This window comes from Actinomycetospora endophytica, assembly GCF_021026375.1.
Classification (GTDB): Bacteria; Actinomycetota; Actinomycetes; order Mycobacteriales; family Pseudonocardiaceae; genus Actinomycetospora; species Actinomycetospora endophytica.
This window is the reverse complement of sequence record NZ_JAJNDB010000009.1, coordinates 57,672-115,342: the sequence shown is the minus strand read 5'-3', so window position 1 is coordinate 115,342 and position 57,671 is coordinate 57,672. Positions and strand designations below refer to the sequence as shown.

Genomic DNA, 57,671 nt, shown 5'->3' with positions numbered 1-57,671 from the left:
GTTGGCCTCGCAAAGTCCTCTTGACCCCCAGAGTGTCGGACGGCGTGTCCTACAGCTTCTACCAGGGCCTCTGGTCTCGCCCGCGTGTCTTCGAGGTCCCGCAGGAGCCGCTGGCGACCGGTCATTCGCACCACGATCCGCACCACGCAGCCCCTCGATCAGGCCCTCGTCGTTGCTACCGCCAACGATGGCGCTCCGCGGGACGGCTAACGGCTCGCCCTTCGGCGGTAGCGGCAGCAACGACGGCTCCCGGCCCGGGTGGGGCCGGGAGCCTGACGCGACGGTTGCGTGGGGCGGGTCGGTGATCAGAACGGGGCTTCGTCCTCGTCGTAGGCGCTGTCCTCAGCGTCCGGCGGCCCGTCCGTGGCGCTGGCGCGATCGCCACTGTTCGTGGGGCCGTCGGCGCCGCGGGGCTGCTCGGTGATGCTAGCGGTGGCGTAGCGCAGCGACGGCCCGATCTCGTCGACCTCGATCTCGATCACGGTGCGCTTCTCGTCCTCGCGGGTCTCGAACGAGCGCTGCTTCAGCCGACCCGCCACGATCACCCGCGTTCCCCGGGTCCGCGCGTCGGCGGCATTCTCCGCGGGCTGGCGCCACAGCGTGCAGCGCAGAAACAGCGCCTCCCCATCACGCCACTCCCCCGCGTTGCGATTGAACCGCCGACTTGTATGGCTACCAGGGATCTGGAGGTAGTCGATCTACGGTCCCGAGCGGAGCACCGGCCGGTCTGACTCGTGAATCGCAGTTCTGGGTCGGCTGTGAGGTTGCCGATCACGGTGATGACGGTGTCGTTGGCCATGGCGGCCTCCTGACATAACGCGGGTGGCGGAACCTGGGCGGTGGGTGGAGGCGTCTGCTGTCTCCACCGCCCTCGGGGCGCCGGGCGGGCCGCCGAGGCTCCCGGTCCATGGGTGGGCCCTCGGTCCATCGCGGCAGCGACGCCTCAGGCGCCCTTGACCGGGAGTGCGGCCCAGTCATGCTCCAGGGTCCGACAGCCACGCCGCGCAGCGACTCAAACGGGCCTCGGCCCGGGGTTGAAGCGCCCCAACTTCAGTGGAGGCTGGGTTCTCCTGAGATCCGAAGAGGGCGAACCCACCGACAAGAAAGATTACGAAGACGAAATCGAAGGACCTCCGGTCCGGTAGGGCGTGGAGCGGCGCAGGCTGCGTCGTGAAACCCGTCTCACATGTGTCGTAACGCGACGGCGGCACGTTACCGACTGTGAAGGTCTGCCTGATGGTGGCGACCCCAGTGGACCAGCGGCATGCCGGACCGGCAATGGCGCCGACCCCCGGCGGCTTCATGCGTCCAGGCGACGCATCTGTCCGCCGGCAGTCATGGGACGTAGCGCTTGGAGTGCACCCCTCCGACTGAGCTGGTCGTGATAGCGCTGGTTGCTGAAGCTGCGCAAGCACCCGTAGCAGGAAGTCTCCTCGCCGCAATCGCAACGTTCGATCCGCTCGAGGGCGGCGACGACGACTGTGTCCAACGCATCGCCGATACGCAGCACTCCCCCGGCTCCACCGGGAACCGTGTCGAACAGGACGATTCCGGTCCGCCTGCCGGGCCGTTGGTAGAGCGTCCCGCCGACGTCGTCGCGGCTTAGTTGGAGGCCGATAGCGGCCCCGTCGAGCAGGCCGTACAGCAGCGAGAGCCAGTCCTCGGTGCTCATGGTGGGGGTGGTGGCCAGCGAGTCAAAGGCCAGGTCGAGAAGGTCAGTCTCGTAGGCGTGAGCGAGGGATACCTGTCGCATCAGCCCGGTGCACTCCGAATTGCGTAACAGGTGGTTGTGACTGCGCGGCGGCTTCCCCGCGGCGCTTCGCCCATACCCGCACCGATCGCAGACCCAGTAACCTGCGTAGCCGCTGCCCTCGGACACTGCGATGAGTTCGCCTCGCGCGGTCGCGCTAGCTTCAATCGTGCCGCCACTAGGTGTGCGCCATCGGGTCGGGCTGAGCTCGTTGGCTCCGAGCGAGCGGACGTGGGTCGATCCGACCCAGGTGCGGCGCGGAGGGGTCGAGCCCGGCTGCTTGACCTCTGCATCAGCGACGAAGCCGAACTCCGGCACAACGTAGCGTTTGACCTTCGCCGCGGGGGTCGCGCACGCGGGGCAAGCGAGATCGAGATCGCCATCGCCTTCGCGGTAGTGTTCGCACTGCTCACACACCACGTACTGCTTGCTGATGAGCTCCCGGCCGGGCAGCCGGTACAGGCCACCCGATCGCCACAACAGCCCGCCGGCGACGACCTCCGAGCCCGGTGCGTACTCATAGATGGCGGCCGACAAGTCCCTGTTGAGTTCGAGCTTGCTGCCTATTGGTTCTGTGGAGTAGGTGGTGCGCAACTCCACAGTATCGACTGGGAAGCCGTACTTGGGGAGGACGTTGCGGTTCGCCAGATAGCCGAGCAGCTCCCGACGTGTCAGCGTGTTGATCGTCTTCTCGAACCGCGCTACGTCCCCGCCGCGGCGCTTATCAAAGGCTTCCTGTCGGCGGGCTTCAAAGTTGTCGACGTCGTGGCTCAGTTGCGCTCGCACCTGCTCGAGCAGGCCGCAGAGGGTGTCTACCCACTCCGCGGTGTCGATCCCGATCTGCCGCTGCACCTGGGCAGGCAGCACCGCGCGAAGCGAACGATCGACGTCGACCGGAACGGGAGTGAGGAACTCACGGACCTGCGCCGCCGGTGGACTGTCACCCAGGAAGAACTCCCCAGCGGTACTCCACCATGTGCCTGCGATCTGCATTGCGTGGCGGAAGTACGCGGCGAGCGCGATCGAATGAGCGTGGCGGCGATCAATGCGCTCATTTCCTAGGGGAACGTAGGGAGCGCGAACCTCGCCGGAGATCATCGTTTCGGGCCGGGCGTAGCAGGCAAGGTCATGTGGCCGACGCTGGGCATAGGTCAGCACCAGGGCCGCTGAAGCTGCACGCCGGCCAGCGCGGCCGGCTCGCTGAACATAATTCGCAGTGGTCGGCGGCATGTTGCGAAGCAGCACGGATTGTAGCTCGCCGACATCCACACCGAGTTCGAAGGTCGTAGAGCACGACAGCACGTTGACCCTGCCTGCGACGAACTCTTGCTGCACTCCGGCGGCTTCTTGGCTCTGGAGTTGGGCGGTGTGTTCCTTCGCCGTCATAGGGACGGCGTTCATCGCCCGGTACAGCTCTCGATAATGGTTGTCGTCGGTGTTCGGTGTCGGCAGCTGGAATGGTTGGAGGGTTCCGTCGCACCCGAGGGTCGGGCACACGCCCCGCGCCGACACCGCGGTGATCTTTTGGCAGCGGTCGCAGGCGAACTGCTTGTCGCCGTTGGTCAGGGACAGCTCCAGCCAGGTGTGGTCGAGCTGGTATACGACGCCAATCGGGCGGACAGTTTGGGTGGGCAACCAGCTCTCGGTCTGCTCGGTGATGAACTTCCAGCAACCTTGCAGCACATCACCGGGGTCAGCGTGGTTTCCCAGCGCGCGGAGCACACGACGGACGTAGTCCAGGCGGCGGTTATCGCCTCGGGTGGGTAGCCAGCTCAGGATCTTCCGGCCCGGCTCTGACCCGTTCCCCCGCAGGTAGATCGGTCCGCGGCGTGGCTCGAATGCCTCATCGCGCGGGTCCACCCCGTCGGGCATGTCGATCACACCTTGTTGGCGGACGGAGCGTACGAGCTCGGTGAGCAGCGCCCACGCCTCCTCCTCGGAGAGCCCGAGCTGGATGAGCGGCTGTGGTATCTGCCAGCGCCGGTCGTGACCCAGGGCGACCTTGACCAGCCCGAGGCCTTCGAGTGATTGCCGGTCGTCGAGGGCGACGAACTCCTGCATGATCCACAGCGCGGTCTGGCGTTCCCGTTCTTGGCGGGAGGCTCTTCGCGGGAACACGTGGGCCCGGTCGGCGGCCTTTGCGACGTGGAAAGCGAGGTCGGTGACAGTGAGCGATTCGCCGGCGCGCAGCCCGTCCAGGATCAGCTTGCGATGTTGGATGGTCGCGTAGGTGGACTGCAGGTAGGGCGCGAAGAAGGCGGCCGCTTGTCGGCTATCGCTAAAAGCCAGCAGCTTGCGGCCCTCGCCGGGTTGGTCGGCGGAGACGTCGTCAGTGGCGGGGGGCTGCTGTTGGTAGAGAGCGGTGGCCAGCACGGCGGCGGCTGCGTCGCTGCCGCTGTCGAACGAGCGCACCATGGCCGAGCCGCGGGCACCGCAGGCTAGGCACCCTTTGGGTTCCGCGTCGTGGACATGGAAGAGCAACCGGATAGGTCTGAGCGGGGTCGCCCCGCAGCCCGCTCGCGTGCAGGCGTCCGCGGTGCCGGTGTGCAGCGCTCCGCAGGCGGTGCAGAGGAGCGTGTCGCGCTCGGTCAGGGCCGGGGCGGCCTCGAGCTCCTCGTCGTCTTGGTCCACCACTGCCGGGGTGTCGCCGAGTAGCGCCCAGGTGCGGCGCTCGTCGGGGCGTACCCGCGGCAGGAACGTGTTGGCCTTGATCGTGCCGGTGAGGTACGCCGCGCCGCAACGCTTGCAGGCGCCGAGCTCGAACATCGCCCGTTGACACTTTGGGCAGACTTCGTGTCGGCCCAGCGACACGTGGGGATTGTCGGGGGCCAGGCAGGTGAAGGCGCCTTCGGTGGCGCGCGCGAACAGGTGGTAGCGGGCCGACAGGACCGGCGCTCCGCTCTGATCGGCGACTCTGCTGCCCACCTTGACCACGGCCGAGAGTGCTCCCACCGGGTCGGGGTCGGCGCCGCACAGGTCGACCGCCAGGTCCTCGAGCGCGTCGGGGCCGTCCGCGAGGCGCTCACGCAGGGCGGTGATGCGCGCCTCGTTCTTCAGTGCATGAGCAGCGTCGTCTGCGGTGTAGCCGTGGTCGTGGGCAAGCCGGAGGATCGCGGGGTCGGGGTCGTCGGATCGGGCTAGCTCGCGGTAGGTGTCCAGCTCGATGGGCCCCCACGGTTGGGTCACCGGGGCCGTGGGCCGGGCGGCCGTGACGAGGTCCTGACGAGACCGGTCGTCGGGGACCCAGTCGAAGGGCATGTTGAACAGCTCGGAGGCGAACCTGACCACCCGGCCCGGGTCGTCTCCGACGGTCGCGCTGGTGGCAAAGCACTGCAATGCGGTGCTGGGACCGACGCGGTCCCGGAGCCGGCGTAGCAGCATGGCAACCTCGGCGGCTTTCGCGCCGTCGTACACGTGGGCTTCGTCGAGGGCGATGAAGCGCCAGGTGTCGCCACGGAACAGATCGATGTCCGCGGGGCGCAGGAGCAGGTACTCCAGCATCGCGTAGTTGGTCAGCAGCAGGTGCGGAGGCGCGTCCCGCATCTCCTGGCGGCTGAGCAGCTCGTTGGGCAGCCGCGACATGCCGGGATTGAGCGCGATGAACTCCTCGGCGCCGCGCGCCGCGCCCTCGGGAGTCTCGCCGGTATAGCGGCCGAACGTGAGCTGCGGGGTGGTGGCCAAGAGCTGGCGCAGGCGCTTGAGCTGGTCGTTGGCCAGGGCGTTCATGGGGTAGAGCAGCAGCGCGCGCACCCCGGGCCCGAGCCTGCCTGCCGCCTGCTCAGCGAGCAGGGAGTTCAAGATGGGGACCAGGAAGCTCTCGGTTTTGCCGGATCCGGTGCCCGTCGCTACGACGAGGTTGCGTCCTGCGGAGGCTTTGCGCACCGCGGTTTCTTGATGTTTGTACAGCGGCCGATCGAGGGGGAGCACCGCGCTGTCGAGCTCGCCGAAAGCGGGGTCGAGCACCCCGTCGGCGATCAGCGTGGCCAGGCTCGCCCCGGAGGCGTAGGGCGGGGTCACCTCCAGCAGCGGCCCCCTGGTGAGCAGGGGGCTCTGCGCGATCTCGGTGTGCAGCGCCGCGGCGATGTTCGGGTCGCGCAGCGGGAGCAGCGACCGTAGATAGCGCCGGTAGCTACGCGTTATGAGGTCACTGGCGGCTAGGGCGTCGAGGGGCTGGGGCACTAGGACTCCGTGTCCGAGGAGCGGACGAGCAGTTCGGCGAGGACCAGGTCGATGCTCACCAAGTCCGGTGCGGCGCGGGCGAGGTGCACCCACTGGGGGCGGAAGCGCTGCGCCAGTCGCGCAGGCTCGGGGTGCCCGCGCGCCGCCAGCCGCGCGAGGATCGCCAGCGCGGCCGAGGCGGCCGGCAGCGACAGCCAGTCCGGGCCGTTGACGCCCCGCCGCGCCTCGACCTGAGCGCGAAGGTGTCGCGTGCCGGTCAGAACCCTCGTCGCGTCCCGCACGATCGACGTGCCCGATCCGTTGATGCGAAGCACACCTGGGTCGATGCGCCGGTCGAACAGCCGTCGCGCGGCCACCGCTCGGGTGTCGGGGTCGAGCATCGACTGCGGCACCACCTGAGCGGCGTCCCACAGTCCGTCGATCTGGTGGGGCTGCATGGCAGCTATGGCCATCGCCTCAGGTCCGAACCGGCCGACTGCGGCGTGCGGGTCGACGCTGGTGTCGAGCAGGGTCTCCAGCACAGGCCCGCATTGCCCGAGAGCGGCCTCGCGCACCGTGTCCTCGCCGAGGCCGCCCATTAGCGCTCCTAGCGCCGGGCTGGTGACCCACAGTTTCGCGGCGACGTCCGCGTCCCCGGTGAATCCCATGGCGACCAGCCCCGACTCGATCAAGGCCGCGACGACGGCATCGGACCCGAGCCCGAGCTCAGAGAGGGCGGTGACGGCGTCCTGCGGGCGCGACCGAAGTGCACGGGCACAGCCAGCGATCACAGGATCGGCCTGGGGCCGCCGATACAGGCGAGGCGCCTGGAGCAGCAACTCCCAGCACCTCCCGAGATTGCTCACCTCGGTCGGGAACTCACCGAAACCCGCCGCGAACCGCGACAGCGCCGTCTCGTCGGGGTCATCGCTGCTCACATAACCGGCGGTGGGGACCCACAGTGCCTCCTCGCGCGGCCATCGAGGCCACACGACCGGCGCCCACGGATCATCGACGGCCAGCTCCAGGGCCAACGGCCCGGCGTGACGTAGTTCCGCGGGCACGACCACCGTGCCGCCGGCGCCGACCACCGCCACGGTCGGGGGGCGCCACGGCGCCCACTTCGGGTAGATCGCCGCGGTCAGCCCAGCGACGGCCACCGCATCCCGGAGCTGTATCGCCTCGCCCGCCCAGTCGGCGCCGCTGGCCAGACGGCGCGGCCGAATCATTGCCACGACGCAGCGGGTGTGGCCGAGGTCGAGCGCGAGCTCGACGTGATGGTGGGTGGTGACGGTGTCGGCCAGGCGCGCCAGCTCGAAGCGGGCCGAGCCCGCCGCCGCCCGTCCACTGGGCATCACTACCTGGAGCAGCTCGTGGCGGGTCACCACGAGCAACACCGGCGTCGAGGTCCCGCCCGGGGTGTGGACATGGAGCACGCCGGGGTCGTCAGCGAAGCGCTCCGTGACCAGCCGCAAGGGACCCGCGGACCAGGACGCCGAATGATCGGCCCGCTCGTGCATCACCGCTAGATGCGGGGGCGTGACGAGCAGCGGCTCGGTCTCCTCGCCGGCGCGGTACTCGAGGACGCGGCGGCGGTCGCCGATGCCGAAGTCCACCCGTCGCGGCGAGGCAACCGCCCCCACCGCCGGGATGAGCTCGGCGTGCCCGGATTGCAGGCCAGCGGGGGTGAAGGCCCGCATCGGTGGCGTGTAGCGCACGTCGAGCGCTTCGGCCAGGAACACCGTCCGCGTGACACCGCGCCCCAGGGCGCCTCGCACCGTGATCTCGAAGGCGCCCAGCAGCGGGCGCGGCAGTTGCTCCCACAGCACGGTCACCGGGGTGGGCTGGTCCACGGTGTACGAGCTGAAGACTCGCGCGCCGCCATCACAGCGGCGGATCTCGACCGCCCAGCGAGTCTCCACCCCCGGGGTCCCCGGCAACCACAGCTCGGGCGGGCTGGCGACGACCGGTGTGCCGTATGGGGTCGTGATCCCCGCCAACGGGGGCGCCAGGGTGATGCGCGGTCGGGTGTGGCCTCGGACCGAGCGGCGGGTTTCGGGGAATCCGTCCAGGGCCAGGTGTTGGGCCTTCTCCAGGTCGACCTGCCGGAGCCGCCAGCCGTTCCAGCCAAGCTGAAGCTGACCTTCCGCGACGATCCGCAGCTCGCCGGTGGCGGTGAGCTCATTGTCCGCGGGGTGAGCGATCCAGACCACCTCGGGCGGCAGCGGCGCGCCGTCCGGTCGTCGCCGACCGTCTTCCCCGAACACCAGCATCGGCGAGGCCGGGTCGATGACCCGCAGCTCGGTGTGCGGCACCAGGTCGTCGGCCGAGACGGCCACCGTCCGGGTGGGTCGGACCAGCGCGAAGGATGTCTGCGGGGCGGCCTCGGCGACGCCGACCCACTCCGCCTGGCTCTCGACGATCTGCGGTTCGCCGTCGGCGCTCACGCTCCATCGGACGAAGCCGGCTGGCGCGTCCGGGACTGGCGGAAGGCACACCACGACCCCACGCCCGAAGGGCTCCAAGGCGAGATGGGGCCGGTCCGCACCTCGGGCGGCGCCGCGCCTCGACGTCCTCCAGGCGGCACGGGCGCGGAACACGCCCTCGTCGGCGAGCGACTGCGCACGACGCACGACCCGCGGGGGGAGCCCGATCACCTCCAGGTCCTCGGAGCCGGATCGGAGCCGCTCGAGAAGATCGAAGCTGCGCTCCACGAAGTCAAACGCATACTCGCTGCCGTGGGCGAGGAACCGGCTAGCCGGTTTGTCCAGACCGTTGAGCCTGCTCGGGCGTGCGCCGGCCCAGGTGAAGAACGACTCGGTGGTCACATCGACGTCGCGGCAGCGGCGCGCGTCCAGCAACCGGAAGAAGTCCGCCAGACAGTAGTCGGGGATGCCGGCATGCATCAGGATCGGTCCGACGTAGGCCATCGGCGCGCTCTCGAAGGTGGGGAGCCCGAGCAGAGCGAGCGCCCGCTGGAACCCCTCCCCCCAGGTCTTCTGGTCCGAGAGCCCGCCGGAGTACCCGAGTTCCTCCCAGAGTTTCGGCCACAGCTCGCCCCGCTCATACCCGCGAGACGCAACACCGGTCAGAGCAACAAGAACGCACGCAGGCCACCGCTCGAACATCCGCTCGGCGTGCCAGGATCCCGTGCACGCCGAATAGATCGAGCCCAGCAGCCTGCACACCTCCCGCCGGTCGGTCTCCGCGACCTCGAGCTCGGCGACGAGCGACAAGCCTCGCAGCTTCGGTGACCACGCCTGCTCTCGGTGGCCGAGCGCCTCGCCTGGCGTCATCGGGGACAGGGTCCGCTGGACGGGGAGAGCGCGCGCACCGCCGTGCACCACGTCGTTCCCCCCGCCCCTGCTGCGGGGCTCCGGTGATGTGCGGTCAGGCGTCACGACCACGATGGCTCCCCCCACGCCTGAGCGACCGCGCAGGCACCCGAGTGACTCACGGTCCTCTTCGTGTCGAGGTCCGGATCTATTACGCGTTGTCCTCGCGGGCAATGACGCGTGTCGCCCACGCGGCCCCCAGGACAGCGAGGACACGGCGTGTATCCGGCGTCACCAACCAGCAGGGCCGCGTGTACAGAGCTCGGTGCTCGACCCGGGCGATGATGTCGTTGATCGCCCGACCGGAAAGCCGTGCCGGAGGGATGGTCAGGTGTGTCCTGGTGGGAGCGGTGGATGGGTCACCACGCGGCGTCGCGGGTGACGCCGGCTCGGGCCAGGTGCGCGCGCCACGCCGGCCAGACGTCAGCGGCGGGGCGGGAACCGTCTCGTCGGCGGCGATGCCAACCACGGCGCCAGCGTTGTCCTGGTCGATTCTCGAGCGGCGGAGGCGCAATGACAGGCCATGCTCGTCGATGGTCAGGTCGTCGAGGTCGAGGCGGGCGAGGTCGCTACGGCGCAGCGCGGCGGCGTAGCCGATCAAGATCAGCGCGAGGTCGCGGGCGTTCAGGGCGCTCGACTCCGGATCGAGGCCGCACGTCATGGCCAGGACCTGTTCGATGCGGGCGGCGGAGTGGGGTGACGCCGGGGTGGCGGCGGTGCCGGCCAGGGTGGCGCGGACCTGCTCGTCTCGGCGGGGTTGGGAACGCCAGCGGCGCGGTGGACCACCGAGATCGCCGCTTCCGGAGGTTCCCGGGTGGCCCGGTCGGCGCCGAGGTGACATAGACCGGACTTATCGGATCACCCGTGCCGGAGGAGTGACGTGCAGTGACTCGGGAACCTGTGACTGGGGAACCTCAGGTTTGAGCGGCGACGCGATGCCAGTCCTCTCGGCGATCAGGTCCGAGGCTGCTCGCGGGCTCCCGAGTGTGTGTCCGGCTCGGTCAGCAGTTCGGATCAACCGGGACGCCTTGCGTGGTTGGGTCAAGCGGGCCCGCGGCGCCGCGCCGCGTCCCAAGGGGGAGGCGAAAGGGTTGATGATGGCCGAATCAGGGGACGGGGCAGCGCACCATGAAGCGGAGCGCCGCTCCGAGCCCCGGACGGACAACGGCGCCGCGCCATCACAGTGGGCTCCGCGGACCGGCGGCGACGGCGTGGCGGTCGGCCCGCCGCCGCCACGGAAGATGGATCTGAGCGAGCGGCTGTACGTGAATCGCGACGGCACCCCCTATTCCGGCACCTTGGACCTCTCGGAGTACGGGCCACTAGCGGGGCCGCGCAGAATCGGCCGATGGCTTCGCGACAGGCCACGGCCTATCCGTTTCACCGTCGGCACTCTGGTTCCCGCTGGCGCGGCAGTGATCGCGCTCGGGTGGGTGCTGGACGGCCCCGGCGGCTGGCTGGAGGCGCACGGCTTCCTCACCAACGTGGTCGCCTCAGTGGGCACGGGCGCGCTGGGCGTCGCCGCGGCACTGCTGATCTTCAGCCAGATCGCCGACCGAGGGGATCGGGAGCGAGAGCGGAGGGACGCCGCCGCGGCGGCCGGGAACATCTTGGCGGAGTTGGCAGCGCTACACCTGCGGCTGTTCTCGTCGGAGCTGCGGCAGCGGCTGCCGAACGATCGGCGGCAACGAAACCTGGCGCTGCTCCGGAGGCTGCACCGCCTCCGGGAACTGACGCGCACGCTGACCGCGGAGACCGCGGCGGCGCGCCGGGTCCTGGCGCGGAACTCCTCCGGCGAGGAGGAGCGGCAGTCCGAGGTCCGGACGGTGCTGGCCCGGCTAACGGAGGTGGACGCCCGTTGGAGCGAGTTGCTGACGGAAGGCAGTCCGCAGCTGTGGCGGGAGATGGGGTACACCTGGGGCCTGCTAGAGCAGGATCTGAGGGTGCGGCTGCTGTCGGCCGGAATCTGGCTGCCGCGGTACACCGTGCTCCGCACCGGAGAGCTGCTGCGAGCACCGGACGACGCGGTAGTGGGAGAGCTGCTGTACCTGCCGGAGGCCCTCTCTGTCGAGGAGGGGAGATCCGACGCGGGGGTCACGCTGCGGGTGGTGTCGGAGTTGCGCCGCGTGCCCGAGGGGCGAGATCACGGGATGATGGACGGCACCACGGACCTGATGCTGGAGCATCTGCGCGGGTCGCTGCACTACTTGGACCGGCTGCTGCTGCTCACGCTGCAGCTGGAGGAGCTGGCCCGCGACTATCCGCCGCCCGACGACTCTGGGCTGCCCTCGATCGGCAAGGACTCGCTCCGCGCTCCAGGCGAAGCGCTCGAAATCGATCTGCCCCGGTACATGATCGACCAAGGGGACTTCCGGGAGCCATGGTCTCATGGCCCGTGGTCGTTCCGGGCCGATGGCGAGGAGTCGAGGATCGTAATCTCCGCGGAACCGTTGGACGCAGAGCGGTAATGGAACCGACTCGATCCCGTGAGAAGCGGCGGAGGAAAGCGCGGCCGTGAGGATCGCGGGCTCCGCCGGTGGAGGCTGAGGGAGTGGTGGTTCTGGACCCCGCCCGGTCCCTGGACCCCGACTTCGACTTCTCCGCTCAACCCGGGCTCGACGAGAACTCGAAGAGGTCCGCCGCGGTTGCACTTCTGGCTCCAGGGCGTCTGACGCGCCACGCCGCCGAGCTAGCCCATGCGCCACGCCAGCCCGGGGAACCGCTGTGGCATCTTGGTCATGATCAGCCCGACAACCTGTGACTGAGGGACGCCAACCCGGCATCATCGACATCGTGAGCGGGGATCGGGGGTGCACGGCGTGTCGAGCACGATGAACTTCGACGCCCGCCGCTCGCCTGAGGTCACGGCCGACGACGTCTTGGACCAGCTTGGCGTCGATGAGCTTGGTGGGCTTCCGCTGCCAGTCGATCCCGTCGCGCTCGCCCGCTGGCTCGGCGCCGAGGTGTTCACCATGGACCTTGAGGACGACGTCTCCGCGATGCTCGTCGGAGAGGCCGGCCGACCACCGACGATCTACCTGAACGCACGCGAGACCTCCGAGCGGCGGCGGTTCAGTTGCGCCCACGAGATCGGACACCTCCTTCGCCGGCGCACCAGCGGTGTCACCGACTTCGGGTTCGTCGACCGTCGCAACCACCTCTCCGAGACGGGCACCGATCGCGAAGAGCGCTGGGCCAACCGATTCGCCGCGGCCCTGCTCATGCCGACGGTGTTCCTGCGCGGGGTCCCGCCCGAGCAACGACGGCACCCCGAGCGGCTCGCGCCCGTCTTCGGCGTCTCACCCACCGCAATGCGCATCAGACTCGAGAACCTCGGGCTCCCGCGTTGACCCAACCGGACATGCCCGACGACGTCGAGGTCGGTGCCTCCGAGGTCGGCGTCGAAACCGCAGCGGCGGTCGCTCGCCGCGGCCGCCACCGACACCCGGCCCCGACCCTCGACGACTCCGACCGCGAGGACCGCGCCTGGGACGTGTGGTTCAAGAAGGTCTACGGCATCACGCTCCTCGTCGTGGTCGTCGGCCAGGTCGTCGCCGCCGACGTCGGATTCTTCTGGTACGCGATCTCCCGTAGCTGGGACATCGCTCCACCGATCGGCGTCGCCTGGCTAAGCGCAGCCGTCGTCCAGGTCATCGGACTCGCCTGGATCGTGATCCGGAGCGTGTTCCCGCCCGAACCGCCATACACCAGGCAGGCTCCGAACAGCCAGTGACCTATCGGGGCTCCTCGAGCAGTCCACTAAGCCGAGCGTCATGTTGCGCCACCGAAGTGCGGAAGCCAGAGCTACGAGACGAGTGCACGGTCTCTTTGAGACGACCCTTGCCCGACGGGTTAACTATCGGCAAGACCGGCATTGATCTTGGCTTGCCACTCTCGTCTTTGTCGGAGTCCGGTGTCACGCTTCTCCGATGGAGGTGCGTGAGTCCGACGTTGCCGGGATCCCTGCTGGCAACGTCCGCGTGTCACGGGACGAGTTCGTTGCGGTCTGGAGGGCGGCGAGCGCGCGCGGAGAAGCGCAGGCAGCGCACGGGATCACCGACTGGTACGCCGTAGCCGTCGCGGTGACGTGCCGTTGGATTGCGACGGCGCCGATGCGCTCGGCGACCGGACCAGACCGGCTGACGCGGTCACCGGCGACGCGTCGACATCGCTTGGCGTATGAGGAGCTCATCGAGGCCGAGTACGTAGCGGCGGAGTCGCTCGAGGAACGGCGTCCGGACATCGTTGAGCACGAACCAGGCTGGTGCGACGGCGTGCGCGCGACGCTGCGGTGGGCGTGGCGGCGCAGCGGGCCGCGCCCGATCGAGGTCTCGGAGTTCGTTGGGGTGAATGACGAGGTCGGCACCCTCGATCACAGCTGATCCATGCCCACCGGCTCTGGTTGGCCTACGTCGTCGTCATCGTGGAGCGGTTCCTCTGCGACTGTCCGGTCGTGCTCGTGCCATTGAGTCAGTTGCTCGGCGCGCTGCTTCTGCTCCGCGGCTGCGTCCGCCGTGTCACGATCGCGAATTTCAGCGAGCGCGCGCTGAGCGCGATCCACAGCGGCGGCAGTCTCATCGGCCGAGGGCACCCGCACGTCGTCCTCCGCTTCCACCCGTGGTTCGTCTGCGGCGACCTCGCGGATGTCCCGCTCGGGCTGCTCGGACTCAGGCGGCTCGTCACGCCGGTCGTCAGACTCCGAGGGGTCGTCACGGACCGCGTCGGTCGAGGCGTCCGCGGCTGCCCGGGCGTCCGGCGACTCGGTTGGAGCCTCCGCGGCCAGCTCGTTCACCTGCTCGTGGGTCGGGTCAGACACGTCGGCGTCGGTGACCTCCCGGTGGCGCTCGTCCTCGGCGACGGCGGCGCGGTGTGCGGCGAGCCATTCGGCGGCAGTGACCTGCGGTTCAGGGTCGGTGTCGTCGGCGTGGCGGGCGGCGAGCTCGGCCTTGGCGCGTTCCGCGGCGGCTCGGGTGCCGGCGGTGTGAGCGAGCCAGCGGGAGCGGGCGTCGTCGAGGTCAACGAGTCGGTCGGCGCGTTGCTCGATGGTCTCGGCGAGGGCTCGGGCTTGCTCGCCTTCGTTTGTGAGGCGGGCTCGTTCGATCTCGTCGGTGGCCGCGCTGGCCTCGGCGTGGCGTAGTTGCTCGGTATGGCGGTGCGCGGCGGCGGCCTGGTGGGTGCCGGCGAGTTCGTTGCCGACGTAGCGCGGGGCCCAGGCGGATTCGCGTTCGTGGGCGCGGACGCGCACTCGGAGCTGGCCGTCGGAGAGCTCGAGTTCTTCGCGGTCGATCTCGGGTCGGCCGAGTGCACGCCAGGCGGCGCGGTAGGCGGCGAACGCTTCGACTTGGCCGGGGGCTGGCGCTGGCCCGAGGGCGTCGTCAGGGTCGTCGTGGCCGTGCGATTCGCGCCAGGCCGCGACCGTGGCGGCCTTCTCCCGCCAGATCTCTCGTTCCTCCCGGTCGTTGGGGACCCCACCGATGGCGGCCGTGAGCCATGAAGGCGGATCGGCGACAAGGTCGCGGCCGAGCTGATCGGATCGCCGGTCGGCCGCGTCGGCGAGGGTGGTGAGGTAGCGGTCCCAGTCTTTGATTCCGGTGTGGGGTGTCCAGTCGGCCCAGGTGGTGCCGATCGGGTCGAGGCGGTCCTCCTGGTCGTCGCGGATGCGGCCGTGGATGACGTTGGTGAGGCTGCGGGCGCCATCGAGAGGCCGGTCTGCGATCGCGTCGTGCAGGGCGCGCTGTGGATCGTGGCCGGCGAGCTCGGCGCGGCGCAGAATGCGGGTGAGGGCTGCAGGGCCGTCCTCGGCGGCGATCCGTGCGCGGTGTTCGGGGTCGAGGACGCCGTCGGCGGTGAGCTGGTCGAGCCAGCCGACAGTGCGGTGGGTCGCGGCGAGCTGCGCGGCGTCGGTGAACAGCTCCGCCGCGGTGCGCACGGACCCTGTTTCGGTGGCGGACTCGGTGGCGGTGGCCAGCGCAGAGCGGGTCTCAGGCGCGCCGTCGGCGGTCAAGACGGCCGCGAGAATGGCGACGGGGTCGCGGTGCAGCTGGTGGGCGGTGGTGCCGTCGGCCGGGTCAGAGGGTCCGCTGATGGTGGCGACGTGGGCGGTGTTCGCGTAGCGGCCGCGGGTGAGCCCGACGTAGCCGGCGGCGCGGCTTGTCGAGGCGGACGCGACGAGGTGGCTGGTGTCGACGGTGGTGCCCTGGGTCGAGTGGACGGTGCCGGCGTACGCCAGGGATACGTCGGCGGCGACGTAGTCGCCGGGTAGCACCATCGCCTCGCCGAGCACCTCCTGCCCGCCGTCGTCCCGACCGTGGACCGGCGCGACGGTCAGGGAGCCGTCGTCGCCGGTGGCGGTGACGCGGTAGGTCTCCCTGTTGATCGGCCCGGGGCGGTTGACATGCTCGCCCGCATCCGTGGTGGCGTGGTGGCCGGCGAGTTCCCAGCCGTTGCGGCGGGCAGCGACGAGGTCGCCGACGCCAGCGGTGGTGCCGTCGCGCCCGAGCGGAACTCCGGCTTCCTCGACACGCCTGAGGCGAACGAGCTCGACGCGCAGCTGCGCGGAGAGACGCTCGGCCTGCTGGTTGGTGTCGACGACGAGCACGGACCGCTTACCGGCGAGGGTGTCAGCGAGCCAGGCGCGGGCCGCGGAGGCTTCGGCCTGCTCGAGGGTTCCGGCGTCGACGAGCCGGCCGTGCTGGTGGTAGGTCCGCAGCACGGTCTCGTCGCCGTCGCGCAGCCGCAATGACGCGGGTCCTTCCCACGGCTGCTGGAAGCGATGGGTATCGGCGAGCTCGTAGCGCCCGCCAGCCTGGGCGAGCAGGTCCATCGCGCCGCCGGCGCCGACCGCGGCGAGCTGGCGGTGGTCGCCGACGAGCAGCAGCTTCGCTCCGGCGGTCTCGGTGTGCTGGTGGATGGCGGCGAGGGCGGTGGTGTCGGCCATCGCGGACTCGTCCAGGACCACCAGATCGCCTTTCCGGAGGCGCCAGCCGCGGTCGTCGTGGCTGTTGCCGGGCGAGTCGGCGAGCCGGTCCTGGGTCGCGAGCCATCGGGAGACGTTGCGGGCGGTCAGACCCTCGTCGGTGAGCACTCCGGTGGCGATCTGGCTGGTGGCCAGCCCAAACACCCGGCCCGCTGCGGCGCCCCGGAGCTCGGGGTCGCTCCATGCCTTGGCGAGGGTGCCGACGACGAACGACTTCCCAGTGCCCGCGGGCCCGACGAGGGTCACCACCGCGGCCCCGGAGGTGAGCACGCCACGGACGGCGGCGGCCTGGTCGACGCCGAGCTCGAGGCCGCTCTCACCCAGCTGCTCGAGGAATCGGGCGCCGGTAGCCGGTGAGAGGGCGGCGGTGGTGTGGTCGCCAGTGGCGGCGCGCAGGATGTTCTCGCTGCGCACGTGATCGGGGGTGGCGTAGACCTGCCCGCCGGGAGCCCGGTAGGCAGACTCCCCGTTCATCAGGCGCAGCTCGTCCGGCAGCACCTGCTCCCCGGGTCGGGCCGACTCCAACGGCGTTGCGAGCGTCACCGCCTGCTCCGCGAGACCGTCGAGCATCTCGGCGAGGTCAGTGCCCTCCGGGAGTCCGAGGGTGTCGGGCAGTGCCTGGTTGAGGGCCCGGACCAGGTCGGCGCGGGTCCAACCGGCCTTGCGGGACTGGACATCGGTCAGGGCCAGCTCGATCACCGCTCGCGGCGACCACGTCTCGGCCTCTGGGGCTGTGGGTCGGGCAGCGAGGGCGGCGTCGGCGACGCCGGCGAGTCCGCCGTCGATGTCGGCGGCGAGCTGGGCCTCCACCCGGTCGAGAACCTGCTCGCGGGTCTCCCCGTCGTGGGTCTTCGCGCGGCGGGTCGCGAAGGTGGCCTGCCGGGCGAGCCGGTCCCGTTCGACGCTGGTCGGCTCCCGGTCGTGACGCGCCTCGAAGGCCTCGATGAGCGCTGCAGCCTTGGCGGTCACGGCGTGGCGGCGCGAGGAGATCAGGTCCATCGCCTCCGGCGAAACCCCGACGACCTCCCGCGCTTTCCCGTCCGGTCGGGTCGCGAACCCCACCCCGAGCGAGCGGGTGAGGTGTTCCTCGAGGGCCCGCTCGCCGACCGCAGCCGCGGCGGGGCGCCACCGGTAGAGGCTGCGCCCGTCGAGGGTCCGCCAGGTTCCGTCCGGGCTCTCGACGCGGTTGAGGATCGTGTTGTGGATGTGCAGCTGCGGGTCGTGATCCCGCGAATCGTGCTGAAAGAACGACGCCACGACCCAGTCGTGGGCGTCCTCCCAGCGCCCGGCCGCACCCCCGTGGTGACCGACCCGGACGTAGCCGGCCTTCTCCGACAGGTAAGCGAGGGCGGCGTGGTTGCCGGCCCAGATCGCGTCTTCGACCGCTCGGCGGTGCGCGCCCCACGCGGCTGCGGCATCGGTGTCGCCAGCGCGTTCAGCGTTGACCTGTTCGGCTTCGAAGGCTGTATGTAGCAGCGTCACGCTCTTCTGGACGCTGAACGTGGCGTCGTGGAAGGCCACGTTGTGCCGGGCGGACTTGCCCGCCTCGACCCGGAGTTCAGCGCGGCGTTCAGCGCTGGCGTCAGGCTCACGTTCAACCGCCAAGGCGTAGAGCTCGTCCTCGGTGGCGTACCGGCGCCCGGTGTGCCCGAGGGTCGCCGCCTCATCCCACCTCGAGGGGTCAAGGAAGGCGTCATCGCGGGGATCGAGGTAGCGCTCGTAGACCGCCCGCATGTCCTGGGCGTCCACCAACCCCGTCAGGCCGAGCGCCACGGCGCCGGCACCCCACCACCGTCCCGGCGGCTCCCCGTCGGTGACCGCCCCGGTGTAGTAGTTCTCCCGCCCGGTGGCGATCTCCTTGAGTAGGTACTCCGGCGAGTAGCCCGACGACAGCGTCAGCACCTCGACCACCCGGCGGAACCCTCGGCCGCCCACCATTCAAGATCATCGACGAACTGGAGCAAGAGCGATGCTCTTGCCAGCCGGCCGGAGGCCGATCGGGACCCGAGGATCGTGATGCATCGGTGTGAGTCGTTTGATCTTTCCCTTGATCTCTTCGTTCGGGTGTCTTGTTGGTCGTGTCTGGTCGGCTGTTCGGCGTAGTGACCGGTGTCGGGTGGCGCTTTTGATCTTTGCTCTGTCTCTTGTTCTTGGTGCTGCTTCTGGTGGGTCGGGTGCTGTGTCTGGCTGTGGGTTCGGTGGCCTGTGTCGTGACTGGTGATCATGGACTGGCCTCGTTGTTGGGGTCGGTGTCGGCGCCGGGTTCGGGGCCGGTGATCAGGTGCAGCGGCAGGCGCTGTTCGCGCAGCGCCTTGAGTGCGGCGGCGGCGGTGCCGCGGGAGACCTCGGCGGTGGTTTCGAGCTCGGAGACCGACGGCCAGGCTCCGTGGCGCTGCGCCCAGCGCGTGGCGGCCGCCTCGGCCCGGTCACGCTGCGGCGAGGCGACAGGCCGGGACGCTGAACCGGGCCGATCACGGTCGGCCGCCAGATCGTCGGACGAGGGCAGCTGAACGGCATCTGGGCCGGGTTCAGGCTGAACAACTGCCCCGTTGAACTGGGCAGGCTGAACGGGCCAACTCTGAACGCCCGGGGCTTGAACGTCGGGTTCGTTGGCGAGCAGGTAGAGCAGGTGCGCGACGACCGCGGCGGCGATCGCGGGCCAGGCGCCGATGCCGAACCGCAGCGCCGATGCGACTTCGACTGTCGGGCCACCGGCCAGATACGAAGCCTGGGCGAGTCCTGACAGACCGGCAGCGATGACGACGACGGTCCAGGCGTAGCGCGCGGCCGGTCCGGTCAGGCGGGCGGTGGCGGCGTAGGCGACCAGGGCGAGGCCGTCGGTGATCAGCGGGTAGAGCCAGGCGATCCCGTCCGGGACCCGGGAGGCCACGGCGACCTCGTAGAGCCCGTGGGCGGTTGCGACCGCGGCGCCGAGGGCGACCGCGAGCCCGGGCAGCCAGATCGCCGCCCGTCCCACCCGACGACCCCGGTCAGCCCGCAGCGCTGTTGTGGGTGGGGTCGGGGTCATCGGTGTCGGCCCGTGTTCGAAGCGCCGTCACCGTTGAGCCGGCTGCCGAAACCCGGGACCCGGTCGCCATCGCGGTCGGGGGCCGGTTCGGGCGCGGGCTCGTCGCGGTGGGTGGCCCACCAGCTGGCGATCGTCTCGACGGCGTCGGTGCCGGGGACGGCAACGGCGCCGCGTGGTCTCTCGCCCCAGCCGGTGCGGGTCTGGTGGCGTTCCTTCGAGCAGGACCCGCCCGCGGCCTTGAGCCGGCGGACGACGCCGGGGCGTTGCCGGTCGTGCCAGTCCCCGGCGAGCTGCACCGAGGCGCCCTTGGCCTGGTAGGCGGCGAGCCAGGCGTGCTGGAGCCAGAGCAGTTCCTCGACCGCGTCGGGGTGATAGAGCCAGCACTCCGAGAGCACGCCCGCGGCGTCGGGGTAGCGCAGGAACACCTGGTGCAGCCACCGGCACAGTTCCTCGAGCAGCAGCCGCGCCGCGTCCGGGTCGTCGGAGGCGGTCAGCCAGGACGGCGCCGGGGTCGGGCCCGGCCGCGGAGGTGTGGCGGCGAGGGCGTCGGCGAGTTGGGCAACGGTGCGCGCGAGGTCGTCGACCCGGGTCGGGACCCCGGCCAGCGGGTCGAGGCCGCGGCGCAGCCCGTCGACCTCCCGGGCCAGCCCGGCCAGCGCGTCGGCGCGGGCGAACTCGCCGTCATCATCGCTGGGGGCTCCGGGTGGGCGGCGGGTCACCAGTACCACCGGGGATCAGGAACGGGCCCCGTGCCGGAGCACTCGGGGTCTCGCTCGACCGAGTCTCCGGACTGCTCGCCCGCGTCGGCTTCGGCGGCGTGGTCGTCGTCGTACCAGCGGCCGAGCTGTTCGCGGCGGTCGGCCAGGGCCTGGTCGCGGTCGACGCCTTCGCGCCAGGTGTAGCCGGTGAGCCGCACCCGCAGGTCGTCGAGGCGTCGCTCGAGCGCGTCGCGGTCGTCGGGATCGGAGTTGTCCAAAGCTTTGGTCGGGTCGGCGTTCTCGATCGCCCACCGCTCCCGCTCGGCGACGCCTTCGGGGCTGTCGACCCACGGTGTCTGGTCCGCGGACACCCGGGGATCGACGCGCCCGGCATTGAGGTCGGCGGCTGCTCGGTCGGCGGGCTCGGTGGCGTCGGCGGTGAACGAGGGGCTGCCGGCGCGGACGGTGTCGGTGAGCTCGGTCCGCTCGTGTGGGGTCAGGGCGCGGAACCCGCCCGGGGTTTCGGGGTCGAAGAGCACGTACCCGTCGCGGTCGGCGATGCTCCAGGCCTCGTCCCACCGCGGAATGTCAAGCCCAGCGTCATCCTCCTCCTCCTCGTCCTCTTCGTCGTCGGGTGGGAGGCCGCCGGGCAGCGCGATCTCGCCGACCACCAAGCCGTCCTCATGGATGTCGGGGCCGCTGATGTGCTCGATCCGGTCGTCGTTGCCGTGGGTGGTCATGTCGTCGATCTCCTGGCCGGTGTCCGCGCGGGTAGGCGGGAGCGGGTCGTTGGCGGCGGCGGCGCGGTAGCGCTCGGCGTCGTGGAAGGGGATGTCGAGCCCGGCGGCGGTCTGCTCGGCCGCGGTGACGCGGTCGCGGTAGGCCTGCTGCGCCGTCGTGGGATCGGTGCCGGTCGCGGCGGCGACGTCGTTCCAGCTGGCGCCCTGTTCCCGCGCGGCGGTGACGGTGTGCCAGCGCCAGTCGCCCAGCCGCTCGGCGAGCTCGTGCTGGGCGGCCAACGCCTCGATCGCCCTCGGTGCGAACCCGTCGCCAGCTGGGTCGCGGCGGAGTTGGTCGGCGTCGTCATCCCGTCCGTCGATCTCGGCGCGACGCGCGGCCTGCTCGGCGACGTCGCGGGTGTGCCAGGCCTGCCAGGTGGCGAACAGCTCGGAGAGGTTCATCGCTCGCCCCGCTCGACCGGCTCGGCGTCGGCGCCCTGGTCTCGCGCGGGTTCGAGTTCGACGACGATCCGCTGTGAGGGCACCTGCAAGGTGTCGCTGACCCGCGGCTCGCCCTCCGGGCGCCGCCACGGCCGCGCCAGCCCGAGATCCCGCCGCCGCCGGCGGGCATGCGCCTCCGGGTGTCGGGTCCATGCGGCCGGGCGAATCCGTCGCCACCAGAACCGCGCCCGCTCCCGGGCCACCGACCCCGAACGCACCACCCGACGAACCGTCGCCGCCCCGGCGCGGGTCGCCTGCGCGACGGTGGAAGTGCGGTCGGCGGTGACCAGCCAGGTGAACAGCAGCCGGGCCCGCAGCCCGGACGCTGCAGCCTGCGCCGGGTAGCCGGCCTCCACGGCGCGGACGTCACGGCGGCGCCAGGCCATCCGGGCGCGACCCAGCACCGGGTCGATGCCACGGCGGAACACGATCGCCCGAGCCGGCGACAGGTTCGCAATCTGCGCCGGGGAGAACACCGGAACCTTGCGCACCGTGCGCGACGCGACCCGGCCGTGCAGATCGGTCGTGGTGATCCGCTCGTCGCGCTCCCCGGCCAGGGTGGACCAGAACTGCAGGTCGTCGCGGTCGCGGGTGCCACCGAAGAGCATCACCGAGGCGGTGTTGTTCAGGATCGTCGCGGTCTTGTGCGGACCGTAGCGGTCCAGCAGCTGCGCCCGGGACTGGAACGCGGCGATGATCGTGACCCCGCGCCCGCCCATGTCGGCGGTCCAGTTCTCCAGCGGCACCGGAGAGATCAGCGCCGCCTCGTCCAGCGCCAGCGTCAGTGGTGGGTCGAGACGGCCGCCCTTGGCCAGGCGACGGGCCTCGCGGGCGATGTGGCCGGTGAGCGCGCAGACCAGCGCGCCGGTGTTGGCCTCCTCGGCGCCGAGCAGGAACACCGTCGCCCGCGACTCGAGGAGCTCGGCGACGTCGAACGACGCCCCCGGCTCCGCCGCCGCTGCGGCGGCCGGATGGTTGAGCCACCCCAGCGCCGGCATGATCGAGTTGGTGATGCTGGTGCGGGTGCGGTCGTTGGTGGCGATGAACTGCGCCGCGTCCCGCTCGAACGCCTGCACCGCCGAGCGCCGCAACAGCGCGGGGACCTCGTGGGCGGCCTGGTCGTTGTCGGCGACCCAGCCGAGCACCTGCCACATCGACGCCCCACCGAGGGCCGCCGCGTGCAGCAACGCCGCGAGCACCCGCCGAGCCTGGGAATCCCACCGCTCCGCATCCCCCGACGCCGAGCCGCGGGACGTCGCGGCGACCATGTCCGTGGCGCGTTCCACCGCGGTCACTGGGTCGTGGCAGCCGACCAGCGGGTCGAACGGCAGCGTCGTGGCCCGGTCGCCGAGCCCGACGGCGTTGAACACGTAGACCGGACCCGATCGCAGCGGCGCGCACAGCTCCAGCAGGTCGGTGCGGGTCGAGGTCACCACCGCCGCCCCGGGAGCGTCGATCACCCGACCGGCCAGCCACCCGGTCTTACCGGTGCGCGGCCCACCGAAGATCAACACGACGTCCTCGATCGACGACCAGACCCGCTGCACCCCGACCCGGACCAGCTCGACGGCCACGTCGGCGACCGGAACCCGACAGCGCTCCCACCGGCTCAGGTCCCCGAGTGAGGGCCGGACTTTGGGGGCCATCGTCAGCATCGCCACCGCGCCAGCCCGCCGGGCGATGTCCAGGCTCGAGGCGACCCCGGCCTTGCGGCGGTTGCGGCCCGACCAACGCGCAACGATCGACGACGTCCGCGCCAGCCGCTGCCACACCAGCACCGCCACGAGCGCCACCAGCAGCAGCGCCACCGGCCAAACCAGCGACGAGAGGAACGCATAGCCAGGCAACAGCGCAGACCCGGCCAGCAGCGCCGCGGGTCGACGGGCGCCCCGCTGCCAGGCGACCCACGTCGCGAGGCCCAGCGGGACGAGCAGGATGAGACTGGCCGTGTTCATGGCTGCCCTCCCTCGGGGTCGTTGATCTCGAGACCGATGTGGCCGATGGCCGACCAGAACCGCTCCCCCTCGGCCACCGCGGTCGCCAGCGCGATGCGCAGGGCGCTCAGCGCCCCCGTCGCTCGGACGAGGCGGGCTCTCGGGTCGCAGCCGGTGTCGTCACGCAGCGCCCGGCCCGCGCGGTAGCCGCCGACCTGGCGGGCGAGGAGCTCGGTGAGGTCCTCGAGCGCGCGCAGCGTCGTGACCATCTCGGCGGCCAGGTCGTAGAAGTCCGCGTGCTCGAGCGCCTCCGCCCGGACCGCGCGCTGCGCGGCGACCGCGGTGCGCCACCAGCGAGCGGCGGTTTCCGCGCCGGCCACCGCCGGGCGGACCTGTCGTGGCTCACCCATGACGACCGCCCCGGGTTTCGGGCTCGCAGTCCAGACACACCCCGATTGAGGCCGGTACGCAGTAGCCGACGTCGCGACGGCACCCGCTGCACCACCGGCGCGCGGCGACCGCCCGGCCGAGTGCCTCGAGCTGCGCCGGCGACGGGGTCCCCTTGGCCACCAGCTCGGCGGCGTCCCACAGCGCCGCCCACCGCCGACCGCGGCGGCACACCACCCGCGCCACCGGTGCCCGTCCACCGGGCGCCAGCCCGGCCGCGCGCATCTGCCGTCGGGTCATCAGACCGCGCGGCGCGAAGCGCCACCGCCAGGTCGGCAACCCGTCCTCGAGCCAGGCCGTGGGCTGCCAGCCCCACTGCTCGGTCATCAACCCGCCCGCGGTCACGACGCCTCCCCCGCCGACGCCTCGAGCTCGGAGCGCAGGGCCGCCGCCCACCGCAGCGCCGTCCGCTGGCTCACCCCGCACCGGGACGCGACATCGCGCGGCGAGACACCGTCAGCCAGCAACCGGCGGCCGAGGTACCGGTCGTCGCGGACCTGATCCAGTCGCTGCGCCCGCCGGCCTCTCCGCCCGGGCGCAGAGCGGGACCGCCGGTGCGCGCCGCGTTCCTGCTCGGTCATCCCGCCCGCCACCCCGAACCGCAGCCCCTCGAACGCGAACGCCCGACACTGCTCGAGGACCGGGCACCCTCGGCAGACCGCCTTCGCCGCAGTGACCTGCGCGGCCCACGCCGGGCCGGTGTGCGCGGTCGGGAAGAACAGCTCAGGGTCCACATCTCGGCACGCCGCCCGTGCCCGCCAGTCGCTCGTCATCGGTGCCACCTCGTGGTCGTGGGAAACGAGACCGGTCCAGGAGGACTCACCGGACCGGACCCGCCGTCGGGAAGACCCCGGTCAGGCCCGGAGCCGTGGGTGGAGGTGCCGTGCCACCTCCACCGCGCCGTGGGCGCCGCGGGGCCGCCGAGGCTCGCGGTCCAGGGCCGGACGCAGTCCGGTCGCGCAGCGACGCCGAAGGCGCCCTTGACCGGGAGAGCGGCCGGGACAAGCTCCCGGGCCTGATCGGCTGCGCCGCCGTCGGCGGCTCGACTAGGGCCCCCGGCCTGCGCGGCCTTGAGCGCGGTCACCGCGAACCACCCACGTCCGCGCGCGGCCCGCCGTCGTTCAGCGCCGGAGTCGTCGCCTGGTCAACGGTGGACATCACCTTGCCGACCGCGCCTGGGACCGCCTGCCCGACCGGCGTGCCGACGAACAGCACAAGCGCGATCAGGGCGAAGACCACAGCTCCGGCCGCCGAACGGGTCTTGGCGCAGATGAACGCGCCGAGCACCGCGAAAAGGATCAACAGTCCGACGCCGCTCATCGGGTGCCCCCGGCCCGGGCCCGGGTGTCGGGGTGTGCCATCACGGACTCGGGGTCCGTGCCGGCCGCCCAGGCTTCGGCGACCGCCCGGCTGACGTACCAACGGTTGCCGATGCGCCGAGCAGGCAGCGTCCGCGGGATCAGTCGACGGATGCGCTGGCAGTTCGTGCTGGCCGAGCCCCCGTCCCCGACCTCACCGAACCAGAGGACCGCGACCTCTTCGACGGTGATCAGGAGCCCGGTGGACTCTGTAGTGGATCGGGGTGTGGGAACAGTGCCACCCATGGGTCCTCCTGGATCGCCATGGCGCAAGGTGCGCCGTCGTTCGCCCCTGTCAAGCGGGGCGATACGACGGTCGATCGCGAGCACGTCTCATCGCGTCGGCGCGGATGTCGCGTCTCGAGCTTCGCGGTTTCGACCTGTCGCGTCTGTGTCTCGTCTACGCTTCCTGCGAGGGCGTCGGCGCGAGAGGAACAACGCGATGGACACTGCCGTCAAGCTTCGCGATCTTCTGCGGGATCGACACTGGCAGAACTATCGATCCTTCTGTGTCCAGTATGACCGGGCTGCCCGCGAGGTCGATCCGTCGTATGTCGGGACCTACCCGAGTAGGGCGCAATTGCATCGGTGGCAGGCGGGCGGTCTGAAGAGCCTTCCCTACCCGCATCACTGCCAGGTGCTCGAGGTGATGTTCCCGGGCTTCACCGCCGGCGAGCTCTTCACGCTGGTCGACGGTTCGGCCGCGGTCGTGCCTCGGCAGCGTTCGGCCGATGCCGACGCTGAGCTGGGGTCGGTGCTGGTCGAGTGCTACTCCAGCCGGAACGCTGTGCCGCGAGCGCTCTGGGATCAACTGCTCGACGGTGCGCGCGAGCGGGTCGACGTGCTCGTCTACGTCGGGATGTTCCTGACCGAGAACCCTGCGCTCCTGCCGTCGCTGCGAGCCAAGGGAGCGGCAGGCGCCCAGGTGCGGCTGCTCCTCGGCGATCCACTGAGTCGCCAGGTAACACGCCGCAGCCTCGACGAGGGCATCGGCAAGAACGCGATCACCGCGAAGATCAAGAACGCTCTGGCGTTCTTCAGGAAGATCGCAGACGAGCCGGGCATCGAGATCAGGTGCCACGGCACGACCCTCTACAACTCGATCTACCGGTACGACGACCAGATGATCGTGAACCCGCACGTCTTCGGTGCACCCGCACCGCACGCGCCGGCCATGCACCTGCGGCGCGAGACCGCCACCGAACTTTTCGACACATACGCCGACAGCTTCGGCCGCGTCTGGGAGTCGGCCACCCAACCGAAGTGGTAGGTGTGGAGACGTGGGCCGGACCGATTACTACGACGATCCGAATGCACCGATGGCGAACAGCCTCGTCGTGGCCGTAGTCGCTGTTGTCCTCGACGACGACGGCAGAGTCCTGATGATCGAGCGGACCGACAACGGCAAGTGGGCGCTCCCGGGAGGAGCCCAGGAGCTCGGGGAGTCGGTTCGCGACGCGGCGGTCCGGGAGACCCGGGAGGAGACGGGCATTGACGTCGAGGTCTCGGGCGTGGTCGGCATATACTCCGACCCGAAGCACGTCATCGCATATGACGATGGGGAGGTGCGCCAGGAGTTCTCCATCTGCCTGAGCGCTCGGGCAGTAGGTGGAACTCCAACGTCGAGCGATGAGAGCCGGAGCGTCCGGTGGGTCGACCCGTCGGCTCTCTACTCGATGGCCATCGATCCCCGCATGCGTCAGCGCATCGATGACGGACTAAGCGGTCAAGCGCCACACGTAGACTAGAGAACAACCCCGGCAACTCGCATGCGAGCCTCTGTGCGATGGACCGCCTCGCGAAGTTGGGGTTCCGCCTCGTCGAGGAACCGACCGACTAGGCTGTGAGCACCGTATCGGCGCCTAATCTCGGTCCATCGGTCATCAGGCGAGAGCAACTGGCCCTGAGGCCCGATCACGGCATCACAGTACCAAAGCGCATCGCGGGTCGGGGATTGCTCGTCGTGGAACTCCTCCACGCCCGTTATGCCACGGAGGTCGGCTTCGACGATGGCGCAGGAATGCCGGGCCACCAGTGCCACGACCCGCTCGGGATAGCCCTCAGCGTCGAGGAACCTTGCGCCGTCGAGGGGGTGGAACTGCGCGTGTGCGATGGCTGGCGAGTACCCGATGTCGTGCAGCACTGCGGCGATGCGTAGGTCGTCGCCATCGACATCGGCGACGCTCACGAGCCGATCCGCCTGGGCGGCCACGGCCTGCACGTGGCGCCAGCGGTCGGGTAATGGATCCGCAAGGAGCGCCTCGGACAGCGACAGGGCCGCATCGAAACGATCCACCGGAGCAGACTAACCGGCGACGTGCGCCAGATGATCCCCCGATCGGCCCGGCCTCCCGGCTTCGCCCGTGTATGACCGCGACAGCTCGAGCCGGCCAGGGCGAGAAGTTCAGTGCGGGGTGCAAGCCGTCGGTGACTCAGGTGCTCCATCGTGGCCGAAGAGCGGAGGTCCTCTGCGCCGACACCACGGCGCGCGTGGCCCGGAAACTGGCGGCTGCCTACCGCAGGCTCACCGCCGTCGTCTCGGCGGAGAGCCGCGATGCGGGTCAAAGTTCGCCCGGTGCCCTCGTCCTCGAGAAGCGGTCCAGGAAGTGGCGCTCCCTCGAGGATCACGATCCGTGGACCCTTCGGGGGCGACCTGGCAGCGTGCTCGACTAAGCACCTCGGGTGCTCTGCGGTCATCCCCCAGTGCACGGCGTAGTCGTTCTGCTCCGCAATACATCCAATACGACGACCCTCGCTTTCGGCACGGCGCTGCCGCTGACCTCTGCCTCGGGTCGATCGCGCGGTAGGCACGCGCTCTTTCATGGAACACCAGCTGAATCGACGGCGCGCATTTTCGGACGGACCGGGCCCTCGGCCTATTCGCGCTCATTCGAGGGTCAGAGCCTTGACCCGACCACCCCGTTCTCCTGCCGTTAGAGTTGTGCGGGCCCTGTTCCTCTTCTCAAAGGCGCCGGACGCGTGGTCAGCTACCCTAGCCGGCTGCTATCGGACGTCCTCGACTACGAGGCTTTCAATGATCTTCTGTATTCGATTCGTGGGCTGGCCTGTTATCTCTACTTCGCAGGTACGCCCGTCGGCAAGTTCTTGCTTGATCACCAATCTTGCATCGCGTCGCGCCGACACGTAACTCCCTAGTGCTTTCGCTAGCGCCACGACCGCCGGGCTCGCAAGTATCACTACGAGCGATGCACCGAAATCCTGGTTACGATCGTTATCCCTTCTCCGCTCAACGCTCGACAGGTCTTCTAGGTCCTGTAGTGAGGCGTACAGCTCCGACGCGTGCGCATTGGACTCAGAGAGATCGTTCCGGAAGACCAGACTGAGTGTCGTTTCTTGCATCGCGGCCATTCGCGCATCTCCTCCTTGCTTCTATTCGCGGCTCCATGACCCGCGGAGTAGCTGAGTGTTGTTCTCCTCGTCTTTATAGAATTTGAGCCCCATACACTCGAAAGTTACGAAGACTACGGGCTCGGGATCCAGATTTGGGTCGAATCCACTCGTAGGTCGGACATCGGGCCGCAATATATACCATATTCTTTGATTGGGTTCGACATAGTCTAGAGCCAACGTGTGCTCGGTCTCGCTCTCGTCGCCGGCGAGGAGCACCGCTTCGACATTCGAGATTAGCCTAGACGAGTAATTGTTTACGTATACGACCCAGTAGTCCTCGGTCGGGTCGAGGCCGTCATGCTCGCGAACCTCCGAGTCAGGGCGACCGGCATGAGCGAAGACATTAGACGCTGACGCCTCTGCCAATTCCAATCGAAGGTCGTCGTCTCGATTTTCGCTAGTACGCTCGGATGGCTCATACGCACGATTGGGAAACAGTGGCATTGCCGCTAGATCCCCGTGCCGTTGGTCAGGAGACTGAATCTCGGGACGCGGGGAGTCACGACCGTATCGACGAACCGCTACGCGCCGCGTCAGCTCGCATATATCTCTGAGGCTGAGACTCTCTGGGCCTCCTCGCTCGCCTTCTCTTAGTGTCTCGATTAGCGACTGCGTAAAGATTGTGGCGTTACCCTGCGGGGCTACCTCGGCCGGATCCCGAGCACTCGCCGCGCACAAAACGGCCACACCTCGCTCGATAATCTCCGCCGACTTTACCGAGCTAGCCTGGTCCACTGGACCCTGGAATAATCTAGCCGCTGCACCGGCGAAACAACAGTCTAAGACTAAAAGCCGACGAGCTTGAGGAATCGTTGCACGTAAAACGTTTGCCAATCCCTCAAGCCGAATACTGGTTTCTTCCTCTACGGGCGGCCGGGTCGCGCGCGCGAGAAGGCAATACGATCTGTTTGATCCGAAAAAAGCGCCGTGGCCGACGTAATAGATAAGCACGAGCGTACCCCCGCCGAGACGAGGAGAGTTCTCGCGAAGAAAGCTCGACAGCAAGTCGTATTGGAACACGATCTCGAGATCGCTATCGAAAAGCCAGAGCAAGCTCGACTCAGGCAAATCTAATCCGTCCTGATCGGACAGGTAGGCGCGGAAGCCGTCAGCGGACGCCTTAAACGCGGAGGCTGAATTGAACTGATTAGGATAATGTGGCCATTCACTTGCCCCCAGGACGACCGCGAGAGTGTTTTCCATTGCCCGTCCCAGGTGTCTTCACGGCATGCCCTGCATTGGGTTCGCCTTGTGGGTTGCATCGATGCCGCTGATTATGTCACTCGGCAGTATAGCGCGCGCCACAATCACACGTTCAGCCTAATCCTAGAGCGGATCTATAGCAGCCGTGTTCTTAGTCGACTACAAACGGTATTCAACCCTGAACGCGCGCTTATGGCATTTGACCATGGCTCAGCCGGGAGCTGAGCGGCACCGATCCGACCACGGACTGAAGCATCGGGAGTTCACCTGGGCGGCGATCGTGGCGCCTGTGAGTCCAGCAACCATCCAAAATGTACCTCTCTGCTAGTCCGTCGCTATCTCAAAACTCGCGGGTTGGAGCGAGCGGTCGTCGTCCAGCCGGCGCGAGCGCAATGACCGTAGGCACCCATCTGTCATGGTTCGGACGTGGCGTTTAGAGGCTAGACCGGATGAAGAGGCGTGTGGTTGTCGCATTCGCGAAGCCGGACTCTCGGGCGGGCGGAAAGGGGTCAGGCAGATTAGGAAGCCCCACCTGTCGCAGCAATAGCGTGCTAATCTCCCGGCCGCGTTGCTTGGCTAGGTTCGAATCTCCTTTCCCGCCGGCTGCAACCCACAGCTCGATGGCGGGCTCATCACCGATGAACTTGCGGGTCTTGATGATGCTCCTTATCTTATCCGCTACGTCGACATATGCAGCGGTGTTCCGATTTTCTTCGGTGAAATAGATATTGCCGAGAACGCCCACTCCCCGCTCAACGAGCAGATCGACCGTGGATACGTCGCCCTCTTCGAAGGCGGCGCCGAGCCGAGCTAGATCAGTGAGCTCGCCGCCCACTTGGATGTCGATGACCTTTACGCATCCGAGAGGATCGCCCCACACCACCACCCGAGCCTGGTAGGCGCCATCTCCCCTCGGCCCGGTCTGCCCCGACGAGTTGACCCTTAGGTAAAGGGGACGTGGCCGTGGATAGAGCCAGCGCTCGAGCGGCCGGTGCGTACCCACATAGAAGTAACCGCCCAGCCGCCCGAGCAGGGCCCACCTGAAGGCATGGAACGGGTCGAGCCCAAGGTGCAGCGCGAACCTTGCGTCGTCAACTAGATCCAGCCCTTCCGGCCCGCTGTCGATGACTCCCGCCAAACGGAGGCGGCCTTCAGCCGTGATCTCGAATTGGTCGCCGCGGCGGATTACGATGCCAGTAGGTGCATCGCCATCTTCGTATCTAACTGGCATTGTGATGTCCTGGATCACGACTTGCGAACTCGTTGACTTCACCATCGGGGTAGGTGTGGTCTGCCGATCGGCGGTCTCCGGGTCGAACAGATCGACATCCTGTTCGGGAGGCAATTGAGTAGCACCTAGCGCCTGTCGCAAACCTGGCACTGCTCCTAGGACTTCAGCGGAGATCGTGACATCTGGCCAGACAGTGGCCGGGTCCGGGGGCCGTGGAAAGCCCAGGGTTCGTACAGGCGTTCCAGCATCGGCTTGCCTGCGAGCGTACAACCAGGCCAAACTGATACCGGCCACGTAGTCGAGGCCTGGATCGACTTGCTCGTAGGGCAGCCCCTGATCTTTCGGCTGATCGGAGACCACTAGACCGTCCTGGCCCCCAGAGTCGAGCAACGTCCCATAGTGATGCTGCAGGAGCGCGACAAACCGCTGTTCTTCTGTTTCTCCTGCGCCGAGGACGAGCGCCAGCGCGGATGCGAAACAGCTTTGAAGAGCGTCCGTCTTCCCGAGCTGCAAGGGTTTGTTGCGCTCTTTGCTCATCGTGCGAAGGTAGGCGCGCGATACCTGGCCGCCTCGATCCCCGATCGCGGTCAACCCAAGGAAAGGAACGAAACTCTTTGCATTCATTGAGTCTGGCGCCACGGCGAGGATGTCCATCGTTGCCTCGAACCGCTCCGATGGTGGTATTGCGAGGAGTATGCTACTTGTGATCGGTGCCCTGACTTCCCGATCGGAGCTGACATCAAAGCAGTCTGTGTGATTGTTCAGAGCCAACGCTCTTGGTAGCGCTGGAAGGACGTAAGGTGCCACCACCCCAGCCCATACCGGTAACTGGCCGGCCTGAGCAAGCGGGGCCAACAACGCCACGAGTAGATCTGGAGCTCCAGCGACGATAAGCAACGGTGCGATCAGAGACGCGAGGGCGGGGCCGAGCACGATTCCACCCAGGGAAATAAGAACCTCCTCACGCTCCACGGGCCCCGCCAGAACCGGCCAGTATCCCGCTGCAAGCATGCCGCCGACGAAGTCGAGCTTATTCGGATAGCGTTCGCCGAGGATGCGCTCGAAGAGCTCGTTGAATGGGAGTTCGAAAGCAGGCAATGTGTCGGCAGCGCCTCGAAATGTGATCCCGCCTGCGGGTCTTACGAGCAGATAGCCACTGGAGGCGAGGTACTCTGCGAGCCTTTGGATCTGAGCGGTAACGCGTTCTCGGATGCCGTCAATGGGAACAAGGTCATACACAACAGCGTAAGCACCGACAAGGCCCACCAATTCATCCTGGGAGGGCTCCCAAAGCCGGAAAGATTGAGTGTAGTCAGCGAAGTTCGCAAGGTATTCACTCTTCTGGGAATCCGTTAGAAGGCGGCTGAGGACGGACTCGGGGCGGTACGCAGTATGCCGGGGGTCTCGGGCTGGAACGCTGTAGATGTAGCCGCCGCTGGTCTGATCGACTAGGAACTCGTTCGAATAGCTCCAACCTGCTTCGTTGGTCCACGAATCCGACGCCACGGGGTCCCAGCGGAGGATGTAGCCGTCGAACTGGTTACCGCTGCGGAACGTGAACAACTCTTCGAAAGTGTCGAGAGCAAGGGTGATGACGCGCTCGGCTTTTTGGTTACCGAGCGCGTACTCGGCGGCCATAGTCGCGAGCAGGCGGCCTGACCAGAGCAGCGGATTATCGCGTCCATGTGCCTGAATGTTCCATCTGTGCGGTGCGCCTTGCCCTGTAGGGTTCGCGTCTGGGGTGTCGTCGGTTCGACGCAAGTTGTTGAATTCGTTTTCAAGGTTGACTCGGGCGCGTGTGCCGACGGCGAAGTGCCTTCCAAGAATGCCCTCTCGGGCTCGGTAGTACACTGCCTCGTATTCTTCTGGGTTGGGCATTATTCTCCTCTTACCGCTAGGACGGTGGACCTAGCTCAGTCTTAGATGGCAGAGACGCCATGTTCGTCGTCTCGCGGCAGTCGGGTGGAACGTTGCTGCCGATCGCGCCTCTTCGAGCTGAAGGCAGATGCGCACCCACACGTCGCGCATGGAGGGCACCGTACGGTTGGGGTACCTCCTTCCACGCCCGTAGGCGGTTCCATTTGACAGGACCAGTGCGCTAACGAGCGCTCGCGATCGTCATCGTTGGGCGATCCGGTGTTGATCTGGAGTGCGGGTGAGCTAAGGACTGGCGGTGCGGCGCCACAGCACGTTGTCGCTGGTGGCGGCGAACAGGCTGCCGTCGAGGGCGGCCATGGCCCGCACGTCGTTGGCCGAACCGATCCGATCCCAGTTGATGTTTACGGCGTCAGCGGTGCGGCGCCACAGCACGTTGTCGCTGGTGGCGGCGAACAGGCTGCCGTCGAGGGCGGCCATGGCCCGCACGTTGTTGGCATGACCGATCCGCCTCCATTGCCGGCTTCCCGGGGGGTCCGCCCAGGGATGAAGTTCCGGTTGGGCCCACCACCGGTCGACATTGGGTGGCATAGGCCCTCCGACCGCCCGTCGCTGGTCGATCAGTGCGTGCAGCCTAACCTTTCCAGCATCGACGTCTGCTTGCACTGAAGGATTCGGCGGAGGTGCAGGAGCTGCAGGGTTGCGAGGGTCTTTCTGGCCTGCCACGCGATTCTCGTCGGCCCAAATGGTGCTGCGGAGCACGGAAATGTCAGTGCCAAGCGCCCACCGAGAAGCCCGCTCGTCAAGCCCATCGATGACGTCTGCTGCACGCATGTACCCGTAATCGCGACATATTTGGATTAGGCCCGGATCGATGGCCGTGAAAGGGTGCAGCTCTACATCTGGCTGTATTATGTAGATCGTTCTCGGCGGGCCCGCGCCGTCGATGTCCACGCGAGCATCGTCTCTAGTCACTTCGTTGAGGAGAAGATCCTCAACGGACCGAGCGACGACGCTTAGCAGATCAGCATCGACGAAGCTACGAGTGACAGCAGGGGGATCCGCAGGCGATGCAACAATTGCGTAGATTTCGGTTGCGCCCAGGTCGGCGACCGTCTGCAAGGGTAGGATTTCACGCACTCCACCATCGACGTACGTTTCTCCTCCGAGGGAGACGGCTCGAAATATCCCCGGGGCCGCAGATGAGGCGATAACAGCTCGTCGGAGATCGACCGTGAGAGTGTCCCCGACATGCGCGCCCAGGCACGTCGCTAGCTCATGCTGGGCCGTCTCGAGTCGGGCTTGAAGCGCGCGTATGCTCTGCGCTATCGACTTCTTCTGACCGGGGCCAGCAGTATTTAGTTCGTCTTGTTTCTTTTGAAGGCTATCTTCAACCTCTCGAACTGCATCCTCCGCCTTTTGACATGCCGCTGGAGTGGTGCTCAAGTCCCGCACGGGAGACCCGTCTCGCTCGACGATCGCGCCGTTCTCGGTGGCATACCGCAACCGGCCGCTCTCAAGGTTCACCGTTGCGAGTCGCAAATGTCGGCCTCCAGACTGAGCCCAGGCTGCGACCTTAGTCGTGTCAAGATCGGTGCTCAGTAGCGCGGAGATCGGATCCAGATTGTATAAAGCCTTTGCTCTTCTGGAAAAAACTGCGAGCGATCGTAGTAGCGCCTGCCCGTCATTCAGCAGAAAAGACAAGCCTGCCAAGGCGCGTGGCAAGAACGCGAGATCGCCCCACGGAGTAAAGTCGAGAGTAGGGCCGACTATGTCGAGATCGGCGGAATTCCCGAGAAGGGCGTCACGAACTCGCGGGTCCATGTCAGGGTCGTGTAGCCAATCCTCCTCCTTGTACATATCAGCGTTATTTCGCAGTCCGCTCCATATGGCTTCGAGTCCAGAGAGTCCCTGCTTCGGATTTGCCGGGTCTTCACCTTCGGCTAGCTTAACGGCATTGATCGATCCTACAGATGTCCCGGCAATTATGTCAGGTCGAACGCCTCGATCATATATTAGCCGGAGAGCGCCGACCTCAAAGTCTCCTTTCGCGCCGCCTCCGCTTAGCGCAATACCAACAGTCATGATGACGCTCGATAGACTAACGTCCAAGAACGGCTGTTGTGAAAGTAAGAGACTGCATCGAAGGTGGCATCGGCAGCGTGAGGCAGCTGCTGATCTCTTACGGTCGCAAGTGTGCTCAACCGATTACTTATTGTCACGACGTGACCCCCCTTAGGCCTTCTGATGTTTTATAGTCCACCCGGGGCCAGGACCTGCAACTAGTACAATCGTGTGACTTCAGACTTTGGCTACGTCTGGTCATGGGAATGTTTCGTCCTGTAACCGCTGGGGCTTAACTCTCGATCTAGCCTGCGGTATTGTTGCAATGTTGCTAGATGAAAAGTCAACCTGACGATCGGCTGACAACAGGCTCTGCGTTCAGGCGCTTCGTCTCCGACGTCCGGTGTAAGCACCGTTCACTCTTAGCGGGTTATTCCCGGCAGGGCTAGTAATACATCTCCGCTCGGATCGCCTTTGTGCTGCGAAGTCGGCGGTGCTGGTGCGGCGCACTCTCGCGTAGCTCGACCTAGATTGATCCGGTAGGGAGTGGGCAGGGGTGTCTGGCTGCGTCGGCCCGGTGGCATCGAGGCCAGGGAGACGCCCACGAGGTCCCTGGCTAGCTGCCTAGAGTGTCGGTGACCTTGGCTACCGCGGGCGCCTGATTCCGTGGCCGAAGGGCGGGCGCTCGCGGTCGTAGGCAACGCCGTGCTAACACTAGGGGCTGGTGCAGCCGCCCCCGAGGCTCCGCGATTGGCGATCTTCAAGCACGAGTGGCATGACTGCTGAGGCGCGGCCCGCATCGACGACGATGTTCCGATGCTGGACCTGGCGGTGTCCACTTTGGTGGTCGCTTACGTCACACCAGGGCCACTCACGGTGCACCACCAGCCAACATCACAACCCGGTCGGACCGTCGCTGACCAGCACGAACGCTCACCGCAGAACGCGGCGGCCGACGGGAATCATGATCCGTCCAGTGTGGGTTCGTATCCCACCGGGGGCACATCGATCGATGTGCTCGCCGACGGGCGGGTGCGCCCGCAGGTCGTCGCCCCCGCACCCGCCCGTTCCTCAGAACTCGATGACGGCCTTCCCGCGTTCCTGCTTGTCGAAGACGCGGTAGGCCTCGTCGGCCTGGTCGATGCTCCACCGGTCGGTGAAGAGCTTGTCGACGTCGATCCCGTGATCGGCGACGAACCGGGCGCACTCCCCCAGCCCGACGTTCGAGAAGGTGTACGTCCCGTAGATCGTGATCTGCTTGATCACGAGGTCGGGCGCGACGTCGAGGGTGATTTCGCCGCCGAGTCCGACCATCGCCGAGCGGCCCCAGACGGCAAGGCAGCGCACGGCGGCCTGCCGCGCCACCGGCGCGCCCGAGCACTCGATCGACACGGTCGCGCCCCTGCCGCCGGTGAGCTCCTTGATCGCCGCGACCGGGTCGCCCGCGCCGGAGTTCACCACGTGATGGGCGCCGAACTCGCTCGCCCGGGCGAGCTTCGCGTCCGCGACGTCGACGGCGATCACGGTGGCGCCCATCGCCGACGCGAACTGCACCGTCGACTGGCCGATCGGGCCGATCCCGAACACCGCGACGACGTCGGCCGCCGAGACGTCGGTGCGCCGCAGCGCCCCGTAGGCGGTCCCGGTGCCGCAGGCGATGGCGGCACCGGCGGAGAAGCTGATCTCCTCGGGCAGGTGCACGAGCGTCTTGGCGGGCGCGAGCATGTGCTCGGCGTGGCCGCCGTGCGCGGTGGCCCCGTAGATCGTGGCGCCCTGCGGGCACATCTGGGTCCAGCCGCTGCGGCAGAGGTCGCAGAAGCCGCACCCGTCGTAGTGGAACTGCATCACCCGGTCCCCGGGCTTGAACACGCGCGGGTCGACGTCGGAGCCGACCTCGGCGATGACCCCGCACGGCTCGTGGCCGGCGATGATCGACGGCACGCCCTCCACCCCGCGCTCGTCGAAGCTCTTGAACCCGAGGGCCTTGAGCGCGGCGCCGGGCGGGTCGCGGTAGAACTTGAGGTCGCTGCCGCAGAGGCCGGACGCCTTGATGTCGATGACGACGTCGTCGGGACCCGGCTTCGGGTCGGGGAACTCCTCGATCGAGAGCTGCTTGTCGCCGGCGAAGACGACGCCCCTCATCGGGTGGCCGCCATCATCGTCGCGACGATGACCACCGGCTCGTCGGTCCGGTTGCTCCAGATGTGCTTGACCCCGCGGGTGACGAAGGTGTCGCCCGGGCGGAGCAGCGTCTCGTCGGTCTCGGTGACGGCGTGCAGCTCGCCGGAGATCACGGTGACGACGTCGACGGTGTCGGTCTCGTGCCAGAGGCCGCCCTCGGCGCCCTCGTCCGCGCCGCCGTGGGAGTCGCCGCCGCCGAAGTCGTCCAGGGAGGCCGCATAGGCGGCCGCGTCGAACTCCTTGTCCGGCGGGAAGCTCGCCAGCCGGACGACGAGGCCGCTCTTCGGCGGGTCGATGACCGGGGACTCGCCCAGGGTGGCCGCGGACGCGACGCCGGCCGGGACGGCGTCGACCTGCCAGGTGTCCATGACGGTGAACCCGAGCGCCGCGATGCGGGTCGCCGTGTTCTGGTCGCTGACGATGGTCGACTTGCCGTTCGCGTCGAGTCCGGAGACGACGACGCGGGCCTGCGCCTCGAGATGCTTGCCTGCCATGATGCGCGCTCTCCTTCAGCTGGTGAGGATCAGGTCTCGCGGGAGACCGATGGATTTGAGCTCGACGTACGCGTCGAAGCCCTCCGGTCCGGCCTCGCGGCCGATACCGCTGGACTTGAAGCCGCCGATCGGTGCGTGGAAGCCGACCGGGCTGCCGTTGACCTCGACGGTCCCGGTCCGCATCCGGCTCGCCAGGGCGACGCCGCGCCCGGGGTCGCCGGTGAAGACCGACCCGTTGAGGCCGTAGCTGGAGTCGTTCGCGAGGGCGACGGCCTCGTCCTCGTCGTCATAGGCCAGCACCGAGACCACCGGCCCGAAGATCTCCTCCTGGGCGATGCGCATCCCGGGGGCGACGTCGGCGAACACGGTCGGCTCGACGAAGTACCCGGCGTCGAAGCCGCTCGGGCGCCCGCCACCGACCACCACGCGGGCACCCTGGTCCCGGCCCGCGGCGATATAGCCCTCGACCCGCTCCCGCTGCCGGGCGCTGACCAGCGGCCCGATCTGGGTGGCCGGGTCGGCCGGGTCTCCGACGGGCATGCTGCCGACCACCGCGGAGAACGCCTCGAGGAACTCCGCCTGGCGCGCCCGGGGGACGACGACGCGGGTCTTGAGGCTGCACACCTGGCCGCTGTTGCGGAACGACCCGACCCGCAGCGACTCGGCCGCCCCGGCGAGGTCGGCGTCGTCGAGCAGGACCGCGGCCGACTTGCCGCCGAGCTCGAGCGTCACGCGCTTGAGGTCGTGCCCGCACAGCGACGCGATCCGTCGTCCGGCGGCGGTGGATCCCGTGAAGGCGACCTTGTCGACCTGCGGGTGCGTCACGAGGTGCTCGCTGACATCGCGGTCGGCCGGCACCACGTTGACCACGCCCTCGGGCAGGCCCGCCTCCTCGAGGAGCCCGGCGAGCAGGTAGGCGTCGAGCGGGGTCTCCGGGGCGGGCTTGAGGACGACGGTGCACCCGGCGAGCAGCGCCGGAGCGAGCTTCATGACCGAGATGAGCAGCGGGGCGTTCCAGGGCACCACCGCGGCGACGACGCCGACCGGCTCGCGCAGCACGAGGGCCCGGCCCGTCGCCGACTCCCGCTCGGCGCGCCAGGGGTAGCTCGGCGCGAGCTCGAGGAAGCTGTCGAGGAGGACTCTCGGGCCGGCGGCCTGCATGGAGCGCGACAGGGTGATCGGGCAGCCCATCTCGCTGGTGACCAGGTTCGCGATCTCGTCGGTCCGCTTCCCGAGCAGCTCGCTCAGCCGGCCGAGCATCTGCATCCGCTCGTCCAGCGTGATCCGGGGCCACTCGCCCTGATCGAAGGCCCGGCGAGCGGCGGCGACGGCCGCGTCGACGTCCTCGGCGGAGGCCGCCGGGACGTGCGCGATCGCCTCTCCGGTGAAGGGCGAGGTGACAGTGAGGGTGTCGCTCCCCTGTGGGGTGGTCCACCGCCCGCCGATGAAGAAGGCCGAGTAGTCGTCCGGAGCGGTCACCGCGAGACCTCCGGAGGGAGTGTGATCCAGTGCATAGCAGAGAAAGTATCGTATAAAAAGTGTGATGTCTATGGCGCACGGTTGCATGGCGCCCGGGCCCGCGAGGAAGGTGCCGGGGCATGGAGACCACGACGTTCGCCAACGGACCGATCACCATGGCCGGCGCCCTGTACCGACCCGAGGGCTTCGACGAGGGCACCCGCTACCCGGCCGTCGTCACCGTCCACCCCGGCGGCGGGGTCAAGGAGCAGACGGCCGGGCTCTACGCCGCGAAGCTGGCCGAGCAGGGCTTCGTCGCGCTGGCGTTCGACGCCTCGTACCAGGGTGAGTCGGGCGGCGAGCCGCACTTCCTGGAGGACCCCTCCGCCCGCGTCGAGGACGTCCGCGCCGCGGTCGATCACCTGCAGTCCCTCGACTTCGTCGACGAGGAGCGCATCGGCGTGCTGGGCGTCTGCGCCGGCGGCGCCTACGGCACCACGGCGACCATGACCGACCACCGCGTCAAGGCGCTGGCGACGGTCAGCTGCCTCAACATCGGCACGGCATGGCGCCAGGGCTGGTTCGGCGCCGACCCCGTCAACGCCGCCGTGCCCGCGCTCGACGGGATCGCCCAGCAGCGCACCGCCGAGTCCGCCCGGGGCGCCGAGGCATCGACGGCCCCGTACGTCCCGGCGCAGACCGACGAGAACACGCCCTACGACATGGTGCAGGCCAGCGAGTACTACCTGACCCCGCGCGCCCAGCACCCGAACGCGAAGAACACCTACCTCGCCACCAAGAGCATCCCGAAGATCATGGCTTTCGACGCCTTCCACCTGGTCGAGGACCTGCTCACGGCGCCGGTGCTCATGGTCGCCGGTTCCGACGCCGGCTCGCTGTGGCACACCACCGACCTCCATGGCCGGCTGCGCAGCGAGAAGAAGCTCGTCGTCGTCGACGGCGGGACGCACATGGACTTCTACGACGTGCCCAAGTACGTCGACCGGGCCGTCGCCGAGGCCACCCCGTTCTTCACCGAGCACCTCGCCGCCAGCTGAGGAGGCACCGATGAGCACGATCGAGCACGTCAACATCCCGGCCCTGGCCTGGGACCTGGCCGCCGACATCTACTACCCGCCCGGATTCGACGCCTCGCGGCGCTACCCCGCGATCGTCGCCACCCACCCCATCGGGAGCTGCAAGGAGCAGACGGCCGGGAATGTCTACGGGACGGCGCTGGCCGACGAGGGCTACGTCGTCGTCGCGTTCGACGCCAGCTTCCAGGGCGCCAGCGGCGGCGAGCCCCGCTTCGTCGAGGACCCGACGATGCGGGTCAAGGACATCAGCCACGTGATCGACCACCTGGTGACGCTGCCCTTCGTCGACGCCGATCGCATCGGCGCCATTGGGGTGTGCGGCGGCGGCGGGTACTCGATCAACGCGACCATGACCGACCGGCGCATCAAGGCGGTCGGCAGCGTCACCGGGGTCAACTTCGGCCGGCTGATGCAGGAGTCGTTCTCCGGCTACGACCCGGTCGCCACTCTCGATGCGATCGCGGCGCAGCGCACCGCGGAGGCCCGCGGCGAGGCCCTCCGGGTGGACGACCTGCTGCCCGCCTCGCCGCAGGCCGCCACCGAGGCCGGGATCACCGAGATCGACGTCGTCGAGGCGACCGACTACTACAAGACCCCGCGGGGTAAGCAGCCGCACGGCGCAACCAGCTCGCTGTTCTCCCACCAGGCCACCGCGGTCGGGTGGGACGCGTTCGGGCGGGCCGAGGTGCTGCTCACCCGTCCGATCATGGTGGTGGTGGGCGACAAGCCGGGTGCCTTCGGCGCCTACCGCGACGGTATGGAGATCTACCGTCGCGCGCGCTCGGCCGACAAGCAGCTCGTCGTGCTGGAAGGGTTCTCGCACTACGACCTGTACGACCGGCCGGAGCCCACGGCGCAGGCCCTGGCCGAGCTGGTCCCGTTCTTCGGCAGGCACCTGTGAGCGCCGTCGACCAGCGTCGGGAGGCCCTCGGCGCCGCGCCGGAGCTACAGATCACGACGTACCGCGACGACGGCACGACGCGCCGGTGGACACCGATCTGGGTCGTCCTCGTCGACGGCGAGCTCTACGTGCGGTCGGCCTACGGCGGCGCCGGCGGCTGGTACCGGCGAGCCACGACGCGCGGCACCGCCCGCGTCCGCGCGGGCGCGGTGGAGACCGACGTGACCCTCGAGCCCGTCGCCGACGAGGCCACCCGGGCCGCCGTCGGGGCCGCCTACGAGCAGAAGTACGCCGGCTCGGGCTCGGCTCTCGCCACGATGCTCGAGCCGCCGGCCGCGGGGACGACGACGAGGCTCGTCACCTCCTGAGCCCGGTCCGCCGCGGCGGCTACCCCTCCTCGGAGCCGGTCGCGGCGGCGCCGGACACCGGCGGCCGGACGACCAGCACCACCACGAGTGCCACCAGCACCACGGCGGTGACGGCGCTGGGCAGCGGGATGACGGGGTCGGCGAGGACCAGCACCGCGGCGAGCGGGACAGCGGTGTTGACCACCCGGTCGGCCTGGTCGCGCAGGGCGATCCACCAGATACCCAGCAGGAACACGGCCACCGGCACGGACACGGTGTACGAGGCCGCGACCTCGCCCAGCGCGCTGCGCCCGGTGATCGTGTCGATCTCGACCTCGACCCCCGCCGAGAAGGCGCCGGCGGCGGCGAAGACGAAGTAGTGCACGTAGCCGTAGCGCAGCGAGCGACCGAAGGTGGTGATGGCCTCGTGGTGGGGAGGCCAGAAGTAGATCCACCACAGCGCGGCGGTGACGACCAGCGCGAGCACCGCGATCGAGATGAGCGACCCGAGTTCCTCGTGCTCGGCGAGCGCCTCGATGATGGCGTTGGCGGACGCGAGCAGGCTCTCCCCGAGCAGGATCAGGGTGAACAGGCCGTACCGCTCGGTGATGTGGTGCGGGTGCCACGGGGTGGTGCCGCGGGTCTCGGCGACGACCGGAACAGAGATCTCGGCGAGGATCAGCACTACCAGCGCGATCCCCGCCGCCGGCCCCGACAGCAGCAGTGACGCCAGCCAGAGCACCTGCACGCCCGCGATGCCGGCCGCGTAGACCTGGGTCGCCCGACGACTGGACCCCGCCGAGCGCGACGCCCGCAACCACTGCGCCACCATCGCCACGCGCATGACGACATAGCTCAGGATCAGCACCGTGGTGTCGCGCGAGGTGAAGAACGGCCCGATGCCGGCGGCGAGTGCGAGCACCCCGCCCATCTGCACGATGGTCAGCAGCCGGTAGAGCCAGTCGTCGGTGGCGAACGAGGTGGCGAACCAGGTGAAGTTCATCCAGGCCCACCAGATGCCGAAGAACACGACCGCATAGGCGACGAGACCGTCGAGGACGTGTCCCTCGGCGAGCGCATGGGCCAGGTCGACCGCTGCGATGCTCACCGCGACCACGAACACGAGGTCGAAGAACAGCTCCAGGGTGCTCGCGGTCCGGCCCGGCTCGTCCGGATCCCGCGGGACCATCGGGGTGAGGCGGAAGCGCGACGTCGCGGTGCCGGCGATGTCGTCCAGGCCGGCTGGGCGATTGGTCCCGTTCATCGAGACGTGATCCTTCCACTGCCGCCGGTCGGGACGCGACGACCGGCGCCGCTCCGGTCGGCGACGGTTCACGTCACGGCGTAGCGCAGCGTCGCGGCGGGCGCGTCGCCTCTCACCCGTCCCTGGGCCTCGAGGACCTCGAGATGCGCCTGGGTCTCCAGTACCGCGAGCATCGCGTGCGTGGGTTCCATCTCCGGGAGCCGCAGCTCGTGACGGGTCCAGCGGAGCCGGGAGGCGACCGCGGCCGCCGTCACGTCACCTGCCGCCACGGCGTGCTCGACCTCGGTGAGACGCCGCTCGTGGTGTGCGAGCAGCTCGTCGACCCGGGCGTGAACGCTGGGGGCCACCGGGCCGTGGGCGGGCAGCAGGCGCCGGTCCGGCTGGGCGCGCACCCGCGCCAGCGAGGCGAGGAAGCGGATCAGCGCGCCCGGCCGGGTCGCGGGCTCGAACCCGATCGACGGGGTGATGTGCGGCAGCACGTGGTCCCCGGCGAAGAGCACGCCCGCGCGGTCGTCGGCGAACACGAGGTGGCCGCGGGTGTGCCCCGGCGTCTCGTGAGCGGTCAGGCGCCGTCTCGCGACCGTGAGGACCTCGCCGTCGTTGAGCCACTCGTCGGGCGGCGTGTAGGAGCCCCGCTCGGCCGCGATCGCCGAGGCCGTCGCCTCCTCCACCCGGTCCGCGAGCTCCGGCGCACCCACCGTGCGCAGTCGATCGATGCGAGCGCGGTGCGGCGCGGCCTGGTCCGGCCCGGTCAGCAGCGACATCGACTCGCGTTCGCCGGCACCGAGGGCCACCCGGGCACCGGTCTCCCGGCGCAGCGCCGTCGCCAGCGTGTAGTGGTCACGGTGCAGGTGGGTCACGAGGAACCGGCGGATGTCGGTGAGGTCGGCGCCGAGGCCGGAGAGGGCGCTCGCCAGCAGGTCGCGGTTGGCCGCGAGCGCCCAGCCGCCGTCGACCAGAGTGAGGTCCTCGGCACCGACGAGGACGTACACGTTGACCGCCCGCAGGGCGTCGTTCGGCAGCGGGAGTGGTACTCGCACCACTCCGGGGGCGACGGTCTCCGGCTCCGGCCGGGCCCAGGCGTGCCGGTCGGCGGTTCGCTCACTCATACCGGACGACTCCGCGCACGTTCAGTCCGGCGTGCAGGTCGCGGTACCCCTGGGCGATCTCGTCCAGGGCGTAGGTACGGGTGATCATCTCGTCGAGCTTGAGCTTCCCGGCGCGGTAGAGGTTCAGCAGCCGGTGGACGTCCCAGCCGCCGTTGGTCGATCCGAAGAGAGCACCCTGCAAGCGCTTCTGAGACAGGGTCAGGTCGAAGAGCTCCATCGGGGTGTCGGAGACCGCGTGCTGCCCGACGGCGGTGACGACCACCGTCCCGGCCCGGCGGACCGACGACAGCGCCTGACCGATGTGCTCGGGACGGAGCACGCCCACCGTGACGATCGTGGCGTCCGCGCCCTGCCCGTCGGTCATCTGGCGCGCCAGCTCGGTCGCCTCCTCGATCGACCCGGCCGTATGGGTGGCGCCGAACTCGACGGCCTTCTCTCGCTTGAGCGCGACCGGGTCAGCCGCGATGATCGTGCCCGCTCCCCCGTGCACCGCGCCCTGGATCGCGCTCACCCCGATGCCGCCGGCTCCCATGACGATCACCGTGTCTCCGGGCTGCACCTCCGCGGCTTTCACGGCCGAACCCCACCCGGTACTGACCGCGCAGCCGATCAGGCAGGCCTTGTCGAGCGGGATGTCCTCCTCGATCTTGATCACCGACGCGAGCGAGACGGTCGTCGTCGCGGTGAAGGTCGAGATGCCACACATCTGACCGACCGGACTGCCGTCCTCGGACAGGCGCAGCCGGTAGGTGCCGTCGCTCCAGCGCGGGCCGGCCAGGATGCCCTTCGCGAGATCGCAGAGGTTCTGCCTACCCGTCGAGCAGAAGCGGCAGTGACCGCAGGACGGGATCGCGGAGAAGACCACGTGGTCGCCCTCGCGGATGCCCTTGTCGTTCTCGAACACCTCGGTGACGACCCCCGCGCCCTCGTGACCCAGCGCGAAGGGATAGGTGCCCACCGGGAGATCACCGGTCACGTGGTGGTCGTCGGAATGACAGAGCCCGGAGGCCACCATCCGGACCTGCACCTCGTCGCGGCGCGTCTCGTCGAGCTCGAGGTCCACCACCTCGAGCTCTCCGGGCGCCTTCCGGATCACCGCTCCCCGCGTCTGCATCCTCACGTCGTATCATATTTTATGTTTGACTTGTAGGTATGCCTGCAGCTCCGCCTCGACTTCCCGCCGCCGCACTCCTCATCGACGGTCGGTGGGTCGAGGCCGACGAGACGTTCGAGGTCGTCGACCCGGGCATCGGCGACGTGGTCTCCCGGGCCGCCGAGGCGCAGGGCCGCGATGTCGACGCCGCCGTGCACGCCGCCCGGCGTGCGTTCGACGAGGGCCGGTGGCTGCGGCTCTCGGGCGCGCAGCGAGCGGTGGTGCTCTGGCGGGTGGCCGACCTGCTCGAGTCCCGCACCGACGAGTTCGCCCGCCTGGAGAGTCTCGACGTCGGGATGCCGGTGAGCCAGGCACGGCTCATGGTCGGCGAGGCGGCCAACCAGTTCCGCTACTTCGCGGGCTGGGCCGACAAGCTCCACGGCCGGACCCTCGAGATCGGACCCGCGCAGCATCGCTTCCAGGGCTGGACCGAGAGGGAACCGGTCGGCGTGGCCGGACTGATCGTGCCCTGGAACGCCCCGATGATCGCCATCTCGCAGAAGGTCGCCCCAGCACTGGCCGCCGGGTGCTCCTGTGTGCTCAAGCCCTCCGAGGAAGCACCGCTCAGTGCCCTCGCGATGGGTGGGCTCCTGCTCGAGGCGGGCCTTCCGGACGGCGTGGTCAACGTCGTCACCGGCCACGGTCCCGTCGGCGCGGCGCTGGCCGCCCACGACGACGTCGACAAGATCAGCTTCACCGGTTCCACCGAGGTCGGCCGCAGCATCGTGCACGCTGCGGCGGGGAACCTGAAGAAGGTCTCCCTCGAACTCGGCGGCAAGTCGCCGGTGATCGTGCTCCCCGATGCGGACCTCGACCAGGTGATTCCCGGGGTCGCGGCCGGGATCTTCTGGAACACCGGCCAGATCTGCACCGCCGGCACCCGTCTGTACGCCCACGCCGCCGTCTTCGACGAGGTGGCCCAGGGCGTGGCCGAGCAGGGCCGTTCCCTTCGCCTCGGCTACGGCACCGATCCCGACTCCGACCTCGGCCCACTCATCTCCCAGCGCCATCTGGACCGGGTGTCGGGGTACGTCTCGGCCGGGATCGATGCCGGTGCGCGCGCCCTCACCGGTGCCACCCGCACCGGCGAGCGTGGCTTCTACTACCAGCCCACGGTGCTCGTCGACCTCGACCCGATGATGCCGGTGGTGAATGAGGAGATCTTCGGTCCGGTGCTCGGGGCCCAGTCCTTCACCGATCCCGACGACGCGATCGCCGCCGCGAACCGCTCGCCCTACGGGCTGGCCGCGAGCGTCTGGACCCGGGATGTCGGACGGGCCCACGGTCTGGCCAGGCGGCTGCGGGCCGGCCGGGTCGGCATCAACGTGCACCGGGCCGGCGGGGTGCAGATGCCGGTCGGCGGCTTCCGCCAGTCGGGCTGGGGCCGGGAGAACGGGCCCGAGGCGCTCGACGAGTACCTCGAGACGAGGTCCGTCGTGACCCCTCTCCCCTAGTCCTCCCAGCGCGCCCGCACCTCGTCCAGGGGCACCGTCCCCGACGGTGGATGGGCTGGCTCCCTCGTCGGTGTCCTGGTGAACCGGGGCGCCGGTCCGGGGTGGAGCACGCCGTCGATCTCGCGGAACAGGCCGCGCTCGGCGTTGTGAGGATCTCGGGCGGCCTCCTCGAAGGTCAGCACCGGGCTCACACAGGCGTCGGTGCCGGCGTAGACGGCCGCCCACTCGTCCCGGGTCCGTGTGGCCAGCACGGCGGCGATGAGCTCACGCAGCCGCGCCCACTGCGGCCGGTCGTCCTGGTTGGGCCAACCGTCGGTGTCCACGTCGAGGCCCTTGAGGAACTCGGCGTAGAAGTCCGGCTCCAGCGCGCCGACGGCGACGTGGCGGCCGTCGGCGCACCGGTACGTGTCGTAGAACGGTGCTCCCGAGTCGAGATCGTTGGTGCCGGGCTCGTCGGAGTAGCGCCCGGCCGCGCGCAGCCCCTGGATCTTCGCGCTCAGCACCGCGACCCCGTCGAGCATCGCCGCGTCGACGACCTGGCCGTGCCCCGAGGCCCGCGCCGCCAGCACCGCCGACACGATGCCGAACGCCGCCATCAGCCCGCCGCCCGCGTAGTCGCCCAGGAGATTGATCGGCGGCCGGGGGGCCTCCCCCGTGCGCGCCATCGCGTGGAGCACCCCGGACTGGGCGACGTAGTTGATGTCGTGCCCGGCCTGGTGCGACAACGGCCCGGACTGGCCGTAGCCGGTGAGCCGCGCGTAGACCAGTGCCGGGTTCGCCGCCTGCAGCTCCGACGGCCCGAGCCCGAGGCGTTCCGCGACGCCGGGCCGGTAACCCTCGACGAAGACCTCCGCCGCGGCCACCAGCCGGCGCACGGCAGCCACCCCGTCCGGGTCCTTGAGATCCGCGGCCACCGAGGTGACGCCACGGTTGGCGAGATCGTGTTCGGGCTCCATGGCGTCGGTCTGGGTCAGGGCACGACCCTGCCGGTTGGGCGGACGGACGATCCGCACGACATCGGCTCCGAGGTCCGCGAGCAGCATGCAGGCGAACGGTGTCGGGCCCATACCGTGCAGTGCCACCACGCGGACACCGGCCAGCGGCCCCGTCGTCGCAACCATGCGCATCCTCCCTCTACAGACCCCGTCCACCGGTCACCTCGATGACGGCCCCGGTGACGTACGAGGCCATCGGCGAGGCGAGGAAGACCACCGTGCTCGCGACCTCCTCGGGCGTACCCGCTCGGGCCAGGGGCACCTCGGCCTCCTTCGCCGCGAAGATCTCCGGCTTCATCGCCAGGGTCATGGCCGTGCGCACGAGGCCGGGCTGCACCGCGTTCACCCGCACCCCGGACGGTCCCAGCTCCTTGGCCGAGGCCTTGGTCAGCCCGACGAGTCCGGCCTTGGCCGCGCTGTAGTTGGTCTGGCCGGGATTGCCCACCTTCCCCGAGAGCGAGGAGATGTTGACGATCGCGCCGCGGCGCTGCTCGCGGAACAGCGGCGCCACCGCCCGGGTACCGAGCCACGCCCCTTTGAGGCTGGTGTCCACGACGAGGTCGAAGTCGGACTCGGCGAGCTTGGCGATGTAGCCGTCGCGGGTGACGCCGGCGTTGTTGACGAGCAGATCGAGGCGTCCGAAGCGGTCGAGGCAGGCCTGGACCGTCGTGGCCTGGTCGGCCTCGGATGTCACGTCGCAGGCGAACGGCTCGGCCCGGTCGCCCAGCGCCGATGCGGCCTCCTTCGCCGCCGACGCGTCGAGGTCGGCGACCAGTACCCGGCCGCCCGCCTCGACGATCGCGGTGGCGATCGCCAGGCCGATCCCCTGGCCGGCGCCGGTGACCACGGCGACCTGGTCGTCGAGGAGACCCATCAGTACGCCCGGGGGAGCTTGAGGACCTGGCTGGAGACGTAGTTGAGCACCATCTCCTGGGAGAACGGCGCGTTGCGCAGGAGCCGGACCTCCCGCCAGAGCCGCTCCACGTGGTACTCCTTGGCGTAGGCGTAGCCGCCGAAGGTCGACAGAGCCCGGTCGCAGGCCTCGAATCCTGCTTCGGCTCCGAGGAACTTGGCCGCCGCGGACTCGGGGCCGCAGGCCTTGTTCTCGTCGAAGAGCCGCGCGGCGTTCATCGCGACCATCTCGGCGGCCTCGAGCCGGATCCAGGAGTCGGCCAGCGGGTGGGCGACGGCCTGGTTCTGGCCGATCGGCCGGTCGAACACGCGGCGGTCCTTGGCGTACTGGCTCGCCAGGTCGAGGGCGGCCTTGCCGAGGCCGATCCCCTCCAGGCCGACGACCGTCCGCTCCGGGTTGAGGCCGTCGAGGAGGTAGTAGAAGCCCTTGTCCACCTCGCCGACCACGTCGGTGTCGGCGACCTCGAGGCCGTCGATGAACAGCTCGTTCGAGTCGATCGCCGCGCGGCCGAGCTTGTCGATCTCGCGAATCGTGATCTTCGAGCGGTCCATGTCGGCGTAGAACAGCGTCATCCCGGCCAGCGGCTTGTCCTCGGTGCGCGGGGAGGTGCGCGCCAGCAGCAGGATCTTGTGGGCGTTCTGCGCGTTGGTGATCCAGACCTTCTGGCCGTTGATCACCCAGCCGCCGTCGACCTTGGTGGCCTTCGTCGTGATCCGCGAGGTGTCCACCCCGGCGGTCGGTTCCGTGACCCCGAAGGCCATCAGCAGCTCCCCGGAGGCGATCTTCGGCAGCACGCGCTGCTTCATCTCCTCCGAGGCGTGCCGCACGATCGGGGCCGGCGGGAAGACGTAGAAGTGGATCGCCGAGCCACCGCTCATCCCGGCGCCGGAACCCGCGATCTCCTGCATCATCACCCCGGCCTCGGTCAGCCCGAGCCCGATCCCGCCGTACTCCTCGGGGATCATCGCGCCGAGCCACCCGCCGTCGGCGAAGGCCTTGACGAACTCCCACGGGTACTCGTGGGTCTTGTCCTTCTCCCGCCAGTAGTCCCAGTCGTACTTGCGGGCCAACTCCCGAACGGTCTTGCGGATCAGCTCGAGATCGCTCGCGTCGGTGGTGGTCACGGTGTCGCCTCCGGAATGTCGTCGAGGGACGTGGCAGCGTCCAGCGACGAGAGGTCGCCGGGCGGTGTCCCGAGGTGCCGGGCCCGGATGGCTCGGCGCATGATCTTGCCGTTGGTGGTCTTGGGCAGCCCCCGCACCACGTGCAGCTCCGGCGCGAACGACCGCCCGACGTTCGCGACGGCGGTGGCGCGCAGGTCGTCGGGGTCGGGTTCCGGTTCCCGGAGCACGACGAACGCCACCACCCGCTGGCCGCGGGCCTCGTCGGGAACCCCGATCGCGGCCGCCTCGGCGATGCGCGGGTCGACCAGCAGCGCCGCCTCGATCTCGGCCGGGCCGACGCGGCGGCCCGAGACCTTGATGGTGTCGTCGGACCGCCCGTGGATGCGCCACGTGCCGTCGGTGTCGACGCTCGCCAGGTCGCCGTGCTGCCAGACGTCCGGCCACCGGTCCCAGTAGGTAGCCAGGTAGCGCTGCCGGTCCTGCCAGAACGCGTGCGTCATCCCCGGGAAGGTGCTCCGGACGACGAGCTCCCCCACCGTCCCGACGACGGGGGCGCCGTCCGGGTCGAACACGTCGGCATCCACCCCGGGGAGCGCGGCCGTGAAGGTGGCCGCGTCCATCGGCAGGAACGGGTAGCTGATGAGCATCCCGCCCCCGACCTCGGTGCCGCCGGAGAAGTTGACGATCGGGACACGGCCTCCGCCGACGGTGCCGAACAACCACCGCCAGGTGGGCTCGTCCCAGGCCTCGCCGGTGGAGACGAACGCGCGCAGGGTGGCGAGGTCGCTCCTCGGTTCCCCTCCCGCTGCGAGGATCGCCCGCGCCGCGGTCGGCGCGATGCCCTGCACCGTGACGCCGTGCCGCCCGACGATCTCCCACATCCGCTGCGGCGTCGGGTGCGTGGGCACGCCCTCGGTGAAGACCACCGTGGCCCCGAGCTGCAGCGGCCCGACGATCAGCATCGGGCCCACCAGCCAGCCCAGATCGGCGATCCAGGCGACGACGTCGTCGTCGCGGACGTCGAAGCCGTAGCCGAAGTCGACCGCGGTCTTGACCGCGAACCCGGCGTGCGAGTGGACGATGCCCTTGGGCAGCCCGGTAGTGCCGGAGGTGTAGACGATGCACAGCGGGTCGTTCGCCTCGGTGTCGGCGGTGGGCACCGGAGCGGGGTCGGGAGGCAGCTCGTCGTAGAAGACGTCGCGGCCGGGGACCATCGCCGCACCGTCGTCGAGATGGCGCACGACGATCACGTGCTCGGCCGTCGGCGCCGTCGCGAGGGCGGCGTCGGCGAACTCCTTGAGCGCCACCCGCTTCCCGCGCCGCGTGGTCCCGTCGGCGGTCACGAGCACGACGGCCTCGGACTCGCGCAGGCGGGTGCCGAGCGCCTCCGCGCCGTAGCCGGTGAACGCGGGCACCACGATCGCCCCCAGCCGGGCGACGGCGAGGAACGCGACCGTCGCCTCGGGCACCGTCGGCAGGTAGAGCACCACCCGGTCACCGAACCCGACGCCGAGCGCGGCCAGGTTCGCCGAGAACCGCCGGACCTCCGCGTCGAGCTCGGCGAACGTGAGGCTCCGGCACTGCCCGGCGTCCCCCTCGTAGACCACTGCCACTTTGTCCGCGAGCGGCCCGACGGCGTGGCGGCCGGCGCAGAGGTCGGCCACGTTGAGGCGCCCGCCCGGGAACCAGCGAGGAAACGGCTTCCCGTCGGCCTCGTCGAGAACCCGCTCGAACGGCGTGGAGAACGTGATCCCGAGGTCCTCGACCGCCTCGCGCCAGTACCGCTCCGGGTCGGTGACCGAGGTTCGGTGCAACTCGTCGAGGTCGGCGTACCCGAACCGGTCGACTGCGGCGAGGAGCCGGCTGCGGGCGGTGTGCTCGGGCCCCGGCACCCAGGCCGGGGCCTCCGTCGTCGTCATGACGGTCAGGCCTGGGCCGTGGCGGCGGGCTCGGGACGCTTCTGCATCAGCCCCACCCGGACCGCGTCGCAGACGATCTCGTCGCGCTGGTTGATGCCGAGGTGGCGGAAGGTGACGATGCCGGTGTCGGGGCGGCTTTTCGACTCGCGCCGGTCGACGATCTCGGTCCGCACGTGGATGGTGTCGCCGTGGAACACCGGCTTCGGGAAGGTGACCTTCTCGAAGCCGAGGTTGCCCATCGTGGTGCCCTGGGTGGTCTCCGGAACCGTGATGCCCGAGACCAGCCCGAGGATGAAGAGGCTGTTCACCAGCCGCTGCCCGTAGATCGAGTCCTTGGAGTACTCGGCGTCGAGGTGCAGCGGCGCGAGGTTGAGGGTGAGGCTCGAGAACAGGACGTTGTCCGTCTCGGAGACCGTGCGCCGAGTCGGGTGGTCGACGACCAGACCGGGCTCGAGCTCCTCGAAGTACAGGCCGGGCATGGGCTGCTCCTCCTTCGCCGACGGGGTTTCCTGACGATGCACAATATATTATCTTTGCCGATGAGCCAACCGCCACGGCGATGAGGAGTCAGCGATGACGAGCGAGGTCCCCCCGGTCGAGGCCGCCCTCGGAGCCCTGGTGGCGGAACTGGAGTTCGACGCGCTACCCGCCGAGGCGCTCGCCGGCGCGCGGCGCCTGATGCAGGACCAGCTCGCCCTGCAGGTCGGCTGCGAGACGCTGCCGTGGTGCCGGGCGGTCATCGACTACGCCCGGGGGTCGCACGCACCCGGGCGCTCCCGGGTCGTCGTCACCGGCGACGCGATGAGCGCCGGCGACGCCGCGTTCGTCAACGCCACCCTCGGCCACAGCTTCGAGTACGACGACGCGCACCGCGCGAGCTCGAGCCACCCCGGCAGCACCGTGGTGTCCGCGGCGCTGGCGATCGGCGAGGAGGACGGCGCGTCGATGCGCGACGTGCTGCTCGGCATCGTCGCGGGCTACGAGGCCTACACCCGGGTCGGCGTGCTCGCCGCACCCGACCTGCTGGAACGGGGCTTCCACCCGCACGCGCTGCTCGCGCCGTTCGGCGCCGCGGCGGTGGTGGCGAGGATGCGCGGCTTCGACGCGGAGCAGACCACGCACGCGCTCGCGATCGCGATGAGCCACAGCGCCGGGACCACCGAGTACACCTCGTCGGGCGGCTCGGTGAAGCGCGTGCACGCGGGCATCGGGACCCGCAACGGCATCCGGGCCGCGGAGATGGCGGCGGCCGGGATCACCGGTCCGCTCGCGTACCTGACCGGGTCGAAGGGGTTCCTCCCCGTGTTCAAGGGCCGCCCGTTCGCGGACGACGCCGTGGAGCGGTTCGCCCCGGACCGCCCCTTCGAGATCACGAAGGTCTGGATCAAGCCGTACTGCTGCTGCGGCTGCTGCCACGGCTTCGTCGACGGGGCCCGCACGTTCGTCGGGCGGGCAGACGACATCGATGCCGTCGAGCTCGGCATCCAGTCCGGCGGCGACGTGGTCGTCGGGAACCGCAACGTGAACGCCTACTCGCCCTCGGCGCTCGAGCAGCTGCAGTACTCGCTGCCCTTCCAGTTCGCGCTCGCCGCCACGGGGCACGGCAACGGGTTCACCACCCATCACGACTACTTCGAGGGCCGGCTCAAGCTCCTGGGAGACGCAGCGGAGCGGAGCTCGACCCATCAAGGGGCCGACGGTGACGTCGCCCGGCTCGCCCAGCGGGTGCGGATCACGCCGAAGCCCGACCTGGACACCGCCTATCCAGGCAAGTGGGTCGCCGACATCGCCGTGACCTTCCGGGACGGCACCACCGAGAGGCTGTTCGTCGAGGACTCCACCGGGACGTCCGAGAACCCCATCCCGCAGGACGAGCTGGACGCGAAGGCCCGCGACCTCACCGTCGGCCGGCTCGGCCCCGAGCAGACCGAGGCGCTGCTCGCGGCCATCGCCTCCGACGACCTCGACGCCCCGGCCTCCTCGCTCGTCGACACACTGATCGTCCGATGACGGGGCCGCAGAAGCCGCTGACCGGGATCCGGGTCCTCGAGCTCGGCGGCTACATCTCCATGCCGATGGGCGGGGCGCTGCTGGCCGGGCTGGGCGCCGACGTCGTCAAGATCGAGTCCCTCGCGGGTGACGACTTCCGCCGCAAGGACGACGACCGCAGCCCCTACTTCGCGCAGGTCAACGCCGGCAAGCGCAGCGCCGCGGTCGACCTCAAGACCCCCGAGGGGCTGGAGTTCGTCAAGGCCCTGCTGCCCCGCTTCGACGTGGTCTTCGAGAACATGCGTCCCGGCAAGCTGGCCGCGCTCGGCCTCGGCCCGGACGTGTGCCGCGAGCTGCGACCCGACGTCATCTTCGCGTCGGTCAACGGCTTCGGCGACGGCGGGCCGCTGCGCGACCGCCCGGCCTACGACACCATCGGCCAGGCCTACGGCGGGCTCTACTCGATCCTCGGCGAGCCCGGTCAGGCCCAGCTCTCGGGCACGATCCTCGCCGACGTCGTCACCGGGCTGACCAGCGCCGCCGGCGTGCTCGCGGCGCTGGTGGGCCGGGGTCGCGGCGGGGACGGGATGCGGGTGGACACCTCGCTCTACGAGGCGGTCAGCATCCTTGCCACCGACGCGCTGTCCCAGTACGTCGACACCGGGGCGGACCCGACCCGCACCACCCGGCACCCGCAGGCGCAGAACTTCTGCGTCGCGACCTCGTCGGGCGAGTCGATCGCGGTGCACCTGTCGTCGTCGGAGAAGTTCTGGCGCAACCTGTGCGCGGCGATGGAGCGGCCGGACCTGCCCGACGACCCGCGCTTCACCCCCTACCGGCACCGCGAGGCGAACTACTTCGCGCTGGTCCCGATCGTCGAGGCCGAGTTCGCGAAGCGCTCCCTGGGAGACTGGGAGGAGCGCCTGACCCACTTCGACGTGCCGTACGCGCCGGTCCAGACGATGGCGACCTACGTCGAGCACCCGCAGACCCAGTGGCTGGACCTCTTCGAGCCGGGCGCGCACGGGATGTCGCTGCTCCGGGCGCCGTGGCGCTTCGACGGGGCCCGGCCCGACCGTGGCGGCCCCACCCCGCGCCTCGGGCAGCACACCCGCGAGATCGCCGGCGAGGTCTACGACGACGAGCGGGTCGAGAAGCTCATCGCCCTCGACGTCCTGGGCACGGTCACCGACGAGGAGCCGCGCTGATGCCGAGATTCGACCCCCGGGGCGACGAGGACCCGATGAGCACCCTGTGCCGCATGGTCGTCGGGACGACGTTCTCCGATCTTCCCGACGACCTCGTCCGGCACGCCCGGCACACGCTGCTCGACGGGATCGGCGTGACCGTCGGCGGTTCCGGGATGGACGGGATCGCCGAAATCGTCGACCTGGTGACCGCGAACGGCGGCGCGGCGGAATCGGTGGTGCCCTGCTACGGCGGGCGGGTCCCCGCCGCGGCGGCCGCGCTCGCCATCGGCCCGATGCCGCGCGCGATGGACTGCGGTGACCTGCACGAGGAGGCGGGCCACGTCAGCGAGTACGCCGTGGCCTCGCTCCTGGCCGCGCTGGGACTCCGGGACGACCCCGTCACCGGGCAGGAGTTCCTGACAGCCCTGGTCGTCGCGCAGGAGGTCCTGGTGCGGATCGGGACCGCGTACCGAGTCATCAGCTCCGGGATCCCCGCCGGCGACTGCGGCGGGCACTACGTGTTCGGGGCGGTTGCCGCCGTGGGCAAACTCCTCGGGTTCTCCTCCGAGGTCCTGGAGAACGCCATGGGGATCGCCCGGACGATGACCGCGCCGCACACCATGGCGATCTACTCGCCGGCCACGCTCATGGTGCGCATGCACCACGGCCTCGTCTGTCAGGCGGCGATCACGGCCTGCCAGCTCGCCGCGCGGGGCATCACCGGACCCCGAGAGCAGGTCCTCACCGGACCGAAGGGGTTCCTGGCCTCGGCGCGGTGGGAGACCGACCCGGACGTCCTCACCCGCGATCTGGGGCAGCGGTGGGCGGCGTCGCGGATCACGACCAAGCGCCACAGCGCCTGCTACTTCTCGCACTCCGCCATCGACGGGATCACCGAGCTGCTCGGCGCGAACGGCGTCACGGCAGCCGACGTCGCGGGCGTCCACGTCGCCGTGTCGGCCTCGGGCTGGAACGCGGTGTGCGAACCGGAGGCCACGGCCTGGCACCCCCGCACCGTGCCGGAATGCCAGTTCAGCCTGCCGTATGCCGTGGCGACCGCGGCGCTGGACGGCCGGGTCTTCGTCGACTCCTACTCCGAGGACGCCCGGGCGCGGGCCGACGTGCGGGCCCTCATGGCGCGGGTGTCGGCGGAGCGGGACGGGACGCTCCCGTCCTGGGGCGCGCGCGTGAGGGTGACGCTCCGGGACGGCCGCGAGGTCGTCGGCGGGTACACGACCGTGAAGGGCCACCCCGACCTCCCCCTCGACGAGCACGACCTCGTCGAGAAGTTCCGGGCGTGCGCCGCGCTCTCGACCGTCCTCCCGCTGGATGACGGGACGGTCGCAACGCTGATCGACCACATCCTGGCGCTCGAGAAGGTCGACGACGTCGAGCGCGCGTTGCTGCTCCCCCTCACTCCCGGGTGAGGCCGGCCCGATGGTCGGGGTGGGCTACCGCGATCAGCCGCTCGGCCCGTTCCCGGACGGTGCAGGCGCGGAGGTCGGCCACGCCGTGCTCGGTGACGACAACGTCGACGTCGCTCTTCGACGTCGTCACCGGGTCGGCGAGTCGGGGCACGATCCGGGTGGCGCCCGTGGTGGTCACCGAGGGCAGCGCCACGACCCCGACGCCGCGGCCGTGGGCGGCGCGGAGGAAGTCGACCTGGCCCCCGACTCCGCCGACGAGGCGATCCCCGACGTACTCGGCGCCGATCTGGCCGAGCAGGTCGACCTCCACCGCGGAGTTCACGGCGACGAACGGGCCCTCGACGGCGGCGGTGATCTCGGACCCGGGCGCGAACTCGGCGATCGGGTTGTCGTCGAGGAAGGCGTAGAGGTCGGGTCCGCCGAGGGTCATGCCGGCGACCACGGAGTCCAGCGCGCCCGCCTCGGCCAGCCCCGGCAGCCAGTCCCCCACCAGCCCGGAGCGCATCCGCAGGCCCCGTCGGGACCCCAGCTCGGCCGCCACCGCGTCGGCCAGACCGCCGAGACCGAGCTGGACCGCGGCGCCGTCGGGCACCAGCGCGGCGACCCGGCCGGCGACGGCCCGGTCGAGCTCGGACGGCGGCTTCGACCCCGTCGTGATCGGCGGGCGGTCGGCGGGGAACGCCTCGGTCACGAGCGAGCGGTGCAGCCGGCGGCGTGAGCGGGTGCGCGGCATGTGCTCGTCGACCTCGACGAGCACGACCCGGGCCCGCTGCGCGGCGGCCCAGACGTAGTCCACGGTCGGCCCGAGGTCGTGGAACCCGTCGACGTCGGCCGGGCCGACCCGCAGCAGGACCACGTCCGCGGCGAGCCGCCCAGCCACGACGTGCTCCTCCACCCGGCTCAGGTGGGTGGGCAGGTACTCGACCGTCGGCACCCGGCGCAGCACTCCGCCGGCGACGTAGGTGACCACCCGGCACCGCGCCCGCCGCCACGCGTCGTTGGCGGTGTAGCCGACGAAGGCGGTCACGTCGGTGCGGGCGTCGAGGAGCGCGTCGACCAGCGTCGGCGGTTCCGCGCTGGTCTGCCCGACGACGACGGTGTCGCCCGGCCGCAGGTGGTCGGTGATCATGCCGCGGAGAACAGCGCGGCCATGCCCTGCCCGCCGCCGATGCACATCGTCTCCAGCGCCCGGCGGCCGCCGCGGCGGCGGAGCTCGTGCAGCATCGTGGTGAGGATCCGCATGCCGGTGGCGCCGATGGGATGCCCGAGCGAGATGCCCGAGCCGTTGACGTTGAGCCGGTCCGGGTCGTGCCAGCCCCAGGCGGCCAGCACCGAGAGGACCTGCACGGCGAACGCCTCGTTGATCTCGACGAGGTCCACGTCGTCGAAGCCCGCCCCGGTCTTCGCGAAGAGCTTCTCCACCGCGGGCACGGGGCCGATCCCCATGGTGGCCGGGTCGCAGCCCGCGGCCGCCCAGCCCTCGAGGAACCCCAGCGGCTCCAGGTCCCCCAGTGCCTCCTCCGCCACGACGAGACAGGCCGAAGCGGCGTCGTTCTGCTGGCTGGCATTGCCCGCGGTGACGGTCCCGCCGGGGGTGATGGTGCGCAGCTTGCCGAGGGTCTCGACGGTGGTGTCGGGGCGCACGCCCTCGTCGCGGGTCACGACGACGGGCTCGCCCCGGCGCTGCCGGACGGTGACCGGCACGACCTCGTCGTCGAAGGCGCCCCGGTCCCAGGCGGCCGCGGCTTTCTGCTGGCTCGCGGCGGCGAACTCGTCGGCCTGCTCGCGGGTGACGCCGTAGCGCTCGGCGAGGTTCTCGGCGGTCTCGACCATTCCGCTGATCGGGCCGAACCGGTGCTCGGGCTGGGAACGCTCCCGGCCCCGGTCGAGGCGGTCGTAGAGCGACACCGTCCCGGCCCGGGAGCCCCAGCGGGCCGTCGTCGAGTAGTACTCGATGTTCGACATGCT

At 69.7% G+C, this 57,671-nt stretch carries 42 protein-coding genes and 3 pseudogenes (1 of these 45 only partly in view); 13 read left to right on the top strand and 32 right to left on the bottom strand.

The genetic code is table 11. The features are described 5' to 3' along the window. Window positions 1–305 precede the first annotated feature (305 nt). From ssb to LQ327_RS30420, 4 genes and pseudogenes are all read right to left on the bottom strand, one after another. A pseudogene (gene ssb, locus LQ327_RS30435) lies at window positions 306–799 on the bottom strand (single-stranded DNA-binding protein). Window positions 800–1,300: 501 nt separating this feature from the next. Next, on the bottom strand, window positions 1,301–5,929 hold the full coding sequence (locus tag LQ327_RS30430) for a DEAD/DEAH box helicase family protein (protein WP_230739968.1): 4,629 nt from the start codon (window positions 5,927–5,929) through the stop codon (window positions 1,301–1,303). Continuing rightward, window positions 5,929–9,204 carry a hypothetical protein gene (locus tag LQ327_RS30425; RefSeq protein WP_230739966.1) on the bottom strand — a complete coding sequence of 1,092 codons (3,276 nt, stop codon included), beginning with the start codon at window positions 9,202–9,204 and terminating at the stop codon, window positions 5,929–5,931. Before LQ327_RS30425 ends, LQ327_RS30430 begins: the two co-directional genes overlap by 1 nt. Before the next feature lie 190 nt (window positions 9,205–9,394). Further along, window positions 9,395–9,904, bottom strand: a complete 510-nt coding sequence (locus tag LQ327_RS30420; RefSeq protein ID WP_230739963.1) for a site-specific integrase — start codon at window positions 9,902–9,904, stop codon at window positions 9,395–9,397. A 580-nt stretch (window positions 9,905–10,484) separates the two neighbouring features. Between LQ327_RS30420 and LQ327_RS30415 the strand changes: the two genes are divergently transcribed. The 4 genes from LQ327_RS30415 (at window position 10,485) to LQ327_RS30400 (ending at window position 13,625) form a co-directional block, all read left to right on the top strand. After that, window positions 10,485–11,711, top strand: a complete 1,227-nt coding sequence (locus LQ327_RS30415; RefSeq protein ID WP_230739960.1) for a hypothetical protein — start codon at window positions 10,485–10,487, stop codon at window positions 11,709–11,711. Window positions 11,712–12,062: 351 nt separating this feature from the next. Next, window positions 12,063–12,593 (top strand): ImmA/IrrE family metallo-endopeptidase, encoded by a 531-nt coding sequence (locus tag LQ327_RS30410; protein ID WP_230739958.1) that lies wholly within the window; start codon window positions 12,063–12,065, stop codon window positions 12,591–12,593. 11 nt (window positions 12,594–12,604) lie between these two features. Further along, window positions 12,605–12,976 (top strand): hypothetical protein, encoded by a 372-nt coding sequence (locus LQ327_RS30405; RefSeq protein WP_230739956.1) that lies wholly within the window; start codon window positions 12,605–12,607, stop codon window positions 12,974–12,976. 196 nt (window positions 12,977–13,172) lie between these two features. Beyond that, on the top strand, window positions 13,173–13,625 hold the full coding sequence (locus tag LQ327_RS30400; RefSeq protein WP_230739953.1) for a hypothetical protein: 453 nt from the start codon (window positions 13,173–13,175) through the stop codon (window positions 13,623–13,625). On the opposite strand, the gene mobF is transcribed toward LQ327_RS30400, so the two are convergent. The 9 genes and pseudogenes from mobF to LQ327_RS30355 form a co-directional block, all read right to left on the bottom strand. After that, window positions 13,616–18,157, bottom strand: a complete 4,542-nt coding sequence (mobF, locus tag LQ327_RS30395) for a MobF family relaxase (protein ID WP_230739951.1) — start codon at window positions 18,155–18,157, stop codon at window positions 13,616–13,618. The two genes, LQ327_RS30400 and mobF, sit on opposite strands and share 10 nt — an antisense overlap. Window positions 18,158–18,440: 283 nt before the next feature. Next, complete coding sequence (locus LQ327_RS30390) at window positions 18,441–19,196, bottom strand: hypothetical protein (protein ID WP_230739949.1); 756 nt, start codon at window positions 19,194–19,196, stop codon at window positions 18,441–18,443. 47 nt (window positions 19,197–19,243) lie between these two features. Continuing rightward, window positions 19,244–19,966, bottom strand: coding sequence for a hypothetical protein (locus LQ327_RS30385; protein ID WP_230739948.1), 723 nt, complete (start codon window positions 19,964–19,966; stop codon window positions 19,244–19,246). Beyond that, complete coding sequence (locus tag LQ327_RS30380) at window positions 19,963–21,126, bottom strand: hypothetical protein (protein WP_230739947.1); 1,164 nt, start codon at window positions 21,124–21,126, stop codon at window positions 19,963–19,965. The genes LQ327_RS30385 and LQ327_RS30380 overlap by 4 nt, the downstream gene beginning before the upstream one ends. Continuing rightward, window positions 21,123–23,120 (bottom strand): type IV secretory system conjugative DNA transfer family protein, encoded by a 1,998-nt coding sequence (locus LQ327_RS30375; protein WP_230739946.1) that lies wholly within the window; start codon window positions 23,118–23,120, stop codon window positions 21,123–21,125. The genes LQ327_RS30380 and LQ327_RS30375 overlap by 4 nt, the downstream gene beginning before the upstream one ends. Further along, a complete protein-coding gene (locus tag LQ327_RS30370; protein WP_230739945.1) occupies window positions 23,117–23,509 on the bottom strand; it encodes a hypothetical protein in 393 nt (130 codons plus the stop codon). Before LQ327_RS30370 ends, LQ327_RS30375 begins: the two co-directional genes overlap by 4 nt. Continuing rightward, a complete protein-coding gene (locus LQ327_RS30365; protein WP_230739944.1) occupies window positions 23,502–23,891 on the bottom strand; it encodes an RRQRL motif-containing zinc-binding protein in 390 nt (129 codons plus the stop codon). The genes LQ327_RS30370 and LQ327_RS30365 overlap by 8 nt, the downstream gene beginning before the upstream one ends. Before the next feature lie 179 nt (window positions 23,892–24,070). Continuing rightward, a pseudogene (locus LQ327_RS30360) lies at window positions 24,071–24,319 on the bottom strand (WhiB family transcriptional regulator); the annotation flags it as partial. Window positions 24,320–24,626: 307 nt separating this feature from the next. Then, entirely contained in the window at window positions 24,627–24,866 is a 240-nt protein-coding gene (locus LQ327_RS30355) for a hypothetical protein (protein ID WP_230739943.1), read from the bottom strand. A 480-nt stretch (window positions 24,867–25,346) separates the two neighbouring features. On the opposite strand from LQ327_RS30355, the gene LQ327_RS30350 reads away from it, so the two are divergent. Next, a complete protein-coding gene (locus tag LQ327_RS30350; RefSeq protein ID WP_230739942.1) occupies window positions 25,347–26,174 on the top strand; it encodes a DUF5919 domain-containing protein in 828 nt (275 codons plus the stop codon). A gap of 10 nt (window positions 26,175–26,184) precedes the next feature. Beyond that, window positions 26,185–26,652, top strand: a complete 468-nt coding sequence (locus tag LQ327_RS30345) for an NUDIX hydrolase (protein WP_230739940.1) — start codon at window positions 26,185–26,187, stop codon at window positions 26,650–26,652. On the opposite strand, the gene LQ327_RS30340 is transcribed toward LQ327_RS30345, so the two are convergent. The 9 genes and pseudogenes from LQ327_RS30340 to LQ327_RS30315 form a co-directional block, all read right to left on the bottom strand. Then, window positions 26,649–27,200, bottom strand: a complete 552-nt coding sequence (locus tag LQ327_RS30340; RefSeq protein WP_230739938.1) for an HD domain-containing protein — start codon at window positions 27,198–27,200, stop codon at window positions 26,649–26,651. The two genes, LQ327_RS30345 and LQ327_RS30340, sit on opposite strands and share 4 nt — an antisense overlap. A 707-nt stretch (window positions 27,201–27,907) precedes the next feature. Beyond that, window positions 27,908–28,264: an effector-associated constant component EACC1 gene (locus tag LQ327_RS35365; RefSeq protein WP_372460793.1), complete on the bottom strand. Its 357-nt coding sequence runs from the start codon at window positions 28,262–28,264 to the stop codon at window positions 27,908–27,910. Between the two features lie 30 nt (window positions 28,265–28,294). Further along, window positions 28,295–29,518 (bottom strand): caspase family protein, encoded by a 1,224-nt coding sequence (locus LQ327_RS35360; RefSeq protein WP_372460789.1) that lies wholly within the window; start codon window positions 29,516–29,518, stop codon window positions 28,295–28,297. Between the two features lie 433 nt (window positions 29,519–29,951). Beyond that, on the bottom strand, window positions 29,952–32,627 hold the full coding sequence (locus tag LQ327_RS30335; RefSeq protein WP_230739936.1) for a hypothetical protein: 2,676 nt from the start codon (window positions 32,625–32,627) through the stop codon (window positions 29,952–29,954). Between the two features lie 282 nt (window positions 32,628–32,909). Then, on the bottom strand, window positions 32,910–33,104 hold the full coding sequence (locus LQ327_RS30330; protein ID WP_230739934.1) for a hypothetical protein: 195 nt from the start codon (window positions 33,102–33,104) through the stop codon (window positions 32,910–32,912). 648 nt (window positions 33,105–33,752) lie between these two features. Beyond that, window positions 33,753–34,709: pseudogene (locus tag LQ327_RS35355) on the bottom strand (patatin-like phospholipase family protein); the annotation flags it as partial. 1,050 nt (window positions 34,710–35,759) lie between these two features. Further along, the gene (locus tag LQ327_RS30325) at window positions 35,760–36,830 is read right to left on the bottom strand and encodes a zinc-dependent alcohol dehydrogenase family protein (protein WP_230739932.1); all 1,071 of its coding nucleotides are present in this window, start codon (window positions 36,828–36,830) and stop codon (window positions 35,760–35,762) included. Next, window positions 36,827–37,363, bottom strand: coding sequence for a cupin domain-containing protein (locus LQ327_RS30320; RefSeq protein WP_230739930.1), 537 nt, complete (start codon window positions 37,361–37,363; stop codon window positions 36,827–36,829). Before LQ327_RS30320 ends, LQ327_RS30325 begins: the two co-directional genes overlap by 4 nt. Window positions 37,364–37,378: 15 nt before the next feature. Then, window positions 37,379–38,842: an aldehyde dehydrogenase gene (locus tag LQ327_RS30315; protein WP_230739928.1), complete on the bottom strand. Its 1,464-nt coding sequence runs from the start codon at window positions 38,840–38,842 to the stop codon at window positions 37,379–37,381. A 119-nt stretch (window positions 38,843–38,961) separates the two neighbouring features. On the opposite strand from LQ327_RS30315, the gene LQ327_RS30310 reads away from it, so the two are divergent. Genes LQ327_RS30310 through LQ327_RS30300 form a run of 3 tightly spaced genes read left to right on the top strand, consistent with a single transcriptional unit; the run spans window position 38,962 to window position 41,187 of the window. Then, entirely contained in the window at window positions 38,962–39,879 is a 918-nt protein-coding gene (locus LQ327_RS30310; RefSeq protein ID WP_230739926.1) for an alpha/beta hydrolase, read from the top strand. 10 nt (window positions 39,880–39,889) lie between these two features. Further along, complete coding sequence (locus LQ327_RS30305; protein ID WP_230739924.1) at window positions 39,890–40,819, top strand: alpha/beta hydrolase; 930 nt, start codon at window positions 39,890–39,892, stop codon at window positions 40,817–40,819. Next, window positions 40,816–41,187: a DUF2255 family protein gene (locus LQ327_RS30300; protein WP_230739922.1), complete on the top strand. Its 372-nt coding sequence runs from the start codon at window positions 40,816–40,818 to the stop codon at window positions 41,185–41,187. The genes LQ327_RS30305 and LQ327_RS30300 overlap by 4 nt, the downstream gene beginning before the upstream one ends. Window positions 41,188–41,206: 19 nt before the next feature. Here the strand turns inward: LQ327_RS30300 and LQ327_RS30295 are convergent, their stop codons facing one another. The 3 genes from LQ327_RS30295 to LQ327_RS30285 form a co-directional block, all read right to left on the bottom strand. Then, window positions 41,207–42,430 (bottom strand): low temperature requirement protein A, encoded by a 1,224-nt coding sequence (locus LQ327_RS30295; RefSeq protein WP_230739920.1) that lies wholly within the window; start codon window positions 42,428–42,430, stop codon window positions 41,207–41,209. A 68-nt stretch (window positions 42,431–42,498) separates the two neighbouring features. Beyond that, window positions 42,499–43,539, bottom strand: a complete 1,041-nt coding sequence (locus tag LQ327_RS30290; protein ID WP_230739918.1) for an MBL fold metallo-hydrolase — start codon at window positions 43,537–43,539, stop codon at window positions 42,499–42,501. Beyond that, window positions 43,532–44,653: an NDMA-dependent alcohol dehydrogenase gene (locus tag LQ327_RS30285; RefSeq protein ID WP_230739916.1), complete on the bottom strand. Its 1,122-nt coding sequence runs from the start codon at window positions 44,651–44,653 to the stop codon at window positions 43,532–43,534. The genes LQ327_RS30290 and LQ327_RS30285 overlap by 8 nt, the downstream gene beginning before the upstream one ends. A 38-nt stretch (window positions 44,654–44,691) precedes the next feature. Between LQ327_RS30285 and LQ327_RS30280 the strand changes: the two genes are divergently transcribed. Then, on the top strand, window positions 44,692–46,146 hold the full coding sequence (locus LQ327_RS30280) for an aldehyde dehydrogenase family protein (protein WP_230739914.1): 1,455 nt from the start codon (window positions 44,692–44,694) through the stop codon (window positions 46,144–46,146). On the opposite strand, the gene LQ327_RS30275 is transcribed toward LQ327_RS30280, so the two are convergent. Genes LQ327_RS30275 through LQ327_RS30255 form a run of 5 tightly spaced genes read right to left on the bottom strand, consistent with a single transcriptional unit; the run spans window position 46,143 to window position 51,576 of the window. Beyond that, complete coding sequence (locus LQ327_RS30275) at window positions 46,143–47,267, bottom strand: CaiB/BaiF CoA transferase family protein (RefSeq protein WP_230739912.1); 1,125 nt, start codon at window positions 47,265–47,267, stop codon at window positions 46,143–46,145. The genes LQ327_RS30280 and LQ327_RS30275 overlap by 4 nt on opposite strands. Before the next feature lie 13 nt (window positions 47,268–47,280). Next, a complete protein-coding gene (gene fabG / locus LQ327_RS30270) occupies window positions 47,281–48,015 on the bottom strand; it encodes a 3-oxoacyl-ACP reductase FabG (protein WP_230739910.1) in 735 nt (244 codons plus the stop codon). Then, entirely contained in the window at window positions 48,015–49,178 is a 1,164-nt protein-coding gene (locus LQ327_RS30265) for an acyl-CoA dehydrogenase family protein (protein WP_230739908.1), read from the bottom strand. The genes fabG and LQ327_RS30265 overlap by 1 nt, the downstream gene beginning before the upstream one ends. Next, a complete protein-coding gene (locus LQ327_RS30260) occupies window positions 49,175–51,097 on the bottom strand; it encodes an AMP-binding protein (protein ID WP_230739906.1) in 1,923 nt (640 codons plus the stop codon). The genes LQ327_RS30265 and LQ327_RS30260 overlap by 4 nt, the downstream gene beginning before the upstream one ends. 5 nt (window positions 51,098–51,102) lie before the next feature. Continuing rightward, window positions 51,103–51,576, bottom strand: coding sequence for a MaoC family dehydratase (locus LQ327_RS30255; protein WP_230739904.1), 474 nt, complete (start codon window positions 51,574–51,576; stop codon window positions 51,103–51,105). 94 nt (window positions 51,577–51,670) lie between these two features. Here LQ327_RS30255 and LQ327_RS30250 point away from each other — a divergent pair, with 94 nt between their 5' ends. Genes LQ327_RS30250 through LQ327_RS30240 form a run of 3 tightly spaced genes read left to right on the top strand, consistent with a single transcriptional unit; the run spans window position 51,671 to window position 55,703 of the window. After that, the gene (locus LQ327_RS30250; RefSeq protein ID WP_230739903.1) at window positions 51,671–53,107 is read left to right on the top strand and encodes an MmgE/PrpD family protein; all 1,437 of its coding nucleotides are present in this window, start codon (window positions 51,671–51,673) and stop codon (window positions 53,105–53,107) included. Next, entirely contained in the window at window positions 53,104–54,294 is a 1,191-nt protein-coding gene (locus tag LQ327_RS30245) for a CaiB/BaiF CoA transferase family protein (protein ID WP_230739902.1), read from the top strand. The genes LQ327_RS30250 and LQ327_RS30245 overlap by 4 nt, the downstream gene beginning before the upstream one ends. Then, complete coding sequence (locus tag LQ327_RS30240; RefSeq protein WP_230739901.1) at window positions 54,294–55,703, top strand: MmgE/PrpD family protein; 1,410 nt, start codon at window positions 54,294–54,296, stop codon at window positions 55,701–55,703. Before LQ327_RS30245 ends, LQ327_RS30240 begins: the two co-directional genes overlap by 1 nt. Here the strand turns inward: LQ327_RS30240 and LQ327_RS30235 are convergent. Continuing rightward, window positions 55,690–56,832 (bottom strand): acetyl-CoA hydrolase/transferase family protein, encoded by a 1,143-nt coding sequence (locus tag LQ327_RS30235; RefSeq protein ID WP_230739900.1) that lies wholly within the window; start codon window positions 56,830–56,832, stop codon window positions 55,690–55,692. The genes LQ327_RS30240 and LQ327_RS30235 overlap by 14 nt on opposite strands. Beyond that, window positions 56,829–57,671: the 3' portion of an acetyl-CoA C-acetyltransferase gene (locus tag LQ327_RS30230; protein WP_230739899.1), read on the bottom strand. Its footprint extends 348 nt past the window's final position; only the last 843 of its 1,191 coding nucleotides appear in the window; its start codon lies beyond the right edge, outside the window; it ends in the stop codon at window positions 56,829–56,831. The genes LQ327_RS30235 and LQ327_RS30230 overlap by 4 nt, the downstream gene beginning before the upstream one ends.

Coding starts and splice junctions, on each gene's coding strand:
- LQ327_RS30425 (WP_230739966.1), bottom strand. CDS start 9,204: ATGACGCCAGGCGAGGCGCTCGGCCACCGAGAGCAGGCGTGGTCACCG.
- LQ327_RS30420 (WP_230739963.1), bottom strand. CDS start 9,904: ATGACGTGCGGCCTCGATCCGGAGTCGAGCGCCCTGAACGCCCGCGAC.
- LQ327_RS30415 (WP_230739960.1), top strand. CDS start 10,485: ATGGATCTGAGCGAGCGGCTGTACGTGAATCGCGACGGCACCCCCTAT.
- LQ327_RS30405 (WP_230739956.1), top strand. CDS start 12,605: ATGCCCGACGACGTCGAGGTCGGTGCCTCCGAGGTCGGCGTCGAAACC.
- LQ327_RS30400 (WP_230739953.1), top strand. CDS start 13,173: ATGGAGGTGCGTGAGTCCGACGTTGCCGGGATCCCTGCTGGCAACGTC.
- mobF (WP_230739951.1), bottom strand. CDS start 18,157: ATGGTGGGCGGCCGAGGGTTCCGCCGGGTGGTCGAGGTGCTGACGCTG.
- LQ327_RS30380 (WP_230739947.1), bottom strand. CDS start 21,126: ATGAACCTCTCCGAGCTGTTCGCCACCTGGCAGGCCTGGCACACCCGC.
- LQ327_RS30375 (WP_230739946.1), bottom strand. CDS start 23,120: ATGAACACGGCCAGTCTCATCCTGCTCGTCCCGCTGGGCCTCGCGACG.
- LQ327_RS30370 (WP_230739945.1), bottom strand. CDS start 23,509: ATGGGTGAGCCACGACAGGTCCGCCCGGCGGTGGCCGGCGCGGAAACC.
- LQ327_RS30355 (WP_230739943.1), bottom strand. CDS start 24,866: ATGAGCGGCGTCGGACTGTTGATCCTTTTCGCGGTGCTCGGCGCGTTC.
- LQ327_RS30350 (WP_230739942.1), top strand. CDS start 25,347: ATGGACACTGCCGTCAAGCTTCGCGATCTTCTGCGGGATCGACACTGG.
- LQ327_RS35365 (WP_372460793.1), bottom strand. CDS start 28,264: ATGCAAGAAACGACACTCAGTCTGGTCTTCCGGAACGATCTCTCTGAG.
- LQ327_RS35360 (WP_372460789.1), bottom strand. CDS start 29,518: ATGGAAAACACTCTCGCGGTCGTCCTGGGGGCAAGTGAATGGCCACAT.
- LQ327_RS30335 (WP_230739936.1), bottom strand. CDS start 32,627: ATGCCCAACCCAGAAGAATACGAGGCAGTGTACTACCGAGCCCGAGAG.
- LQ327_RS30330 (WP_230739934.1), bottom strand. CDS start 33,104: ATGGCCGCCCTCGACGGCAGCCTGTTCGCCGCCACCAGCGACAACGTG.
- LQ327_RS30325 (WP_230739932.1), bottom strand. CDS start 36,830: ATGAGGGGCGTCGTCTTCGCCGGCGACAAGCAGCTCTCGATCGAGGAG.
- LQ327_RS30320 (WP_230739930.1), bottom strand. CDS start 37,363: ATGGCAGGCAAGCATCTCGAGGCGCAGGCCCGCGTCGTCGTCTCCGGA.
- LQ327_RS30310 (WP_230739926.1), top strand. CDS start 38,962: ATGGAGACCACGACGTTCGCCAACGGACCGATCACCATGGCCGGCGCC.
- LQ327_RS30305 (WP_230739924.1), top strand. CDS start 39,890: ATGAGCACGATCGAGCACGTCAACATCCCGGCCCTGGCCTGGGACCTG.
- LQ327_RS30295 (WP_230739920.1), bottom strand. CDS start 42,430: ATGAACGGGACCAATCGCCCAGCCGGCCTGGACGACATCGCCGGCACC.
- LQ327_RS30290 (WP_230739918.1), bottom strand. CDS start 43,539: ATGAGTGAGCGAACCGCCGACCGGCACGCCTGGGCCCGGCCGGAGCCG.
- LQ327_RS30285 (WP_230739916.1), bottom strand. CDS start 44,653: ATGCAGACGCGGGGAGCGGTGATCCGGAAGGCGCCCGGAGAGCTCGAG.
- LQ327_RS30280 (WP_230739914.1), top strand. CDS start 44,692: ATGCCTGCAGCTCCGCCTCGACTTCCCGCCGCCGCACTCCTCATCGAC.
- LQ327_RS30275 (WP_230739912.1), bottom strand. CDS start 47,267: ATGGTTGCGACGACGGGGCCGCTGGCCGGTGTCCGCGTGGTGGCACTG.
- fabG (WP_230739910.1), bottom strand. CDS start 48,015: ATGGGTCTCCTCGACGACCAGGTCGCCGTGGTCACCGGCGCCGGCCAG.
- LQ327_RS30260 (WP_230739906.1), bottom strand. CDS start 51,097: ATGACGACGACGGAGGCCCCGGCCTGGGTGCCGGGGCCCGAGCACACC.
- LQ327_RS30255 (WP_230739904.1), bottom strand. CDS start 51,576: ATGCCCGGCCTGTACTTCGAGGAGCTCGAGCCCGGTCTGGTCGTCGAC.
- LQ327_RS30250 (WP_230739903.1), top strand. CDS start 51,671: ATGACGAGCGAGGTCCCCCCGGTCGAGGCCGCCCTCGGAGCCCTGGTG.
- LQ327_RS30245 (WP_230739902.1), top strand. CDS start 53,104: ATGACGGGGCCGCAGAAGCCGCTGACCGGGATCCGGGTCCTCGAGCTC.
- LQ327_RS30240 (WP_230739901.1), top strand. CDS start 54,294: ATGCCGAGATTCGACCCCCGGGGCGACGAGGACCCGATGAGCACCCTG.
- LQ327_RS30235 (WP_230739900.1), bottom strand. CDS start 56,832: ATGATCACCGACCACCTGCGGCCGGGCGACACCGTCGTCGTCGGGCAG.